The organism is Lelliottia sp. SL45, from assembly GCF_026672535.1.
GTDB classification, from domain to species: domain Bacteria; phylum Pseudomonadota; class Gammaproteobacteria; order Enterobacterales; family Enterobacteriaceae; genus Enterobacter; species Enterobacter nimipressuralis.
In genome coordinates, this window is the sequence record NZ_JAPPRH010000003.1 from 2622047 (window position 1) to 2679717 (window position 57671).

Annotated in this window: 49 protein-coding genes and 1 tRNA gene (1 of these 50 cut by a window edge); 25 read left to right on the forward strand and 25 right to left on the reverse strand. The window is 56.6% G+C overall.

The window, feature by feature from the left end; genetic code table 11:
* Positions 1-135 precede the first annotated feature (135 nt).
* From OVA10_RS18850 to OVA10_RS18875, 6 genes are all read left to right on the forward strand, one after another.
* Positions 136-1704: an ABC transporter substrate-binding protein gene (locus OVA10_RS18850; RefSeq protein WP_268196603.1), complete on the forward strand. Its 1569-nt coding sequence runs from the start codon at positions 136-138 to the stop codon at positions 1702-1704.
* 106 nt (positions 1705-1810) lie between these two features.
* Positions 1811-2833 (forward strand): ABC transporter permease, encoded by a 1023-nt coding sequence (locus tag OVA10_RS18855; protein ID WP_268196604.1) that lies wholly within the window; start codon positions 1811-1813, stop codon positions 2831-2833.
* Entirely contained in the window at positions 2833-3666 is an 834-nt protein-coding gene (locus OVA10_RS18860) for an ABC transporter permease (RefSeq protein WP_123429315.1), read from the forward strand. The genes OVA10_RS18855 and OVA10_RS18860 overlap by 1 nt, the downstream gene beginning before the upstream one ends.
* The gene (locus OVA10_RS18865) at positions 3659-4483 is read left to right on the forward strand and encodes an ABC transporter ATP-binding protein (protein WP_268196605.1); all 825 of its coding nucleotides are present in this window, start codon (positions 3659-3661) and stop codon (positions 4481-4483) included. Before OVA10_RS18860 ends, OVA10_RS18865 begins: the two co-directional genes overlap by 8 nt.
* Entirely contained in the window at positions 4470-5174 is a 705-nt protein-coding gene (locus OVA10_RS18870; RefSeq protein ID WP_268196606.1) for an ABC transporter ATP-binding protein, read from the forward strand. The genes OVA10_RS18865 and OVA10_RS18870 overlap by 14 nt, the downstream gene beginning before the upstream one ends.
* A 368-nt stretch (positions 5175-5542) precedes the next feature.
* Positions 5543-5998: a hypothetical protein gene (locus OVA10_RS18875; protein WP_107704087.1), complete on the forward strand. Its 456-nt coding sequence runs from the start codon at positions 5543-5545 to the stop codon at positions 5996-5998.
* A 55-nt stretch (positions 5999-6053) separates the two neighbouring features.
* Here OVA10_RS18875 and OVA10_RS18880 read toward each other — a convergent pair whose 3' ends face one another.
* Complete coding sequence (locus OVA10_RS18880) at positions 6054-6533, reverse strand: cold-shock protein (protein ID WP_107704088.1); 480 nt, start codon at positions 6531-6533, stop codon at positions 6054-6056.
* Positions 6534-6789: 256 nt separating this feature from the next.
* On the opposite strand from OVA10_RS18880, the gene OVA10_RS18885 reads away from it, so the two are divergent.
* Positions 6790-7911, forward strand: a complete 1122-nt coding sequence (locus OVA10_RS18885; protein WP_268196914.1) for a YbdK family carboxylate-amine ligase — start codon at positions 6790-6792, stop codon at positions 7909-7911.
* On the opposite strand, the gene OVA10_RS18890 is transcribed toward OVA10_RS18885, so the two are convergent.
* The 3 genes from OVA10_RS18890 to OVA10_RS18900 all read right to left on the reverse strand — a co-directional run bounded on the left by OVA10_RS18890 (position 7898) and on the right by OVA10_RS18900 (position 14859).
* Positions 7898-10996 carry an efflux RND transporter permease subunit gene (locus tag OVA10_RS18890; protein ID WP_268196607.1) on the reverse strand — a complete coding sequence of 1033 codons (3099 nt, stop codon included), beginning with the start codon at positions 10994-10996 and terminating at the stop codon, positions 7898-7900. The two genes, OVA10_RS18885 and OVA10_RS18890, sit on opposite strands and share 14 nt — an antisense overlap.
* 9 nt (positions 10997-11005) lie before the next feature.
* Entirely contained in the window at positions 11006-12085 is a 1080-nt protein-coding gene (locus OVA10_RS18895) for an efflux RND transporter periplasmic adaptor subunit (RefSeq protein ID WP_268196608.1), read from the reverse strand.
* Positions 12086-12165: 80 nt separating this feature from the next.
* On the reverse strand, positions 12166-14859 hold the full coding sequence (locus OVA10_RS18900; RefSeq protein ID WP_268196609.1) for a cation-transporting P-type ATPase: 2694 nt from the start codon (positions 14857-14859) through the stop codon (positions 12166-12168).
* Positions 14860-15358: 499 nt separating this feature from the next.
* On the opposite strand from OVA10_RS18900, the gene OVA10_RS18905 reads away from it, so the two are divergent.
* Positions 15359-15607, forward strand: a complete 249-nt coding sequence (locus tag OVA10_RS18905; RefSeq protein WP_268196610.1) for a DUF1158 domain-containing protein — start codon at positions 15359-15361, stop codon at positions 15605-15607.
* On the opposite strand, the gene OVA10_RS18910 is transcribed toward OVA10_RS18905, so the two are convergent.
* Complete coding sequence (locus tag OVA10_RS18910; protein ID WP_123429321.1) at positions 15593-17161, reverse strand: alpha/beta hydrolase-fold protein; 1569 nt, start codon at positions 17159-17161, stop codon at positions 15593-15595. The two genes, OVA10_RS18905 and OVA10_RS18910, sit on opposite strands and share 15 nt — an antisense overlap.
* 123 nt (positions 17162-17284) lie before the next feature.
* Between OVA10_RS18910 and OVA10_RS18915 the strand changes: the two genes are divergently transcribed.
* Positions 17285-19429: a TonB-dependent siderophore receptor gene (locus tag OVA10_RS18915; RefSeq protein ID WP_268196611.1), complete on the forward strand. Its 2145-nt coding sequence runs from the start codon at positions 17285-17287 to the stop codon at positions 19427-19429.
* 55 nt (positions 19430-19484) lie between these two features.
* On the opposite strand, the gene OVA10_RS18920 is transcribed toward OVA10_RS18915, so the two are convergent.
* Positions 19485-19826, reverse strand: a complete 342-nt coding sequence (locus OVA10_RS18920; RefSeq protein ID WP_020885132.1) for a RamA family antibiotic efflux transcriptional regulator — start codon at positions 19824-19826, stop codon at positions 19485-19487.
* 35 nt (positions 19827-19861) lie between these two features.
* Positions 19862-20965 (reverse strand): MBL fold metallo-hydrolase, encoded by a 1104-nt coding sequence (locus tag OVA10_RS18925; protein WP_268196612.1) that lies wholly within the window; start codon positions 20963-20965, stop codon positions 19862-19864.
* A gap of 191 nt (positions 20966-21156) precedes the next feature.
* Here OVA10_RS18925 and OVA10_RS18930 point away from each other — a divergent pair, with 191 nt between their 5' ends.
* From OVA10_RS18930 to nfsB, 3 genes are all read left to right on the forward strand, one after another.
* Positions 21157-21747: a TetR/AcrR family transcriptional regulator gene (locus OVA10_RS18930; protein WP_100777300.1), complete on the forward strand. Its 591-nt coding sequence runs from the start codon at positions 21157-21159 to the stop codon at positions 21745-21747.
* The gene (locus OVA10_RS18935; RefSeq protein ID WP_194512789.1) at positions 21737-22105 is read left to right on the forward strand and encodes an MmcQ/YjbR family DNA-binding protein; all 369 of its coding nucleotides are present in this window, start codon (positions 21737-21739) and stop codon (positions 22103-22105) included. The genes OVA10_RS18930 and OVA10_RS18935 overlap by 11 nt, the downstream gene beginning before the upstream one ends.
* Positions 22106-22224: 119 nt before the next feature.
* Positions 22225-22878, forward strand: a complete 654-nt coding sequence (nfsB, locus tag OVA10_RS18940; protein WP_248859794.1) for an oxygen-insensitive NAD(P)H nitroreductase — start codon at positions 22225-22227, stop codon at positions 22876-22878.
* Here nfsB and OVA10_RS18945 read toward each other — a convergent pair.
* Together OVA10_RS18945 and OVA10_RS18950 are read right to left on the reverse strand one after the other, a co-directional pair.
* Positions 22875-23918, reverse strand: a complete 1044-nt coding sequence (locus OVA10_RS18945; protein WP_248859793.1) for a DUF2157 domain-containing protein — start codon at positions 23916-23918, stop codon at positions 22875-22877. The genes nfsB and OVA10_RS18945 overlap by 4 nt on opposite strands.
* A 24-nt stretch (positions 23919-23942) precedes the next feature.
* Positions 23943-24821, reverse strand: a complete 879-nt coding sequence (locus OVA10_RS18950; protein WP_100777304.1) for a helix-turn-helix transcriptional regulator — start codon at positions 24819-24821, stop codon at positions 23943-23945.
* Positions 24822-24928: 107 nt separating this feature from the next.
* Between OVA10_RS18950 and OVA10_RS18955 the strand changes: the two genes are divergently transcribed.
* Positions 24929-26356, forward strand: coding sequence for an MFS transporter (locus OVA10_RS18955; protein ID WP_248859792.1), 1428 nt, complete (start codon positions 24929-24931; stop codon positions 26354-26356).
* Positions 26357-26434: 78 nt separating this feature from the next.
* Entirely contained in the window at positions 26435-27679 is a 1245-nt protein-coding gene (locus tag OVA10_RS18960; protein WP_100777306.1) for a mechanosensitive ion channel family protein, read from the forward strand.
* Positions 27680-27682: 3 nt separating this feature from the next.
* Here OVA10_RS18960 and OVA10_RS18965 read toward each other — a convergent pair whose 3' ends face one another.
* From OVA10_RS18965 to OVA10_RS18980, 4 genes are all read right to left on the reverse strand, one after another.
* The gene (locus OVA10_RS18965; RefSeq protein ID WP_102104233.1) at positions 27683-28660 is read right to left on the reverse strand and encodes a LacI family DNA-binding transcriptional regulator; all 978 of its coding nucleotides are present in this window, start codon (positions 28658-28660) and stop codon (positions 27683-27685) included.
* Between the two features lie 75 nt (positions 28661-28735).
* The gene (locus OVA10_RS18970; RefSeq protein WP_268196613.1) at positions 28736-29878 is read right to left on the reverse strand and encodes a Gfo/Idh/MocA family protein; all 1143 of its coding nucleotides are present in this window, start codon (positions 29876-29878) and stop codon (positions 28736-28738) included.
* The gene (locus OVA10_RS18975) at positions 29871-30896 is read right to left on the reverse strand and encodes a sugar phosphate isomerase/epimerase family protein (protein ID WP_268196614.1); all 1026 of its coding nucleotides are present in this window, start codon (positions 30894-30896) and stop codon (positions 29871-29873) included. The genes OVA10_RS18970 and OVA10_RS18975 overlap by 8 nt, the downstream gene beginning before the upstream one ends.
* Before the next feature lie 15 nt (positions 30897-30911).
* A complete protein-coding gene (locus tag OVA10_RS18980; RefSeq protein ID WP_268196615.1) occupies positions 30912-32150 on the reverse strand; it encodes an MFS transporter in 1239 nt (412 codons plus the stop codon).
* 264 nt (positions 32151-32414) lie between these two features.
* On the opposite strand from OVA10_RS18980, the gene fhuE reads away from it, so the two are divergent.
* Positions 32415-34553 carry a ferric-rhodotorulic acid/ferric-coprogen receptor FhuE gene (fhuE, locus tag OVA10_RS18985; RefSeq protein ID WP_268196616.1) on the forward strand — a complete coding sequence of 713 codons (2139 nt, stop codon included), beginning with the start codon at positions 32415-32417 and terminating at the stop codon, positions 34551-34553.
* A 47-nt stretch (positions 34554-34600) separates the two neighbouring features.
* Here fhuE and pheP read toward each other — a convergent pair whose 3' ends face one another.
* The gene (pheP, locus tag OVA10_RS18990) at positions 34601-35995 is read right to left on the reverse strand and encodes a phenylalanine transporter (RefSeq protein WP_107704102.1); all 1395 of its coding nucleotides are present in this window, start codon (positions 35993-35995) and stop codon (positions 34601-34603) included.
* A gap of 149 nt (positions 35996-36144) precedes the next feature.
* On the opposite strand from pheP, the gene OVA10_RS18995 reads away from it, so the two are divergent.
* Positions 36145-37065 (forward strand): M14 family metallopeptidase, encoded by a 921-nt coding sequence (locus tag OVA10_RS18995; protein WP_123429330.1) that lies wholly within the window; start codon positions 36145-36147, stop codon positions 37063-37065.
* Positions 37066-37108: 43 nt separating this feature from the next.
* Here the strand turns inward: OVA10_RS18995 and OVA10_RS19000 are convergent, their stop codons facing one another.
* The 4 genes from OVA10_RS19000 to OVA10_RS19015 form a co-directional block, all read right to left on the reverse strand.
* The gene (locus OVA10_RS19000; protein WP_123429331.1) at positions 37109-39295 is read right to left on the reverse strand and encodes a TonB-dependent receptor; all 2187 of its coding nucleotides are present in this window, start codon (positions 39293-39295) and stop codon (positions 37109-37111) included.
* Between the two features lie 63 nt (positions 39296-39358).
* On the reverse strand, positions 39359-40438 hold the full coding sequence (locus OVA10_RS19005; protein ID WP_123429332.1) for a YncE family protein: 1080 nt from the start codon (positions 40436-40438) through the stop codon (positions 39359-39361).
* Between the two features lie 286 nt (positions 40439-40724).
* Positions 40725-41189, reverse strand: a complete 465-nt coding sequence (locus OVA10_RS19010; protein ID WP_142503642.1) for a hypothetical protein — start codon at positions 41187-41189, stop codon at positions 40725-40727.
* Positions 41176-42006, reverse strand: coding sequence for a transcriptional regulator (locus OVA10_RS19015; protein WP_181827441.1), 831 nt, complete (start codon positions 42004-42006; stop codon positions 41176-41178). The genes OVA10_RS19010 and OVA10_RS19015 overlap by 14 nt, the downstream gene beginning before the upstream one ends.
* Before the next feature lie 511 nt (positions 42007-42517).
* Here OVA10_RS19015 and OVA10_RS19020 point away from each other — a divergent pair.
* The 3 genes from OVA10_RS19020 (at position 42518) to OVA10_RS19030 (ending at position 45963) form a co-directional block, all read left to right on the forward strand.
* Entirely contained in the window at positions 42518-42958 is a 441-nt protein-coding gene (locus OVA10_RS19020; RefSeq protein ID WP_102104243.1) for a winged helix-turn-helix domain-containing protein, read from the forward strand.
* 152 nt (positions 42959-43110) lie between these two features.
* Entirely contained in the window at positions 43111-45039 is a 1929-nt protein-coding gene (locus tag OVA10_RS19025; RefSeq protein ID WP_268196617.1) for a methyl-accepting chemotaxis protein, read from the forward strand.
* 75 nt (positions 45040-45114) lie between these two features.
* Complete coding sequence (locus OVA10_RS19030) at positions 45115-45963, forward strand: EAL domain-containing protein (protein WP_268196618.1); 849 nt, start codon at positions 45115-45117, stop codon at positions 45961-45963.
* 15 nt (positions 45964-45978) lie between these two features.
* On the opposite strand, the gene OVA10_RS19035 is transcribed toward OVA10_RS19030, so the two are convergent.
* Positions 45979-46055, reverse strand: a tRNA-Arg gene (locus tag OVA10_RS19035).
* Between the two features lie 286 nt (positions 46056-46341).
* On the opposite strand from OVA10_RS19035, the gene OVA10_RS19040 reads away from it, so the two are divergent.
* The 3 genes from OVA10_RS19040 to fimZ all read left to right on the forward strand — a co-directional run bounded on the left by OVA10_RS19040 (position 46342) and on the right by fimZ (position 49234).
* Positions 46342-47076 carry an EAL domain-containing protein gene (locus OVA10_RS19040; protein WP_268196619.1) on the forward strand — a complete coding sequence of 245 codons (735 nt, stop codon included), beginning with the start codon at positions 46342-46344 and terminating at the stop codon, positions 47074-47076.
* A gap of 10 nt (positions 47077-47086) precedes the next feature.
* Positions 47087-47806, forward strand: a complete 720-nt coding sequence (locus OVA10_RS19045; RefSeq protein WP_181827438.1) for a helix-turn-helix transcriptional regulator — start codon at positions 47087-47089, stop codon at positions 47804-47806.
* A gap of 795 nt (positions 47807-48601) precedes the next feature.
* Entirely contained in the window at positions 48602-49234 is a 633-nt protein-coding gene (gene fimZ, locus OVA10_RS19050; protein WP_100777328.1) for a fimbria biosynthesis transcriptional regulator FimZ, read from the forward strand.
* Between the two features lie 51 nt (positions 49235-49285).
* On the opposite strand, the gene sfmF is transcribed toward fimZ, so the two are convergent.
* The 6 genes from sfmF to fimA all read right to left on the reverse strand — a co-directional run bounded on the left by sfmF (position 49286) and on the right by fimA (position 55304).
* Complete coding sequence (sfmF, locus tag OVA10_RS19055; RefSeq protein WP_260617652.1) at positions 49286-49768, reverse strand: fimbria assembly protein; 483 nt, start codon at positions 49766-49768, stop codon at positions 49286-49288.
* Between the two features lie 52 nt (positions 49769-49820).
* Positions 49821-50807, reverse strand: a complete 987-nt coding sequence (gene fimH, locus OVA10_RS19060; RefSeq protein ID WP_268196915.1) for a type 1 fimbria D-mannose specific adhesin FimH — start codon at positions 50805-50807, stop codon at positions 49821-49823.
* 13 nt (positions 50808-50820) lie between these two features.
* On the reverse strand, positions 50821-53388 hold the full coding sequence (locus OVA10_RS19065) for a fimbrial biogenesis usher protein (protein WP_102104248.1): 2568 nt from the start codon (positions 53386-53388) through the stop codon (positions 50821-50823).
* A 14-nt stretch (positions 53389-53402) separates the two neighbouring features.
* Complete coding sequence (gene fimC, locus OVA10_RS19070; RefSeq protein ID WP_123429341.1) at positions 53403-54095, reverse strand: type 1 fimbria chaperone FimC; 693 nt, start codon at positions 54093-54095, stop codon at positions 53403-53405.
* Between the two features lie 43 nt (positions 54096-54138).
* Positions 54139-54684, reverse strand: a complete 546-nt coding sequence (gene fimI / locus OVA10_RS19075; RefSeq protein ID WP_102104249.1) for a type 1 fimbrial protein subunit FimI — start codon at positions 54682-54684, stop codon at positions 54139-54141.
* 65 nt (positions 54685-54749) lie between these two features.
* Positions 54750-55304 (reverse strand): type 1 fimbrial major subunit FimA, encoded by a 555-nt coding sequence (fimA, locus tag OVA10_RS19080; RefSeq protein WP_100777334.1) that lies wholly within the window; start codon positions 55302-55304, stop codon positions 54750-54752.
* A 307-nt stretch (positions 55305-55611) separates the two neighbouring features.
* Here fimA and folD point away from each other — a divergent pair, with 307 nt between their 5' ends.
* The 3 genes from folD to OVA10_RS19095 all read left to right on the forward strand — a co-directional run.
* The gene (gene folD, locus OVA10_RS19085) at positions 55612-56478 is read left to right on the forward strand and encodes a bifunctional methylenetetrahydrofolate dehydrogenase/methenyltetrahydrofolate cyclohydrolase FolD (RefSeq protein WP_102104250.1); all 867 of its coding nucleotides are present in this window, start codon (positions 55612-55614) and stop codon (positions 56476-56478) included.
* 1 nt (position 56479) lies between these two features.
* The gene (gene ybcJ / locus OVA10_RS19090; RefSeq protein WP_194512806.1) at positions 56480-56692 is read left to right on the forward strand and encodes a ribosome-associated protein YbcJ; all 213 of its coding nucleotides are present in this window, start codon (positions 56480-56482) and stop codon (positions 56690-56692) included.
* A 296-nt stretch (positions 56693-56988) separates the two neighbouring features.
* A protein-coding gene (locus OVA10_RS19095; protein ID WP_100777337.1) for a PTS transporter subunit EIIC crosses the window boundary here: on the forward strand, positions 56989-57671 show its 5' portion. Its footprint extends 817 nt past the window's final position; the window shows 683 of its 1500 coding nt (coding positions 1-683); its start codon is at positions 56989-56991; its stop codon lies off the right edge, out of view.

Genomic DNA, 57671 nt, shown 5'->3' on the forward strand with positions numbered 1-57671 from the left:
GCTTAATAGCCAATCTGCATGCGTTATATCCCCATGGCATAAGCAAAGCAGAATTTAGACTTTGAGGATTTTCACGGCAGGCCTAACGTAGCGATGCCAAAAACAATCACAACACATTTTCTTTCAGGGATCGCTATGACGAAAAAACTGCTGCCGTTACTGGTATTGGCCGCGCTGTCAGCCGCCGCCAACGCCGCTACTCCGCCGAATACGCTGGTTGTCGCTCAGGGGCTTGATGATATCGTCAGCCTCGATCCCGCAGAGGCCAACGAGCTTTCCAGCATCCAGACCGTGCCGAGCCTGTACCAGCGTCTGGTGCAGCCCGACCGCGATAATCCGGCCAAAATCTCCCCAATTCTGGCGGAAAGCTGGGAAGCAGATGCAGCAGCGAAAACCCTGACCATCAAACTCAAGCCTGACGCCAAATTTGCCTCCGGCAACCCGCTGCGCCCGGAAGATGTGATTTTCTCCTACACCCGCGCCATCACCCTGAACAAATCCCCGGCCTTTATTCTGAACGTGCTGGGCTGGGAGCCGGGTAATATCGCCAGCCAACTGAAAAAAGTGGATGACCACACGCTGCAACTGCACTGGACGGCTGACGTCAGCCCGGCGGTGGCGCTGAATATTCTCTCCACGCCGATTGCCTCTATCGTCGATGAAAAGCTGGTTTCAGCGAATGTGAAAGACAACGACTTCGGGAATACCTGGCTGAAAATGCACTCGGCGGGCAGCGGCGCGTACAAAATGCGCGTCTACCAGCCGCATCAGGCCATCGTGCTGGAAGCTAACGACACCGCCCCCGGCGGCGCGCCGAAGCTCAAAAGCATCATTATTAAAAACGTCCCGGACCCGGCCTCTCGCCGTTTGCTGATTCAGCAGGGTGATGCAGATGTGGCCCGCGATCTGGGCGCAGACCAAATCAGCGCGCTGGAAGGCAAAGCGGGTGTGAAGGTGTTAAGCATCCCGTCTGCCGAGCAGAACTACCTGGTGTTTAACGCCGGAAACAGCGCTAACCCGCTGCTGAACAACCCGGCGTTCTGGGAAGCGTCGCGCTGGCTGGTGGATTACGACGGTATCACTAAGGATCTGCTGAAGGGCCAGTATTTTGTGCATCAGAGCTTCCTGCCGGTCGGGCTGCCGGGCGCGCTGGAGGATAATCCGTTCAAATTCGATCCGGCCAAAGCGAAAGCGATCCTCGCCAAAGTGGGTATTAAAGACGCGCACTTCACGCTGGACGTGGAGAACAAACCGCCGTTTATCACTATCGCGCAGTCAATGCAGGCGAGCTTCGCCCAGGGCGGCGTGAAGGTGGATCTGCTACCTGCTGCGGGCAGCCAGGTGTATGCGCGCGTGCGTGCCAAACAGCACCAGGCGGCGATTCGCCTGTGGATCCCGGATTACTTCGATGCACACTCCAATGCCAGCGCCTTTGCCTGGAACGACGGGAAATCCAGCACCGTGGCCGGTCTTAACGGCTGGAAAATCCCCGAGCTGACCAAAGCCACGCTGGCCGCCGTGGCCGAGCCCGATCCGGCAAAACGCCTGGATCTGTACACCAAAATGCAGCAGGAGTTGCAGCATAATTCGCCGTACGTGTTTGTCGATCAGGGCAAAACCCAGATCGTGGTGCGCGATAATGTGAAGGGGTACCAGCAAGGGCTGAATGCCGATATGGTCTGGTACGATAAAGTGACTAAATAATCTGCCCTGATGACCGGGTGGGGTTCGCCTCACCCGGCCTACAACACAGTGAAACGTCGGCCCGGCCAGCACAACGCCGCCGGGCAAAAGGAATAACGCCCTCTCCATGCCACCTCTATCTTCCCACGTGATGCGTGTTTTTCAGGGCCTTCTCACCCTGCTCCTCACGCTGTTCGGGCTGCTGCTCGTCACCTTTGCGCTCTCCGCTTTTTCCCCCGTCGATCGTGTCTTGCAGATCGTCGGCGATCACGCCAGCCAGTCGACGTACGATCAGGTTCGTCACCAACTCGGGCTGGATCAGCCCTTGCCGGTGCAGTTCTGGCATTACCTGCTGAATCTATTTCACGGCGATCTCGGCACCGCCAGCGCTACCGGACAGCCGGTATTGCAGGATCTGCTGCACGCATTTCCCGCCACGCTGGAACTCGCCACGCTGGCGCTGATTATCGGCTCCGCGCTCGGGATTATTGCGGGCGTGCTGTGCGCGCGTTTTGCCGGTTCACCGCTGGATCTGATCATCCGCACCCTCACCCTGCTCGGTAACTCGGTGCCTGTTTTCTGGCTGGGGCTGCTCATGCTGGCGCTGTTTTACGCGAAGCTGCAGTGGAGCGCCGGGCCGGGCCGGTTGGACGATATCTGGCAATACACCGTGGAGCCGCGCACCGGTTTTGCGCTGATCGATACCTGGCTTTCAGGGGACCGCGAGGCGTTTAAAAATGCCGTCAGCCACCTGGTGCTGCCGGTGCTGCTGCTGGCCTACTATTCGCTGGCGAGCATCACCCGCCTGACGCGCTCGGCGTGCCTCAGCGAAATGAACAAAGAGTATATCCTGCTCGCGCGCGCCAAAGGTGCCGGAGAGATGGCCATTCTGCTGCGCCACGTGCTGCCCAATATTCGCAGCACGCTACTGACGGTAATCGCGCTGGCCTACACCAGCATGCTCGAAGGCGCAGTGCTGACCGAAACCGTCTTTTCATGGCCGGGCATTGGCCGCTATCTCACCACCGCATTATTCGCGGGCGATACCACCGCCATCATGGGCGGTACGCTGGTGATTGGCGTCTGTTTTGTGCTGATAAATAATCTGACCGACCTGCTTGTGCGGGCCACCGACCCCAGGGTGCGCTGATGCCTTTTTATCTTTTTCTGCGCCGACTGCGCCGCTCTCCCGCTGCGTTCTGCGGGCTTATCGCAATCGTTCTGTTGCTGCTGATCGCGCTGTTTGCTCCGTGGCTCGCTCCGCTCAACCCGAACTGGCAGAACGCGGCGGCACGCCTGCAGGCACCGAACGCCACGCACTGGCTCGGCACGGACAGTTTCGGGCGAGATCTGCTCTCACGCCTGATCTACGGCAGCCGTCCCGCCCTTGGGCTGGTGGCGCTGGTGACGATCATTACCCTGCCCACCGGGCTGCTGATCGGGATTTTGTCCGGCTACTACGGCGGCTGGCTGGAGCGCGTGCTGATGCGGTTTACCGACGTGGTGATGTCGATGCCACGCCTGATCCTCGCCTTTGCCTTTGTCGCCATGCTCGGCCCTGGCCTTGTGAACGGCGCGCTGGCGCTGGCGCTCACCACCTGGCCGGCCTATGCGCGTCAGGCCCGGAGTGAAATTCAGCGTCTGCGTCACAGCGATTATCTGGCGGCTGCCGAGATGATGGGCATTCGCGGCGGGCGTCTGTTGCTTGGGCATATTCTGCCGCTCTGCCTGCCGTCAGCGATTGTGCGACTGGCGCTGGATCTGGCGGGCATTATTCTGGCCGCCGCCGGGCTGGGCTTCCTGGGTCTGGGCGCGCGTCCGCCGATGGCCGAATGGGGTGCGATGATCGCCGACGGCATGCAGGTGATTTTCGATCAATGGTGGATCGCCGCTATTCCTGGCGGCGCGATCCTGTTCGCCAGCCTGGCGTTTAACCTGCTGGGCGACGGCCTGCGCGACATTCTGGAGCCGCAACATGACTGACTCCCGCGTTATCGTCGATGCGCTGAATATCGACTACCCCGCCGCGCGTGTGGTGAACAACCTGAGTTTTACCCTCGGCAACGAACGGCTGGCGTTAGTGGGCGAATCCGGCTCCGGTAAATCCATGTCGGCCAGGGCGCTGATGGGGCTGGTGCGCAAGCCCGGCGTGGTCAGTGCCCGGCAGCTTAACGTGCTGGGCCACGATCTGCTGACCCTGAATAATCGCGGCTGGCAGCGCCTTCGCGGCAACGGCATTGCGATGGTGCTGCAGGACCCGCGCTATGCGCTCAACCCGGCCAAAAACGTCGCCGCGCAGCTCGAAGAGTCGCTGACGCTGCATCAGTCTCTCTCCCGCAAGGAGCGGCAGGAGCGTATTCGCGACATTATCCACGCCGTCGGGCTGGAGCAGAGGGTGCTGACGCGCTATCCCGGTGAACTCTCCGGCGGGATGGGCCAGCGGGTGATGATTGCCATTGCGCTCATCAACAATCCGCAGGTGCTGATTGCCGATGAACCCACCTCGGCCCTCGACGCGCGTCTGCGCAATCAAATTCTCGAACTGCTGGTGAAGCAGTGCGAAGAGCGCCAGATGGCGATGTTGCTGATTAGTCACGATTTACCGCTGGTGGCAGAACATTGCGACCGCGTGCTGGTGATGTATCAGGGCGAAAAAGTCGATGAGATGACCGCGCGGGAACTGCCGCAGGCCACGCATCCCTACACCCGCACGCTGTGGACCTGCCGCCCGGATGCCAGCACCTACGGGCAAATGTTACCGACGCTGGATCGCAAGGAGATACACCATGGCACTCGTTGATGTCCGTCAGTTGCACGTGGCGTTCGGCGAAAAAACGGCGGTATCGTCGGCCAGCTTTGCCATCGAAAAAGGGGAAACTTTCAGCCTGATCGGGGAATCCGGCTGCGGAAAATCGACCATTCTGCGCGTGCTGGCCGGGCTACAACGTCAGTGGCGCGGCGACGTGACGCTGCTCGGGGAAAACCTGAAACCCGACGCCCGGTTTACCGGCGCGCTGCGGCGCAACGTGCAGATGGTGTTTCAGGATCCGTGGGCGTCCTTGCATCCGAATCACACCCTTTCACGCACGCTGACAGAGCCGCTAAAAATTCACGGTGAAACACAGATTGCAGAGAAAGTAGCCGACGCGTTGCAGCAGGTGGGGCTGTCGGCTGACGCAGGCCAGCGTTATCCGCATCAGCTGTCTGGCGGCCAGCGTCAGCGCGTGGCGATTGCCCGCGCCTTGTTGCTGCGCCCCCAGCTCTTGCTGCTGGACGAACCAACCTCGGCGCTGGATATGTCGGTGCAGGCGGAGATCCTGAATCTGCTGAACCGCCTGAAACAGCAGCACGGTATGACCTATCTGCTGGTGAGCCACGACGCGGATGTGATTGCGCATATGTCAGACCGCGCGGCGTTTATGGCGCACGGCGAGATTCAACGGGTGTTTGATCGTGAAGCGATGCGAAACGGCGAGCACCGGATGGGGTAGGTTTTGCGTGGGCCAGTGTGTGCGCTTTCGGGCTGGCTACCGCCCGGCATCTGTTTTCTGGAAAGCGCCTCGCAAATCGAAAAGTAACCTTGTGAAACTCAGGGTTTAGCCTTTTATTTGCCCTTCCTCGGTCGTAAAGTGCCTGCGTTGCGGTTTATCCGCGACCGGGCGTAGGAACCCGTTGGCATAAAGCGATAATTTTTTTCGCGACAGCGCATACCCCGTTAACTTACGGTGGCGCTGGCGGAGCAGCAAACGCTGGCCGTTTTCTTTGTGCACGGTATTCCTACCTCCGTCAGCGCTGCCCCTCCCTGAGCGCAGGGACTTACAGGGTGGTCAATTAATTTCATGCATAATGAGGATGCCAAATGGCTACTATCCCAACCCTGTTTTACGCGCAATCTGACGAAAGCGTTATTCAGCAGCTTCTCAACGCCCCGCTCCCGCAAACGGCGGATTTATTCCAGGTGGCCGATCTCTGCGCCTCATTTGTGTGCGTGCTGGTCGAAACCCACGACAGCAAAACGCGCGAAGCCTTGTGCGAGCGTTTACTGCAAGCGCTCAACCAGCTGCGCGAACTGTGCGATAAAGATCTTCCACCGTACCTGATTGAGCAACTGATCAAGGGCGAGAAAATCAGCTCAAACGTGCCGGATCTGTGGCAGGAAACCGCCACGCTGTTGGATTACATTCAGGCGCTGACGAACGCCATTCTGGCAGGGACTCTGCCACCGAATGTGGCAAAAGAGTTAACGGGGCTGCTGCATGATATGGTCTGGCTGCTGACCGATTTTGTGAAGGAGCCGTACATCACGGCGCACTGAGGCAGGAGTGAGGCCGAAATTCTGCTGATGAATGGCACAGAATTTCGGCACAGGATCACTTGAGGAGTTTCACCGTGGCCTCGATGTCGATCTCATCTTCAGAGAAGATCAGCGTCGTCCCCTGGAAGGTGGTGATCGCCAGTTTCTTCACCGAGCGCATCTCACCCGGTTTCGCCGCAGATTTCGGACGGATATTGTTCAGCAGCAGGCCAACGGACAGGATCGCATTTTCTTTATCGATGCCCGAATCAGCAGGCACTTCTTCGCTGTAGACCAGGAAAGATTTAATCGACGTCAGCTTAATGCGCTCGCCCGCGATATAAATGTATTTGCTTTCCGGCACCACTTTCACCGCATACGCGGACAAGCCTTTGTTGTTGGTCGTCGGTTCAAACGTGACCGCCGCGTCTTTCTTAATCAGCTCAGGATTGGCAACCTTGATCACATGAAAATACCGGTTGTCACCGTTTTCATCTTTGATAAATCCAAAGCCTTTATCTTTAAACCACGTTGTGATCGTTCCGTTCATCGCCATTACCGCCTGATTAATCGTTTATCAACACAAATTTTGCAGCGCGCAGTGTAAAGCACATTGCCTGCGCAGACTACGTCTTTGGGTTAAGTCTGGACGATAAATTTGTGGGATGCGAGTGCATTATCCGGTGGGGAAGTTGCTTGCACGGGCCTACGCATCGCATACGTTGAAATTAGGTAAGGCGCTGCCACTTCCGCCATGCCGCTCAGGTCAGGAGATGTCTATACTCATTTCATCCCCGCAACCGGAGCGCGCCATGCCCCTACCCGACTTCCATGTATCCGACCCTTTTACGCTGGGTATTGAACTCGAACTGCAGGTGGTGAACCCGCCGGGGTACGATCTCAGCCAGGACTCTTCGGCGCTGATTGCCGCCGTGAAAAACGATATCAAAGCCGGTGAGGTCAAACACGATATCACCGAGAGTATGCTCGAAATCGCCACCGGCGTGTGTCAGGACATTCATCAGGCGGCAGCGCAGTTTTCCGCGATACAGCAGGCGATCCTGCGCGCGGCGGGGGATCAGCATATTCAGATCTGCGGCGGCGGCACACATCCGTTTCAGAAGTGGCAGCGTCAGGAGGTGTGCGACGACGAGCGCTACAACCGCACGCTGGAGATGTTTGGCTACCTGATTTTGCAGGCGACGGTTTTCGGCCAGCATGTCCACGTCGGCTGCCGAAACGGTGATGAGGCGATTTACTTGCTGCATGGCCTTTCGCGCTTTGTGCCGCACTTTATTGCCCTCTCCGCCTCGTCGCCTTACATGCAGGGCAGCGATACCCAATTCGCCTCCTCGCGGCTCAATATTTTCTCAGCGTTTCCGGATAACGGCAAAATGCCGTGGGTGAATAACTGGCAGGAGTTCGAAGGGCTGTTTCGCCGCCTGAGCTATACCAGCACCATCGACAGCATTAAAGATCTGCACTGGGACATCCGCCCCAGCCCGCATTTTGGCACCGTTGAGGTGCGGGTGATGGATACGCCGCTGACCCTGGCGCACGCGATTAACATCGCCGGGCTGATTCAGGCGACGTCGCACTGGTTGCTAACCGAACGTCCGTACAAGCACCAGCCGCAGGACGCCCTGCTCTATAACTTCAACCGTTTTCAGGCCTGCCGCTATGGACTGGATGGCCTGCTGACCGACGTGAACAGCGGCGAACAAAAAACCCTTGCCGAGGATATCGCGTGGCTGCTGGAGCGCGTCGCACCATCAGCCGATAAGGTGGGCGCGACAAGCGCGATTGCGGAAATTGCCCTGATGTTAAAACAGGGCAAAAGCGAGGCGCAGCGGATGCGGGATTTTATCGCCGACGGCGGTTCGCTGACCTCGCTGGTACAAAAACACTGCGAGCTGTGGACTACTCACCCGTAAGTGAGTGCCCCCACTCGCGCAGACGCTGGAACAGCACGAACAGCGCCGGAATAAAGACAATCCCGACCACGGTCGCCACCAGCATGCCGCTGAACACCGTGGTCCCGATGATGCGGCGGCTCTGCGCCCCCGCACCGGAGGCCAGCATCATCGGCAGCACGCCAATAATAAAGGACACGGCGGTCATCATGACTGCGCGGAAGCGGCGCGATGCCCCTTCGCGGGCGGCATCGACAATCGCCATGCCGTCGATGCGCCGCGCGCGGGCAAACTCGACGATCAGAATGGCGTTTTTGGCCGCCAGGGCGATAAGCAACACCAGCCCAATCTGCACGTACACGTCGTTGGCAAAGCCCGCAACCCACAGCCAGACCAGCGCACCGCCGATGGCAAACAGCACCGAGAGCATCACGCTTGCGGGCAAGGTCCAGCTTTCGTACTGCGCCACAAGGAACAGCCACGCCATCACCACCGCCGCCAGCACAATCCAGATCGCCTGATTGCCCGTCTGCTGCTCCTGATACGACATGCCGCTCCACGCGTAGTCATACCCGGCGGGCAGAGTATCGTTCAGCAACTGACCCATCGCCGCCATTGCCGTGCTGCTGCTCACGCCCGCCGCCGCTGAGCCGCTCACCGACACCGACGGGAACTGGTTGTACTGCTGCACAAACGGCGCACCGACGGTCGGGGTGATAGTCACCAGATTGCTCAGACGCACGCGTTCGCCGTTATTGCTGCGCACATAAAGCTCACTGATCTGCTCCGCACGCTCGCGCCACTGCATCTCGTTTTGCATCACCACATGGTAAACGCGATTATTAATGCTGAAATCCCCGGCGCGCGTGCCGCCAAAGGCGGTTTGCAGGCTGCTGAAGATGCGGCTCACGGGCACATCCAGCCGTGCTGCGCGCTCGCGATCCACCTCAAGGGTCAGCTGCGGTACGTTGCTGCTCCAGGTGGTAAACACGCGGGTGAGCTGCGGATGCTGGTTGGCTTTCGCCAGCACCTCGCGGGTGACGCGCTCCAGCTCCGCCGGGCTTTGCCCTGCCTGGGCCTGAATACGCAGATCGAACCCGGAGGCATTACCCAGCCCCGGCAACGTCGGCGGCGCGAAGGTCATGATGGTCGCTTCCGGCAGGGCCAACAGCTGACGTTGCAGCCCGCCCATCACCTCGTCGAGCGGCGGGCGCTCGCTCCAGTCTTTCAGCATCACCGAGATAAATCCGCCGTTCGAGGCGCTGGTGCCGTTGAGAATATTAAAACCCGAGACCTGAATCACATCCGCCACCGCCGGATTGGCGGCAATCAGCTCGCGCGCCGTTGTCATCACCGCTTCGGTGCGCTCCAGGGACGCCGCCTCCGGCAGCTGGACGCTGGCGAAGAAGTAGCCCTGATCTTCCTGCGGCAGGAACCCTTTTGGCATGGCGGTAAAACTCAGCGCCACGATGGCCGCCGCACCGGCAGTCGCCAGCAGTGCCAGCACAGGGCGACGGTTAAAGACCTCCACCAGACGGGTGTAAGCCTGCCGCGTGGCGTCCAGCGCCCGGTTAAAGCCGCGAAACACTGCCGCAGGACGCCCGACGCGCGGGCGCAGCAATAAGGCGCACAGCGCCGGTGTGAGTGTCAGGGCCACAATACTTGAAAGGGTTACGGCGGTGGAGAGCGTGACCGCAAACTGGCGATACAGCTCGCCGACAATCCCCGGCAGCAGCGCCACCGGCACGAACACCGCCAGCAGTACCAGGGTGGTGGCGATCACCGGCCCGGCAATCTGACGCAGCGCGTTGGCCGTCGCCTCCGTGCGGCTTTGCCCCTCCGCCATCAGCGTTTCGACGCTCTCGACCACCACAATTGCGTCATCCACCACCATGGTGAGCGCCAGAATAATGGCGAACAGACTCAGGGTGTTCGCCGAATAGCCGAGCGTGTAGAGCACCGCGAAGGTGCCAATCAGCGACACGGGGATTGCCAGCACCACAATCAACGTCGCACGCCAGCTTTGCAGAAACAGTGAAACAACCACTACCACGGCAAGCAGCGTCAGGGCCAGTGAGACACCAATCTCTTTGATGGTCGCCGCCACAAACTCGGTGGTGTCGAACTTCACTTCCCAGGTCAGGTCCGCCGGGAAGCGTGTGGCGAGCCGCTCAAGCTCGCCGCGCACCGCTTCGGCCACGCGCAGGGCATTAGCCGACGGCGTCGGATAGATGCCTAAATACGCCGAATCGTGACCGTTCAGCTGCGCGCCAGAGCTGTAACTTCGCGATCCCAGCTCGATGGTTGCCACGTCTTTCAGGCGCACCAGTTGCCCCATGTCACCGGCGCGAATAATGATATCGCCAAAGGCGTCGGCTTCGTTGAGACGCCCCAGCCCGTTGATGGTGAGCGTTTGCTGCTGCCCGTTGAAGACCGGCGGCGTTCCCACCTGGCCTGCCGCGCCCTGCACGTTCTGCTCGCGCAGCGCCTGGGCCACATCATCCGTGGTGACGTTGAGAGCGTTCATACGATCCGGACGCAGCCAGATGCGCATGCTGTAGTCGCGCGCGCCAAACAGCTGGACCTGCCCGACGCCCGGCAGGCGTGCCAGGGCTTCGCGCACCTGGGTGCTGGCGTAATTGCTGACAAACAGCGTTGAATGGGTACCTTCCGGTGAGTAAAGACTTACCCCCATCATCAGGTTGGTGGCGCGTTTTCGCACCTGGACGCCGTTTTGCTGCGCCTCGGCGGGCAACTGCGCCAAGGCTTGCGCCACGCGGTTTTGCACATCAATCGCCGCCAGATCCGGGTCGGTGCCTGCGGCAAAGGTGATGTTCAGGCTATAGGCGCCTTCATCGGAGCTGGTCGATTCCATGTACAGCATGTGATCCACACCGTTAAGCTGGGTTTCCAGCGGCGTGGCAATGGCTTCTGCCACATCTGCCGCGCTGGCACCCGGCCAGCTGGCGCTCACATTCACCACCGGCGGCGTGATCTGCGGGTACTGCTCCACCGGGATCAGTCTCAGGGCGATGGCCCCAAGCAGGGTGATCACCAGCGCGATCACCATCGCAAAGCGCGGGCGTTTGATAAACAACGTCAGCATGGTGGCTCCTTAATTCAGAATCTGGACAGCAGCACCGGGCTGCAGTCGCGGCGCGCCGTCGGTGACCACGCGCTCATTCGCCTTAACGCCGCTTTGCACGGTGAACTGCTGGCCCATTTGTCCGCCGAGCGTGAGCGCGCGTTTTTCAGCGTTTCCGTCGGCGTTCACTACCCAGGTGAAAAATCCGTCGCCATTTTGTTGTACCGCAGCCGCCGGGATCACCAGCGAATCCTGCTCGCTCTGCGGTCGCAGCCAGACATTCACGTTGCCCCCCGGCAGCAGGCGGTGCTGCGGATTAGCGAATTCGGCGCGCAGCATTACGCTGGCGGTGCGCGGGTCGATACGATTATCCACCGAGGTCAGGGTGCCATTTTCACGCTGCTCGCCGTTCTGAATCTGCGCCAGCCAGGCCTGTTTTAGCGCCGTGATATCCGCATGCTGCCCGGCTTTCGCGGCAAATGCCCCCTCTTCCAGGGCGAAGGCAATGCGGATGGGGTCAAGTTGCACCACCTCCACCAGCGGGCCGCTCGATGGATTCACAACGCTGCCGACATGGAAGTGGCTGTGGCCCATACGCCCGTTGATGGGTGAGACTATCCGCGTGAAACCGAGGGTGACGTTTCGCGCCTCGAGACGGGCATTGGCCTGCTCCAGCGCCGCGCGGGCCACGTCGCGCTGCATCTGTGCATTGTCGACGTCATTACGGCTGATAGCGTTGCCGGTTTTCAGGCTTTGAAAACGCGTGAGTTGCTGCTGCGCCTGGCGCAGGGTGGCTTCGGCACTTTTCACTTCCGCCTGCGCCAGACGCACCGCCGCACGCGGCTCCGCGTCGTCGAGTTCGAACAGCAGATCGCCCTGTTTGACGTACTGCCCGTCGCGGAAATGGATTTTGGCAATCGCCCCTTCCGTGCGCGCCCGCAGCTCTACCGTATGGATCGCCTCAATGCGGCCAGGGATCTGGCGCTCAGCGGCGTGGGTGGTCTGCTCGACGCTGGCGACGCGCACCGGAATGGCGGCGGCAAGAGCGGTTTGCAGGGTGCAGGAAAGAAGTGCGACCGCCAGAGCGGTGCGCAGGAAGGTGGATTTCATGGGGAAGTCCTCAGGTGATTCTCACCCTCACCCTGGCCCGCTCCAGTGGAGAAGGTCAGGATGAGGGTGAGGGCAAAAAGTTATGCAGCCTTACGGAACCTGCGGGTCAGTCGCTTCTCAATTTCGACGATGAAGAACATCACGCCAGCCAGCGCCAGGGTAACACCCCAGTAGCGCAGCGGCAGGGCTTCGGTGCCGAACAGCATCTGCATAAATGGCAGGTAGATAATCGCCAGCTGCAGCAGGAACAGCACACCCGTGACCAGCCAGATCCCTTTGTTCGCCAGCAGACCGCGGTTCAGAGAGAAACCATCGCTGTTGCGGCAGTTAATCATGTACACCCACTGCGCACACACCAGCATCTGCAGCAGCACGGTGCGGATGAACTCGGCGCTGTGGCCGCGCGGCGCGAGCCAGGCTTCCAGCGCAAAGGCTGCAATCGCAATCATGGTGCCGACGAAGGCCACGCGCCAGACGGCGAAGGCATCCATCACGTGCTGACCGGTCTGACGCGGCGGACGCTTCATGATGTTGCGCTCGGCGGCTTCAAAAGCCAGGCCGAAGGAGAGCGTGGCGGAGGTCGCCATGTTCATCCACAGAATCAGCACCGGCGTCAGCGGAATAATGTTCCCCGCCAGCAGGGCAATCACAATCAGCAGACCCTGCGCCAGGTTGGTTGGCATAATGAACAGAATCGTTTTCTTCAGGTTGTCGTAGACGCGACGCCCCTCTTTTACCGAGCTGGCGATGGTGGCGAAGTTGTCGTCCGTCAGAACCATATCGGCGGCTTCTTTGGTCACTTCCGTGCCTTTGATGCCCATGGCGATCCCGACATCCGCCTGACGCAGCGCGGGCGCATCGTTCACCCCGTCGCCGGTCATCCCGACGATTTCACCTTTCTCCTGCAGGGCTTTCACCAGGCGCAGCTTATGCTCCGGGCTGGTACGCGCAAAGATGTCGTACTCTACCGCCGCATCCGCCAGCTCGGCGTCGTCCATCTTCTCCAGCTGATAGCCAGTAACTGCCTGCGCACTGTTGGTGATCCCCAGCATCTGCCCGATGCTCATTGCGGTCTGCGGGTGGTCGCCGGTGATCATCTTCACGCGGATACCGGCCTGCTGACAGGCGTGGATGGCGTCGATAGCCTCCGGACGCGGCGGGTCCATCATCCCGGCGATGCCGAGGAAAATCAGCCCGTTGTTCAGGTCGTCGTGGTTCAGCCCCTGCTGGTCGGCCGCCGCCGGTTTGTACGCGGCTGCTACCATGCGCAGCCCCTGGCTGGCATAACGCTCCATCTCGGTTTCCCACCAGGCGCGGTCAAACGCGTCGACACCGTGGCGAGTCTGCTGCTGGTCGCACAGGGCGAAAATCACGTCCGGCGCGCCGGTGACCAGGATCTGCTCCTCACTGCCAATCTGGTAGTGGGTGCTCATGTACTTGTACTGCGAGTCGAACGGAATTTTGTTAATCAGGCTGGTGACGACCGGCGCAAGATTGGCTTTGGCGGCCAGCACTTTCAGCGCCCCTTCCGTCGGCCCACCGGTGATACCCCACAGGCCGCGCTCGTCCTGAATAATCTGGCTGTCGTTGCACAGGTCGATGGTGCGCAGATAGTGCTCCAGCACCGTGCCCTGCTGAACGTGCACCGGCTCGTCGCTGCCGTCCAGATAGATGTTACCCACTGGCTCGTAGCTGTTGCCTTCCACGCGGTAGCAGCAGTCGGCGGTGATAATTGCTTTAACGGTCATTTCGTTCATGGTCAGGGTGCCGGTTTTATCCGAGCAGACCACGGTCATCGCCCCCAGGGTTTCAACGGTTGGCAGCTTGCGAATAATCGCCTTTTTGCGCGCCATCGCCTGAACGCCGAGCGACAGGATAATCGAGATAATCGCTGGCAGACCTTCCGGTACAGAGGCCACCGCCAGGCTAATCAGAGAGAGCAGCAGCTCGCCCATTGGAATGTCGCGGAACACCAGGCTGAAGACAAACAGCGCCGCCATCATCGCCAGAATAATGGCGAAGATCGCTTTGCCGAGCTTGTCCATCTGCACCAGCAGCGGCGTGCGGTGCTTTTCAATTCCGGCCATCATCTGGTTGATGTGACCAAGCTCGGTGTCCTGGCCGGTGGCGATAACCACGCCCACACCGCCGCCTGCGCTTACGGTGGTGCCGGAGAACACCAGGTTCGTGCGGTCACCCAGCGATAAATCGCCCTGCAATGGATTGGTGTGTTTATCCACTACCGTCGATTCACCCGTCAGAATCGCCTCTTCGACGCGTAAATTATGCGCCTCGATCAGACGCATATCCGCCGGAATACGATCCCCGGCGCGCAGGACAATAATATCGCCCGGCACAATATCCGTGGTTGGAATGGTCTCATGGACGCCGTTACGAATAACACGCGCATCGCTGGAGAGCATATTGCGAATACTTTGCAGCGATTTCTCCGCATTACTTTCCTGCACATGACCAATTAAGGCGTTGATTACCGCCACGCCCAGAATCACCAGCGTATCCACCCAGTGACCCATCACGGCGGTTAATACGGCGGCGGCCAGAAGAACATAAATCAGGACGTCATTAAAATGGGCGAGAAAACGCAACCAGACCGGTTTGCCTTTTTTCTCAGGCAGGGCATTTGGGCCATATTGCTGCAAACGCGCCTGGGCTTCTGCACGGTCCAGTCCGTTGGCGTGGCTCTTTTTTTGCGCCAGTACCTGCTCGATGGTCTGCTGGTATGGCCGATTCTGGGAGTGAGTCTTTTTGGTCATTGATGCAATTCCTTCAATATCCGGTGGACGGAAGCCTGAATTCCTTTCTGGCTTTATTAAATTCATTTTTTATGGCGTTAATTCTTGCGGTGTAAATTGTTCTGCCGCAATATAATTAGCGCCGGCTTATTCAAAACACACATTCAATATTTCGATGAGATGATTTTTACAAAATATTTCTAAACGCAATCTAAACGAGGAGAGAGCATGTTTGGGATTTATCGCGGGCGCCGCCTGGCTTTGTACATAGTTGTTGCCATTGTTATTGCGACGTTAATTGGATACAGCACATATACGTTTGTAAAATTATTCGCCTGATGATGACAGTTATTTACATAACCACAGAATAATTGAATTCATTCATTCGAGGTTTAATTAAATCAGGAATATTCCCGGAATAATTATTCTTTTTTTATCAGGAAAGTGAATTTCGGGATGATATTGCTTTACGTTGCAGGATGCCGGACAATAACTTTTTTAACTGACAATTAACATTGATATGAAACACCCGTTAGAATCGCTGTTAATGGCAGGAGGCATTTTGCTGATGGCACTGCTCTCCTGCCTGTTGCTTCCCGCGCCATCATTCGGACTGGCGCTGGCGCAGAAACTGGTCGCTCTGTTTCATCTGATGGATCTGAACCAGCTCTACACTCTGGTGTTCTGTCTGTGGTTTATCCTGCTCGGCGCCATCGAATTTTTCGTCCTGCGTTTCATCTGGCGCCGCTGGTTTTCACTGACCGCGTAGCCCCGTGAAATCGCGCATTCCGTGGATCAGCGCTTCGCACCAGGCCGCGTAATCGTGGCCGCTGGACCACGGATGGAAGCTCACGCGATAGCCTTTCTGGCGTAATACCTGCTCAAACTTTTCCGTATTGCGATAGATCCCCCCGCCCGGCCCGGAGGTTTCGAAGCGCCCGGCCTGCAGCCAGAAGCGAATCGGATACGTTGGCGACTGCTGATACTGACGCGTGAGCCAGCCCGGCGCGTCCTCTTTCGGTGCCCACCAGTACGACCCCGACAAACTCAGCACATTGCCGAACAGATACGGATAGCGCAGCGCTACCCAGGACGACGCAATTCCGCCGTAGCTTGATCCCGCCAGCACCGTCTTTTGCCGCTGTAACGCAATCCCCTGCCCGCGCAGCCACGGCAGCAGCTCCTGCGCCATAAAATCGGCGTAATCCGGATTCGGCGGCAGCTCTTTACCGCGACGGGCGTGATCGAGGCTATCAATAAACACCACGTTGATCGGCGGCAGGTGATGGCGGGCGATCAGTCCGTCGAGCACATTGGCAAAATGGTACTCATCCTGGTAAATCTGCCCGTCGAACAGGATCAGCGTCCAGCGTGCGGGCTGTGCGCCGCGCGGTTTGTAAATCATCACTTCCCGCGCGTTACCGAGGATATGACTGGTAAACGGCTGGCGCGTCAGCGAGCCATGGGTAAGCGGCTGCGCGGCGGCCTGCGCAGAACAGTAGCGCGCGGGGCTGAGATCGAGCAGCGAATAGCGGTTCCAGCGATCGGCCTGCTGATCGCCGTAGGTCTGTGGATTGAGCGGATCGGCCTGCGCGCTCACCAGAATGGCGCGGCGCTGATCGCGTGCGCTGCCCTCCACGCGCGGCACGTCCGGTGCCAGTTTGTACTGCATGATCGTATCCGCAGGCACCACGTAGCTGCGGAACCAGACGTCGGTTTTGCCAAGACGAAACAGCGGATCGTGATCGCCTGCGGGCGACCCGAGAAGAAAAACGTTATCCCGCGCGCCGCGCCATAAGAACGTCACGCGCTTGTGACTGGCATCGACCGGCTCCACCATCGGCGTTCCCTGCCGAATTTGCGCCTGCCAGAACGCATGCGTATCTCCACCGGCAGCAACCGTTTTAGCCAGCGTTTGCAGCGTCGGGCTTTCTGGCTCAAGCATCTGCGTGCGCGGGAGTGGCGACGTCTCTTTCATCCGCCACGTAAAGCGCCACGGCTTGCCCTCTTCCCCGTGCAGCACCAGAGACGTGCTCTGCTGCACCGGCAGCGCAAACAGCAGTGAGTGCTCGCCATCGCTGGGACCTTTTTCAATCAGCGTACGAATACGGCGGTTTTGCCCGTCCAGCAGCCTGGCATCGGTTACACCGCTCAGCGTCGCGGAAACGTAGTTTTCATCGAGCGCGGGCAGGACGAAACAGACCTCGCCGCTGGCATCGAATTTCCCTTTCTGTTCCCCCTGAATGGAAGGATGCTCGCACGTTGCCGCCAGTGCTGGCAGCGTACTTATCCCTAACAGCAACCCACTCCACGCCCTTTTCATACCGACTCGTTCCCCTGCAAAATTTGTTAGCAACGCTAATGCAAATGGTAATAATTTGCAATATCATCTACGCCGTTATTAGGGTGTTTTTATGGCGATAGCAATTAAGGGATTTTAATAAAAATGTTTAAAAATAATAAGATAATGCAACTCTGGTTGCTGAGTCTGGCCAGCGTCAGCGTGGCGGCTCAGGCAGAAACAAATGAAGAAACGCTTCTGGTCACGCAGAGTATCAGCCAGGAGCCGACCGCTCCGGTGAAGGGGATCGTGGCGACGAAGACCCTTTCGGCGACCAAAACCAGTGCCGATATTGTGAAAACGCCGCAGTCGGTTTCCGTCATTACGCGCGATCAGATGGAGCAGCTGGATGTCACGTCCGTGTCACAGGCCCTGCGCTACTCTGCCGGGGTGTTTACGGAATACCGCGGCTCGTCCAACCGTAACGATGAAGTGTTCGTGCGCGGCTTCAGCTACGTGCCGAAATTCCTCGACGGGCTGAGCTACGGCGCGACGGCCTCCTCGCAAACCGGCACCGTGGATCCGTGGCTGCTGGAGCGCGTCGAGCTGGTGCGCGGACCGGCCTCAGTGCTGTTTGGTCAGGTCAACCCTGGCGGGCTGATCAGCATGACCAGCAAGCGCCCGACCAGTGAGCTTGTCCATAACGTGCAGTTCCGCACCGGCAATCACGATCTCGCCGAAGGGGCGTTTGATTTCGGTGGCCCGCTCAGCGACGATGGGCGCGTGCTGTATCGCGTGAACGGAATAGCCCGCACGCAGCATAACCAGGTGGAGGATTACAAAGAGACGCGGATGGCGATTGCCCCGGCGATCACCTGGTATCCTAACGATCAGACGCGCTTTACCCTGCTGACCAGCTACCAGAAAGATCCTGACGCGGGCTATCGCAACTTCCTGCCCGCTTATGGCACGGTGACCAGCGCCAACGGGCGCTACATTCCGCGCGACTTTAACGTCAGCGATCCGGATTACAACCAGTCGTGGCGCGAGCAGACGATGATCGGCTACGAGCTGGAACATCAGTTCGCCGATAACCTCACCTTCCGCCAGAACGCCCGCTACGCCTCCATCAAGCAGAAATATCGCTATCTGGTGTACGCCAACAGCGCGGCAGACAGCACGGTGCTGACCCGCCGCGCCCAGCATGAAGAGCGCACCACCAACGAGTTTGGTCTCGATAACCAGCTGGAATCCCTGTTCACTACCGGCGATGTGAGCCACACCCTGCTCGGCGGGCTGGACTACAAAACCAGCAAAGATAAGCAGTTGCTGGAACGCGGGATGGGCAAACAGTACGACCTCGACTGGACGAAGCCGGTATATGGCATCAACGTCGATGAGAGCACGTTCAGCACCGCGACGGACGAGCAGCAAAACCTCGACCAGATGGGCGTCTATTTGCAGGATCAGCTGAGCTGGAACAACTGGGAGTGGCTGGTGTCCGGGCGTTACGACTGGACCGAAGTGCGGACTACCGATTTCACCGGCGGCGCGCCGACCCAGCAGAACGATAACAAGTTCACCTGGCGCACCGGGCTGCTCTATGCGTTCGACTTTGGTCTCTCGCCGTACGTCAGCTACAGCACCTCCTTCGAGCCGAGCCTGCAAACCAACCGTGCACCGGGCGTGGCACCGTTTAAACCGACGACCGGCAAGCAGACGGAAATCGGCCTGAAGTATCAGCCGGTCGATTCCACGCTGATGACCCTGGCACTGTACGATCTGACCCAGAGCAACGTGGCGACCTACAACAGCGCCCAGGGCTGGTTCGAAAACGCGGGCGAAGTGCGCTCCAAAGGGGTGGAGGCCGAGATCCACTCAACGCTGATGGAGAGCATTAACCTCATCGGGTCGTATACCTACACCGATGCGGAAACGCAGAGCACCACGGTGGCAGGCACCGAAGGCAAAACCCCGGCGCGTATTCCGGCACACATGGCGTCGGCCTTCGCCAGCTACACCGTGCCTGGCGGAGCGCTGAAAAGCCTGACGGCGGGCGTGGGGATGCGCTACATCGGCACCAGCTATGGCGATGCGAAAAACACTTTCAAAGTGGCCTCGGTGGATCTGTATGACGCGATGATGAGCTATGAGCTGGGCGAGCTGAACAGCAGCCTGAAAGGGGCCAGCGTGCAGTTCAACGTCAATAACGTGGCGGATACCAAGTATGTGGCGTCCTGCGCCAGCGATACGGCGTGTTTCTACGGGATTGGTCGTACGGTGACGGCGACGGTGAATTATCGTTGGTAGTAAGCGATTGCCGGGTGGCGGCACCGCCGCACCCGGCATATAACTCACACGTTTTTTAATGCGTGCGGCTGTGATTCTCTTTGCGGTACGCACCCGGCGGCTGATTAAAGGTGCGGGTAAAAATCCGCGTAAATGTCTGCTGGGAATCAAACCCGTAGCGCAGACAGATGTCATACACCCGTTCGTCGGACTCGCGCAGATCACGCGCTGCCAGCAGCAGTTTGCGCTCGCGAATGTACCGCCCCAGGCTTTCACCCTTGTACTGCATAAACAACCGCTGTAGATGCCATTTGGAGTACCCCGCGTGACGGGCGATCTCCTCAATGCGCAGCGGCTGATGTAGATTGTCGTCGATCCACTCAACGATGGTGTCGATGACCTGAGCGGAAATAGTCATGCTGCTCTCCCCCTCGACTGCTTGTCGGTTAAACATTATTCCCACCACTCACGAAATTGCTGCGTCGTATCATTCACCCTGACCGGCTCGCCCAGCTCCGGCGTCAGCAGACGATACTTTTTATCCTGGCTTGCGCGCGTCAGTTGAATTACCGGGTCGTTCCAGCTGTGTTTTGCCAGCACAAAGCGTCCGTAATGGCCCGGCACCACCGCTTTAGCGTTGATATCGGCGGCGGCCTGCGCGGTCTCTTCCGGCAACATGTGAATGTATTTCCAGTCCTGGTCGTACTGTCCGTTTTCCATGATCGCCAGATCGACCTCGCCGAACTGCTCACCAATGGCTTTAAAGTGCGGGCCGTAGCCAGAATCGCCGCTGTAGTAGACCTTTTGCTCAGGCGTGACGAACATAAAGCTGCCCCACAGGGTTTGATTGCGTTTGAGCCCTCGACCAGAGAAATGGCGTGCGGGCAGCACGTGTACCGTCAGCTCATCGCTGATGCGCACTGACTGATTCCAGTCGCGCTCGTCGATAATCTGTGGGTCCATTCCCCAGTAGCGCAGATGCGACCCGACGCCGAGCGGCGTGACCACACGCTTCACCTTCGGCATCAGCGCCTTAATGGTGGCGTAATCGAGGTGGTCGTAGTGATCGTGCGAGATGATCAGCAGGTCGATCTCAGGCATCGTTTCCGCGCGCCACGGATATTCCCCGGCAAAGGCTTTGTTGAGGAACGAAAACGGCGCGGCGTAGTTGCTGAAGACCGGATCGATCAGAATGCGTTTGCCCGCCAGCTGCAGATACCACGACGAATGCCCGAGCCAGACCAGCGTCTCCTGCTCCAGCGGAATCGCCGCCAGATCGGTTTTCACCAGCGGCAACGGCTGAGCGGGACGGGCGTTTTCCGTTTTGCTGACCAGAAATTCCCACATCGCCACCAGCATATTTTTGTCGCCGTTGTAGCCCGGCGTCGGCAGCGTATTGTGGAACTGTCCGTCGCGGTAGTGTGGCGAGGCCTCCACTTCACTGAGCTGTGCGCCCTGCGGCGGCTGGCCGAATCCGGCATTTAACACAAAGGGCAAACTCGCCGCTGAAGCAATAATCATGACAAACACCACGCTAAGAAGAAGAGGCTTTTTCATATCCTGACCCGAATACGCGCCCCCTTCCGTTGGTTTGCGCGGGTTGAACTTGATTATGAGTGAGTAAGCACTCATTATAGATATGATGATAAAGTCGTCAAGACGTTTTCGATCTTTGACATTCCGCGTTGCAGCGTGGCAAAGAGCATGTTTCAATCAGGGTTTTACACATTGACAGGAGGGGAATTTTAGTGGCACGTCCGAAGAGTGAAGATAAAAGACAGGCGTTACTGGAGGCAGCAACCGCTGCATTTGCGCAGTCAGGGATTGCTGCATCGACGGCGCTTATCGCCCGTAACGCGGGCGTCGCTGAAGGCACGCTGTTTCGCTATTTTGCTACTAAAGACGACCTGCTGAATGCCCTCTATCTGCACCTGAAACAGGATCTCTGCCAGACCATGCTGGCAAACCTGGACCGCGCCATTAACACCCCGAAAGAACATACCCGCAATATCTGGAACAGCTATGTGGACTGGGGGATTCGCAACCCTGTCGCCCACGGCGCTATCCGCCAGCTCGGCGTGAGTGAAAAGATCAACGCCGAAACGGAGCAGGCGGTGCATGAGATGTTCCCGGAACTGCACGAGCTGTGCCGTCGCTCCGTGCGCCAGGTGTTTATGTCCGATGAGTTTCGCACCTTCGGCGATGCGATTTTCTTATCGCTTGCCGAAACGACGATGGAATTCGCCACCCGCGACCCGTCCCGCGCCAGTGATTTTAAATCCCTTGGCTTTGAATCCATGTGGCGCGCGCTCGCCATTGAGGATGTGAATGGACAGTAAATCCCTGCAGGCCTGCGCCAAACGCGTCGCGCTGGAATTGCCCTTCACCGAGCACTGCTGGCCCTTTGGCCCGGAATATGACGTGTTTAAGATCAACGGGAAGATCTTCATGCTGATGGCGGTCGCCCACGGGCGGCCCCATGTCAGCCTGAAATCCGATCCGGAAAAGTCACTGCTCAACCAGCAGATCTATCGCGGCATCGAACCCGGCTATCATCTGAACAAAAAACACTGGATCTCCCTCTACGAAGCCGACGATATCACGCCAGAACTGGTGGCGGATTTGGTTCTCGACTCGTGGAATCTGGTGGTGGATAAGCTGCCGAAAAAAGATCAGAAGCGCATTCGCCCTGCCTGATTGTTCACGTCAGACGAACAGTATAAGCGCATATCTGGCACTTATCTTTTCCCGTGAGTCCTTGTAATCTGCTCTCTTTTCTCGCCCGCAGACGGCGAATTTATTGACCAGGAGTTGTTATGGATATCATTTCAGTTGCCCTGAAGCGTCACTCGACCAAGGCATTTGATCCCACCAAAAAGTTGACCGCAGAACAGGCAGAACAAATTAAAACGCTGCTGCAGTTCAGCCCGTCCAGCACCAACTCACAGCCGTGGCATTTCATCGTCGCCAGCACCGAAGAGGGCAAAGCGCGCGTGGCAAAATCAGCGGCAGGCACTTACGTGTTCAACGAGCGTAAAATGCTGGATGCGTCCCACGTCGTCGTCTTCTGCGCAAAAACCGCGATGGACGATGCGTGGCTGGAGCGCGTCGTGGATCAGGAAGAAGCTGACGGGCGTTTTGCGACCCCAGAAGCGAAAGCCGCAAACCACAAGGGCCGCTGCTACTTTGCCGACATGCATCGCGTCGATCTAAAAGATGACGATCAGTGGATGGCCAAACAGGTTTACCTGAACGTCGGTAACTTCCTGCTGGGCGTGGGTGCGCTAGGTCTGGACGCGGTGCCGATTGAAGGTTTCGACGCCGCCATCCTCGACGAAGAGTTCGGCCTGAAAGCGCAGGGCTTCACCAGCCTGGTCGTTGTGCCGGTCGGCCATCACAGCGTGGAAGATTTCAACGCCTCTCTGCCAAAATCTCGACTGCCGTTGAGCACGATTATTACTGAGTGCTAATCGACATGGGCACGCTGGTTTCCGGCGTGCCAAATTCTCTCCGCATAACGCCCAATCACCGCCAGCGACGCCGCCAGAATCAGGAAGAAAATCACTTTATTCATCCCGTCCCAGAAGTATTCGAAATAGCGGGTATAGAGGTTAATGGCGAGAAACGTCAGGCCAAAACCGCGCAGCATGCCGTCGTCGGTTTTCAGGCTGATATAAATACAGACAATGGCGGCGACGGCGAAAAGCAGCGCCCACGGCAGCAGCGCGGCGCGGGTGACACCATACCAGCTGTCGATATCGTAATTACCAAAAATCGACATGATCCACAGGGCCACAAACAGGTACGTCAGCCCCATCGCTTTACTGGTGGTGTACAAGTGACGTTTGATTAACATCGTCCGCAGCAACCAGCACAGCGCCAGCAGCGCCCCGCCGAAGAAGATAAACCGCACCGGGTAGTTCATTCCCAGCCAGTAGGCACCCCAACCGGACATATACCCGGTTTCAGCCCCAAACCAGTTGCCGAGCGACAGCAGGAAAAAGAGCCACACCAGCCCCGAGCGCCCAAAGAAGCCCACCAGCCCGTAAACCACGCAGCCCGCAAGGAACAGCGGCGCGATATGCCCGCTGCCGTTATCCAGCCGCTCGCCCAGCTGCCAGAGCGCAATGGCGGTGAAGAGAACGCCGAGAAACAGAATTGCTTCGGTGCTGTAGTGCCACTGGGTTTCTCGCCGCTGGCGGCTGAATCCCCAGAGATAAAAGGCCACCGCCAGCACGGCGGGCAGACCGATACGGGCAACGAAAGAGAAGGAGAAAAAGGCGATGATGCGTTCCATCAGCTCGCTGTCAGCAAACAGGCTGGCGAAGGCGATCATCACGCAGGCCAGCGCGGTCCAGAAGGCGTAACGGCTGAGTCGCTGCCAGTCCATCGCCACGCGTTTGAGGGTGCCCGCCAGCCGCTGGTGTTCATCGGCACTGAGCGCGCCCTCCTGCTCCCATTCGACGAGCGCCCGACGCAGCAGGCGTTCCTGTTTGCGAGTCACGTTCATGTTCTGTCCCTGAATGAGTGAAATTTAGTTGAGTATAACAGCCTGTTCCGCCAGCCACGTGAGCGCATGTTCGCCCGCGTCGTCCACCGGGAGATAAACCAGCAGCCGCGAGCCGTTGCGCGGAGCGGAGTACCAGTACATCTGCTGAAGCTGAAAATCCCCCAGCTGCGGATGGCTGAAGAGTTTCAGCTGATTTTCCACGCCGCGCACGTCATAGCGCTGGTGCCACAGAGCTTCGAACTCTGCGGAGACAGCAAAGAAGCGCGCCAGCTGCGCTTCCCACTGCGGTTCGCCGCGATGCTCGGCCATTGCCGCGCGGAAGTAGGAGACGAAAATCGGCAGTACGTCATCGCGTTTGCCGAGTCGGCTTCGCCACGCCGGATGGGTGAGAAAGAGGTAGATGCAGTTACGATCTTCCGGCGGAATGGCGTTGAAATCCACCCCCATCAGATGACCAAAACTGTCGTTCCACGCCACGATGTCGAAGTTCGGTTTCTGGATGCTGGCCGGTTTCGGCATCAGCGTATCCAGCAGACGCCGCGTGCCTTCGCTGATCCCCTCACACACGGTCTGCTGCGGCGCTTCGCCAGGCGGCAGTCCCGCCAGCACAAACAGATGGCGCGTTTCCGTGGCGGTGCATTGCAGGGCTTTCGCCACCGCCACCATGACGGCGCTGGAGGGATTGACGTCCCTGCCCTGCTCAAGCCAGGTGTACCAGGTCACCCCCACATCCGCCAGCATCGCCACCTCTTCACGACGCAACCCCGGCGTGCGGCGCCGACCGCTGCGCGGCAGGCCCAGCCGCTGGGGATCAAGGCTTTCGCGGCGCGCACGTAAAAAAGCCCCGAGCTGCTTGCGGTTGTCGTCCTGCAAAGAGGAAGTGGGTTCGGTCATCAGCGTCATACGGCCCCCTGCGTGGTAGTGCCAGTACCAGTATAAGCAAGAACTGGTACCCGTTTTTATTATCACCGATGCTACGTCCATCTGCTGAATGACGCAATGGAGTCACCATGAATACGTCTGTTGTTTCACCGGGTCGCGCAGGCTTGATATTGCTGCTTACAGGCCAGATGCTGCCGCTGATTGATACCTCAATCACCAACGTGGCGCTGGATTCGATCACCCACTCACTGCACGCCACGGCCACCGAACTGGAGCTGATTGTGGCGCTGTACGGCGTGGCCTTCGCCGTCTGTCTCGCGCTGGGCAGTAAGCTTGGCGATAACCTTGGCCGCCGCCGTCTGTTTATGTGGGGCGTGGCCGCCTTTGGCGCGGCATCGCTGCTGTGCGGCATGGCGGGAAGCGTGGAGCAACTGCTGGGCGCTCGCGTATTGCAGGGCGCAGGCGCGGCGCTGATCGTGCCGCAAATCCTCGCCACGCTGCACGTCACCCTGAAAGGCACGGCCCACGCCAAAGCCATCAGTCTGTTTGGCGGCATCGGCGGAATTGCGTTTATCGTCGGCCAGATGGGCGGCGGCTGGCTGGTGTCGGCGGATATCGCCGGGCTGGGCTGGCGAAACGCGTTCTTTATCAACGTGCCGATTTGCCTGCTGGTACTGGCCCTGAGCCGTCGCTACGTGCCGGAAACTCGCCGCGAAACGCCGTCGCGCATCGACTGGCAGGGAACCACCCTGCTGGCAATGATCCTGTGCTGCCTGCTGTTCCCGATGGCGCTCGGGCCGGAACTCCACTGGCCGCTGGTGTTGCAACTGGCGCTGATCGCGGTGGTTCCGCTGATGCTGTGGATGCGCGCCAGCGCGTTGCGTAAGCAGCAGCGCGGCGAACATCCCCTGCTGCCCCCGCGTTTGCTGAAACTCACCAGCATCCGCTTTGGGATGGTGATCGCCCTGCTTTTTTTCAGCGCCTGGTCAGGCTTTATGTTCTGCATGGCACTGACCATGCAGGCCGGGCTGGGGATGGCGCCGTGGCAGTCGGGAAATAGCTTTATCGCCCTCGGCGTGGCCTATTTTGTCTCCGCCTGGTACGCGCCAAAACTGATTGCCCGCTACAGCATGGGGCGCATTCTGATGACCGGCCTGACGGTACAGATCGCGGGCCTGCTGCTGTTGATCGCCACCTTCTGGCGCTTCGGCCAGGCAAATACGGCGCTGACGCTGGCCCCCGCCACAATCCTGATTGGCTATGGCCAGGCGCTGATCGTCAACAGTTTTTACCGGATTGGGATGCGTGATATCAGCAGCTGCGACGCAGGCGCGGGAAGCGCTATCTTGAGCACGCTGCAACAGGCCACGCTCGGTCTCGGCCCCGCCATTCTTGGCACCCTGTTCCTGACCTTTGCGCGTCACAACGGCGGCCATTACCCGCAGGCGATGATCGGTTTTCTGAGTATTGAAGTGGTGATGATGCTGGCGCTTGGCGGCATTGCCCTGTGGTTGCGCCACCGCCTGGAGGCCGGCCCGCTGCCTGCCGCATCATAGACACCACCTGCATAGCGTCGCGGGTTGCATAATAAACACGCAGCCGTCATGATAAAAGGAGGATATTCAGGAGACGTTATGCAGGAATTAATTGCTCAGGTTGAAGAGCTTGGAATTGAAATTAATCACACCACTTCGCTGGTGTTAATCTTTGGCATCATTTTACTCACCGCCGTTATTGTCCATCTGATATTGCACAAAGTGGTGCTGCGTCTGTTTGAAAAACGGGCGCAGGCCAGCTCACATTTGTGGCTGCAAATCATTACCCAGAATAAGTTATTTCACCGCCTGGCCTTTACCCTTCAGGGGATAATCGTCAACGTTCAGGCGGCGCTGTGGTTACAAAAAGGCAGCGAAGCGGCTGAAATATTAACCACCTGCGCCCGACTGTGGGTCATGGTTTATGCCCTTCTCTCCTTCTTCTCGTTATTAGATGTGATCTTCAATTTGTCGCAAAAGCTGGCAACCGCCTCTCAGCTTCCGCTCAAAGGAATATTCCAGGGCGTGAAGTTAGTGAGTGCGATCCTGGTCGGCATTCTGATGATCTCCCTGCTGATCGGTCAGTCTCCGGCGATTCTGATCAGCGGTCTTGGCGCGATGGCTGCGGTACTGATGTTGGTCTTTAAAGATCCGATTCTGGGCCTGGTCGCCGGTATTCAGCTCTCGGCGAACGACATGCTTAAACTCGGCGACTGGCTGGAGATGCCGAAATACGGCGCGGATGGCGCGGTGACGGATATCGGCCTGACCACCGTGAAAGTGCGCAACTGGGATAACACCATCAGCACCATTCCTACCTGGGCGCTGGTGTCGGACTCCTTTAAAAACTGGAGCGGCATGTCAGCCTCCGGTGGACGGCGAATTAAGCGCAGCCTGAGCATCGATACCACCAGCATTCATTTTCTTGATGAGCACGAGCAGCAGCGTTTAATTCAGGCGAAACTGTTGAAGCCCTATATGGCGGCGCGTCACGAAGAAATTCATCTCTGGAATCAGGAAAATGGTGAAGGGGAATCGGTATTAAATCTGCGCAAAATGACCAATATTGGTACATTCCGTGCGTACCTGAATGAATATCTGCGCAACCATCCGCGTATTCGTAAAGATATGACCCTGATGGTGCGCCAGCTGGCACCGGACGCCAATGGTTTACCCATTGAGATATATGCGTTTACCAATACCGTGGTTTGGGCGGAATATGAATCCATTCAGGCAGACATTTTCGACCATATTTACGCAGTCGTCGAAGAGTTTGGCCTGCGAATTCATCAGTCGCCCACCGGGAACGATATTCGCTCGCTGGCGGGCGCGTTCGCGAAATAACCCTCAGGTACTGGCGCGCGCCACGTAGCGCCAGTCCATCATCACCCTTTCCGTCGGCGCATCCGGGTTATCGATTTTATTCAGCAGCAGATCGACCGCTTTGCGCCCGATATCCCGCGACGGCTGTTCGATGGTACTGAGCGGCGGGGAAACCATCTCCGACAGCTCCGTGCCGTCAAAACCGACCACCGCGATGTCCTGCGGAACCCGCAGCCCGGCCTGTTCGATGGCGCGCAGAGCACCCGCTGCCAGGGTGTCCGATACGGCAAACACCGCATCCGGCGGGTTGTTCGCCAGCAGTTTATTCATTGCCGCCATGCCCGCGCTGGAGCTGAGATCGCTCGCATACTCCACCACCTGATACTCGAGATCGCGCAGATGCAGCACGCTTTTGTAGCCGCGCTCGCGCAGGCGGGCATATTTGTAGCTGAGATCGTGGTTAATGAGCGCAATCCGTCGACGCCCGCCGTCCGCCAGCTGGCTGACCACGTGCTGCGACGCGTCCACATCGTTAATGCCCACGCAGGAAACGGTGCCGGAGTCGGCGTATTCCGCGCACTGCACCCAGGGCGCACTGCCGATAAGGGCGGAGAGTTCCGGCAGTTTCGAGAACGCGTCCATGGTGATGATGCCGTCGACGATTTTGCCCGACAGCAGGCTCAGGCCGGAGCGCGACCGTTGCAGATCCGAGCCGGAATTGCACAGTAAAATGCGATAGCCGTTTTTCTCGGCCTCTTCTTCGATACCTTTCACCACTTCGCCGCAGAACGGGTTGGCGATGTTCGAGACCATCACGAGGATCATGTAGCTGCGCGCGGTACGAAGCTGGCGCGCCAGCAGATTGGGCTGGTAGTTACTCTCTTTAATCGCCTGCAAGACGCGCTCGCGGTTCTTCGCTTTCACCGAGTCGCTGTTGTTAAGCACGCGCGACACGGTCGCCACCGAGACACCGGCGAGCTTAGCGATTTTCTGAATTGACATAACGACGGCACATCCTGCAGTTAGCGTTTTCATCAGGCTAACATAATTTTGCTGCCCGGCGAACCGGGCAGCACGTTACCGCTCAACGCGTATCCAGCGCTGCTGTTGGTGACTTTTAACAATGGCATCAATGATATACATCACGTTTGCGCCGTCGTGGAAGGTCGCAAAAAGCGGCTTCTCGGGCAGGGTATTTGCCTGCACGGCACGATAGAACTGCGCCATCATATTCTTGAACGCATCGGGCCAGCCTTCGATGTGCCCGCCGGGGAAGTGGGCGCTGTCGGCGGCATCTGCGTTCATCAGGCCCGGATCGTCTGACAACGTCTGATTTGCCTGCTCGCGATACCCGATCCACAGCTGCTGCGGAATTTCCTGATCCCAGGCCACAGAACGCTCGCTGCCGTTGATTTCAAAACTGAGGCGGTTTTTGCGCCCGGCGCTGACCTGCGAGACGCTGAAACTGCCTTTGCTGCCGTCGTCAAAGCGGAACAGGACAGAGCCAAAATCCTCCGTTGTGACGGCTTTATCCGCATACACGGCGTCGGACTGGCGGGTAAAGGTCTGGTTGCCCGCCACGTTTGCCTTGCGCGTCGGCCAGACGATCGACAGATCGGCCATCACCTCGACAATGCGTCGTCCGGTGACAAACTGCACCGTGTCGCACCAGTGCGAACCGATATCCGCCACCGCCCGCGAGGCCCCGCCGAGAGCGGCATCGACGCGCCAGTTGTAGTCGGTCTCCCGCAGCATCCAGTCCTGCAAATAGCTGCCGTGCGAGGCAAACAGCCGCCCCACGCTCCCCTCGCGCATCATGCTCGCCGCCTGGCGCACCATCGCGAAGTGCCGATAGACAAAGCTCACGCCGTGGATCACCCCCGCCTGCCCGGCCAGATCCACCAGTTCCCGCGCCTCTTCCGGCGTCATACACAGGGGCTTTTCAGAGAACACATGTTTGCCCGCTGCCAGAATTTGCCGGTTAATCTGCGCGTGCAGGTGGTTGGGCGTGCAGTTGTGAACCACCTGCAATCCCGGATGGGCAAGCAGTTCGTCCACGCTGCCGTAGGCATGCGGCACATTCAGCGCCCGCGCCTTTTCCTGCGCCTGCTCAAGCGAGCCGTCGCACAGGGCGACGACCTGCACAACACCCAGCCGACGCAGGGCCTCGATATGCGCCGGGCCGATAAAGCCGCTGCCGACGATCCCGACGTTAATCATGCGCGCCTCCTGCGGCGAAATCGTCAAATGCGCGGCCAGAGACCGGAATGATGTGGCGGCGGATGAACTCGCTGCCTTCGCTCGCCCCCACGTCACCGTCTTTCATGCAGCACTCCCACTCCAGCACCGCCCAGCCGTCGTAATCGTACTGTGTGAGCTTGCTGAAAATACCCTTGAAGTCGATCTGCCCATCGCCCAGCGAGCGAAAACGCCCGGCGCGGTTAATCCACGGCTGATAGCCGCCGTAAACGCCGCTGCGTCCGTTGGCGCGAAACTCGGCGTCTTTGACGTGAAACGCCTTGATGCGTGCGTGATAGATATCGATAAACGACAGGTAATCCATCTGCTGCAGCAGCATGTGGCTCGGATCGTAGAGAATGTTGCAGCGCGGATGGTTGTCGACCAGCGCGAGGAAGCGCTCGAAGGTTACGCCGTCGTGCAGATCCTCCCCCGGATGCAGCTCAAAACAGAGATCGACGCCGTGCTCCTCAAAGCATTCGAGGATCGGGCGCCAGCGGCGTGCCAGCTCTGTGAAGGCATCGCGAAAACGCTGCTCGTTGTGCGGCGGCCACGGGTAGAAAAACGGCCACGCCAGCGAACCGGAAAAGGTGGCGTGGGCGGTTAATCCAAGCTTCGCCGACGCCGCAGCGGCCTGTTTCACTTTGGCGGCTGCCCACGCCTGGCGCGCCGCGTCGTTACCGCGCACCGCAGGCGGCGCGAAGTGGTCAAAGGCCTCGCCGTAGACCGGACTGACCGCTACCAGCTGCCCTTCCAGATGGGTGGATAATTCGCTGATGACAAGCCCATGCCCGCCCAGTATCCCGGTGATCTCATCGCAGTAGGTCTGGCTGTTCGCCGCCTGCTCCAGATCGAAAATCTGTGGATGGTTGCAGGGGATTTGCAGCGCTTTATAGCCTTTCGCCGCCGCCCAGCCCGCCAGCCCGTCGAGGGAGTGAAACGGCGCGCGCTCGCCAATAAATTGCGACAGAAAAATGCCCGGTCCCTTAATCGTCCTCATAACACCTCCAGAAAATTACGCCTTATCTTCATCATATTTGAATGCGATAAGGAAAATCAGCGCGATCGCGGCGGCAGCTATCGCCGGGATCCACCAGAATGTGACCCACGCCTGCGGCACGGCCTGCCCCGCCACCAGGCTGTTATACAGTGCGCCAGAAATCTGTGAGCCGAGCAGCATGCCGATGCCGTAGGTGAACATCACCACCATACTCTGGGCCTGGCCTTTTACCTTTTCGCCCGCCACGCGGTCGGTGTAGATAAAGCCGACGACAAAGAAGAAGTCATAGCACACGCCGTGCAGCAAAATGCCGAGATAGAGCAGGAAGCGCCCCTCTTCGCTGACGCCGAGCGCAAAGAAGGCGTAACGCACAAACCACGCCAGCATGCCAATCAACAGCATGTATTTCACCCCGAGGCGGCGGAACAGCAGCGGGATGACCAGCATAAAGACGATCTCGGACATCTGCCCGAAGGACATGGCGGTACTGACATCCCGGATACCGGCGTCGGCGAGATAGGAGGCGGTGTACGCGTAATAAGTGCCCAGCGGAACGGAGATCAGCATCGCGCACAGGGAGAAGATAAAGAAGTGGCGCGTTTTCAGGAGTGCGAACGCATCCGCACAGAACAGATCGCGCACGGCAACGGGCATGCCTTTTGCCGGAGCTGGCGTGTGCGGCAGCGTCAGGCTATAGAGCGCCAGCAGAACGGAGCTTACCGCCACGACCTGGAAAATGGTCACGCTGGACGCCACGCCGGTCACGCCGATGAAAATCCCGGCGACAATCCAGCCGATGGTGCCGAAGACGCGCACCACCGGGAACGTTTTGTCGACGTTCGCCAGGCTGTGAAACGCGATGTTGTTGGTCAGCGCCAGCGTCGGCATGTAGCAGAGCGTGTAGCCAAACAGCAGGCCGATCAGCAGCGCGCCGTTTTCCGCGATCAGCGCCCCCGGCACGAACCACAGAATCGCCGCGCCAGCGAGGTGCATCACTGCCATCACCTTCTGCGAGGCGAAGAAGCGGTCCACCAGCATCCCGAGCACAAACGGCGACAGAATCGAAGCAATGGGCCCGGCGGAGAACGCATCACCAATCAGCAGGGACATGTTGTGCTGAGTCATCACCAGCCCGAGCGTGACCGACCAGCTTCCCCAGATAAAAAACTGTAAGAACATCATCAGCGACAGCCGCGGCACCAGCAGCCGATGCTGGGCTATCGCCTTTCCACTACTTTCAGTTGTTGACACCATGATAAGCCTCACACTTAAAAAGTAATCGATTACAAACATCGTCAATCAAAAAGTAATCGATTACAAAATAAAGATCCTGCGGATCAAAACAGAACTGCGAGAACGGTCACGATCTAAATTTCCGCCCCCTTCTCCCACGCTTTCTCCACATTTTAATATTTAGTTACATTTGGCCGATAAATTAGTCTGCGCTTAATTAATTAAATAATTATGATTCCGATTCTCATTCAAAAAATCACATAACAACTCTTCCGGACAGGAAACATGACCTCTTTTAATGGCAAGGAAATCACGAAACCGTTTGCGGTTTCACTTATCGCGCTGGCAATCCAGACCGTCGTTCACCCGGCGCTGGCGGCAGAGAACAAAAGCGAACAGGAGATGGTGGTTTATGGCGACGCAAACACCACGGTGGATGAGCAGCAGGATTACGCGGTTAAAACCACGCGCGCAGGGACCAAAATGTTGCTCGCCCCGCGCGATATCCCGCAGTCGGTGAGCGTCGTAACGCAGCAGCGCATGAAGGATCAGGACCTGCAAAACATCGATGAGGTGCTGACCAACGCCACCGGTGTGTCGTCGCAGCAGATCGACAGCGAGCGCTCGAATTATTTCTCCCGTGGCTTTGAGATCACCAATTTCTCCTACGATGACATCCCGACGTCCATGGGCGACGCGTGGAACTTTGGCGATGCGACAGAAGATACGGCGATTTACGATCGTATCGAAGTGGTGCGCGGCGCGGCGGGACTGATGACCGGTGCGGGCGATCCGGGGGCGTCGGTGAATATGGTGCGTAAACACGCCGACAGCAAAACCGTAACCGGCAACGTCAGCGCCAGCTATGGCAGCTGGAATAAGCAGCGCTACGTCGCCGATCTCTCTGCCCCGCTCAACGCTGACGGCAGCCTGCGCGGACGGGTGATCGCCGGTTATCAGGATCAGGACAGCTGGCTGGATCGCTACGGTAAACGCAAAAAATTTCTCTACGGCGTGATGGATGCGGATCTTACGGACCACACCACCCTTTCACTCGGCTGGGATTATCAGCAGACCAACACCGCCAACCCGACCTGGGGCGGCCTGCCGAGCCTCTACAGCAACGGTTCGCGCACCCACTACGATCGCAACGTCAACACCTCGGCGGACTGGACGGGCTATTCCATCGAATCACGCAAGGTGTTCGCGAACCTCTCCCACAGCTGGGATAACGGCTGGTCGGTGCGCTTCAACGGCACCCACGGCGAGCAGAACTTTAACGATACGCTGCTCTATGTGATGGGCAATCCGGACGCGACCACGGGCGACGGCGCGAGCGGCTGGGGGAGCAAAGATCGCGGCAAACGCACCCTCGACTCCTTTGACTCCTACGCCAGCGGCCCGTTTGAACTGCTTGGCCGCCAGCACCAGCTGATGGCCGGGGCCAGCTACAGCCGCCAGCATAACGCTACCTTCAGTCAGGATGGCCCGATGGACAGCGTGGGTATCTTTAACAACAACTGGGATGGGAGCGTGGCGGAACCGGCGTGGGGCGACTGGTATCAAAACGCCGATGACATCGTGCGTCAGAAATCGGCCTACACGGCGACACGCCTGTCGCTGGCCGATCCCCTGTCGCTGATTTTAGGCGCGCGTTACACCCAATACAGCACCAACGGCAGCAGCGGCGATATGCGTAAATACAACACCACTCCGTACGGCGGCCTGGTGTTCGATATCACCGACGCGCTTTCGGCGTACGCCAGTTACACCTCGATTTTCGCGCCGCAGACCAAGCGCAGCAAAGATGGCGCGTGGCTGTCGCCGGTAACCGGCAAAAACTACGAAACCGGCCTGAAAGCCGACTGGATGGACGGTCGCCTGACCACCAACGTTGCGGTATTCCGTATCGAGCAGGAAAACGCGGCGGAGGCGATCAGCGGAGAGTTCGTCAACGGCTCAAGCGAGCAGGCCTATCGCGCAACTAAAGGGGCGGTGAGCAAAGGGGCCGAGTTTGAAGTGAACGGCGCCGTGACAGACGATCTGCAGCTGACCTTCAGCGCCACGCGTTACGTCGCCACCGATACGGATGGCCGCTTCAACAGCTATGCACCGCAGACCCAGCTCAAACTCTTCAGCCGCTATCGCGTGCCGGTACTGCCGGACCTGACGGTCGGCGGCGGCGTGAACTGGCAAAACCGGGTGTATAAAGACGTAACCGGGCCGGATGGCGAAACCCAGCGCCTGTACCAGGGCAGCTACCCGCTGGTCGATCTGTTCGCGAAGTATCAGCTGACCAAACAGCTGGCGGTGCAGGCCAACGTCAGCAATCTGTTTGACCGGGAATATTACTCGTATCTCGACGACTCGGCGGTGTATGGCGAACCGCGAAGTGTCTCAGTGAGTATGAGTTATCTGTTCTGATGAGATGATGTGAAAGCCCGCCTGCGGTTCCGCTGGCGGGCTTTTTGTTAGCGCGCTTTACTGCGCGATAAGGTAAAGGCCACAAACAAGAATACCACCCACACGGGCAGCAGGAACGCCGACAGACGCATGTCATCGATGGTGCACATCAGCACCAGAATCATGCCGAGAAACGCGATACACAGGTAGTTACCCGCCGGATAGAGCAGCGCCTTGAACTGCGTCTCACGTCCTTTACGACGCATCGCCGCACGAAAGCGCAGGTGCGCCAGGCAGATCATGATCCAGTTCAGCAGCAGGGTAGCCACCACCAGCGCCATCAGCAGGCCAAAGGCCTCTTTCGGCAGCAGATAGTTGATCAGCACCACCAGCGAGGTAATGCCTCCGGAGAGCAGCAGCGAATTGACCGGTACCCCGCGACGGCTGACGCGCGTTAAGAACTTCGGCGCGTTACCCTGCACGGAGAGGCCAAACAGCATGCGGCTGTTAGAGTAGACGCCGCTGTTATAGACCGAGAGCGAAGCCACCAGAATGACGAAGTTCAGCGCCGATGCCACCAGGTTGCTGTTCATATCATGGAAAATCATCACAAACGGGCTGCTGTCGGATTTCACCTCTACCCACGGGTAGAGCGCCAGCAGAACCACCAGCGAACCGATATAAAACAGCAGAATACGGTAGACCACCTGGTTGACCGCTTTCGGAATGCTTTTGTGCGGATCGCGCGCTTCTGCCGCCGTGATCCCAATCAGCTCCAGCCCGCCAAAGGAGAACATGATCACCGCCAGGGACATAATCAGTCCGTTCCAGCCGGTCGCGAGGAAACCGCCGTGTTTCCACAGGTTATCGATGTTCGCACGCTCGCCCCCGTGCCCGGAGAAGAGCAGCCACAGGCCAAAGCCGATCATGCCGATAATCGCCAGCACTTTAATCAGCGCGAACCAGAATTCCGTTTCGCCATACAGACGCACGTTCACCAGGTTTACGGCGTTGATAATAATGAAGAAGGCGGCGGCCCAGATCCACGTCGGGACATCCGGGAGCCAGTACTGCATGTAGATGCCCGCGGCGGTGAGTTCAGCCATGCCGACCAGCACGAACATCACCCAGTAGTTCCAGCCGGACAGGAAGCCTGCAAACGGCCCCCAGTATTTGTAAGCAAAGTGGGCGAAAGAGCCAGAAACCGGCTCTTCGACGACCATTTCACCAAGCTGGCGCATAATCAGAAAGGCAATCACGCCCGCAATGCCGTATCCCAGCAGTACCGCAGGCCCGGCCATTTGAATCGCTGGCCCGATGCCGAGAAACAGTCCGGTACCAATCGCGCCGCCGAGGGCAATTAATTGAATATGTCGATTTTGCAAACCACGTTGCAGCGTCGGTGTCTGTTCCGACGAGGCTTCAGAAACCGCATTGTCTGAAGCGGATGACGCGTCTTTCACGTCTGACCCCTGTGTATTTTTATTGGAAGGGGCACCTTTTAACACTTCGGGTCAGCAGGAGCAAGTTGCAGGCCCGGCTCAAATACCCATATGAATTTAAAAGCGCGGCTGGGTATGATGTTGAGAACCCTACACTGACAGAGTGACCTATGACTGAGAAACAGTTCTACCCTATCGGTACGCCAGGCCAGCCATGGACTGCGGCGGAAAAACAGCAGTGGCGCGAGAACCAGACGCGTTTTCGCAGCTATCAGACGGACGTGCTTGACGCGATCACCGCCCTGAAGCCTCGCTACGACGTAAGTCAGTACGGCGAATTACACTACGGCGACCAGACTTTCCCGCTGATGGCCGTGAAATCACACCACTGGGACGACAACCTTCCCGTCGCGCTGATTACCGGCGGTGTTCACGGGTACGAAACCAGTGGCGTGATGGGCGCGCTGAACTTCCTGGCGGAGTATGAAAATGAGTATGCGGGGAAAATCAATCTACTGGTGGTGCCGTGCGTCAGCCCGTGGGCCTACGAGCATATCACTCGCTGGACCTATGAAGCCGTGGATACCAACCGCCAGTTCTGGCCACAAGGGGAAGGCGAAGAAGCCCGCGCGCTGATGGCGTTAACCGCCCCGCTGAAAGGCAAATTCCTGCTGCACGTTGATCTGCACGAAACCACCGACAGCGATGAGAGCGAGTTCCGACCGGCAAAGGCCGCGCGCGACGGACTGCCATTTGAGCCGGGGACAATTCCCGATGGCTACTATCTGGTGAGCGATACGCAGAATTCACGCCTGGATTTCCAGCAGGCGATTATCGACGCCGTGAAGAAAGTCACCCATATCGCCCCTGCCGATGAGAATGGCAAAATGATGGAGTTCACCGTCGTCAGCGAGGGCGTGGTGGAATATGACATTCATGCCTATCATCTGTGCGCCACCCTTACCGGCGCGCCGTTTACCACCACCACGGAAGTTTATCCCGACAGCCCCGGCACCACGCCAGAGGCCTGTACGCGCGCGCAGATTGTGACCGTTCACGCCGCAATTGCGTTTGCGCTGGCGCACGCTTAAGAAATGGATGGGGCATCCGTGCCCCTGATAACGAGGGTAAAACTTAGAACTCGTAGCCGACGGAAACTTTGAAGGTACGCGGCTCGCCCTGGAACAGGTAAGTTCCGGAATCGTCCACGCTTGCCCAGTAGTTTTCGTCCGTCACGTTGTCGATACCGGCACGCACGGTCATTTGATTCTGGTTATGGTTTACCGCGAAGCGATAGCGCATGCCCAGATCCAACGTGGTGTAGCTGTCGAGTTTTTTGCTGTTCGCCAGATCCGCGTACTGAGAGCCGGAGTGGTTCACGCGCGCGGTCGCCGTCAGGCCGTCGATCGGTTTGATGTCATATTCCGCCCCCAGCACCGCATAGAAATTCGGTACGCCGATGACCTTGTTGCCCTGATTGAGGCCGTTGTTGGTTTTGGTCATTTCTGCCTGCAGCCAGGTGGCGCTGGCATTCAGACGCATTCCCAGCATCGGCTCGCCGAACACGTTCAGCTCCACGCCGCGGTTACGCTGCTCGGCATCCAGACCGTAGTGTTTGGTCACGCTGTCGAGGATCGCCGACGGCATTTTGATTTCGAACAGGGCCAAAGAACCGCCCACGCGTCCGAAGTCTGCTTTCACACCCACTTCGTTCTGCTTCGAGTGAACAATCCCGGTGCTTTGCCCGTAGTTAGTCGCGGTGTCTGGCGCGGTTTTACCCGGCTGCAGCGCTTCGGTGTGGTTAGCGTAGAGCGAAAGTTCGTCCCACGGTTTGTAGACCACGCCGTAGGTTGGCATCCAGCGGCTGCCGTCAAAGCCATCGGCGTCGTTTTCCGCACCGGTGATTTTGTTGTATCCGCGAATCACCACTTTTTGATGGCGCGCGCCAGCGGTAAACAAGAGTTTGTCGTCGAGTACGCCAAGGGTATCGCTGAGCAACCAGCCCTGAGTGCGGGTGCGGCCGCTGGTCAACGGATCGCTATAGTTACCGCCGGAGCCATTGAAGTTGCTGCTGTCAGGTTTATCCACGCCGGTATTGTGATAGATGTTGGTGATCGGGTTATCCGCTGCCGCCGACATCTTCCACGCGATTTTTTCGTTTTTGGTCATTGCGGAGTAGCCCACGTTGACCTTGTGCGACACGAAACCGGTATCGAAGTTACCGCGAATGCCTGCCATGCCGCTCACGGCGTCGCTGATGCGATTGGTATCCAGACGTGTTGCCGTGGCGTTACCGCTCTTATCCATCAGCTTCGCGCCGCTGTACAGCCCCTCTTCGTGGGCGTGCTGCGCACCCAGTCCGGTGTAAGCCGTCCAGCTATCGGTGATGTCGTACTCGCTGCGCCACATGCCGAATTCGTTTTCGATATTGCTGTAGGCCCATTTCTGCGAGTAGTTACGATCGTTTTTCGGTGGCGTCGGCACGAAATCGACCCCGGAAATGTTGACGCCCGTTTCGCTGCCATGGAAAGTTTTCTTCTGATAGCCCATGTCCAGTGAGGTGCGGAAGTTGTCACTTTTGAAATCCAGCCCGGTAGAGAGCAGCGTGGTGCGACGGCGGTCGTTGGCAACCGGTGCTTCGCCTTCGCGGTGGACCAGGTTCACGCGTGCGCCAAACTGGTCACTCTCCCCGAAGCGCCGACCGGCGTCCAGCGTGGTGCCAATCTGCGAATCAGAAGTGTAATCGACGCCAATTTTGGCCTGCGGCGTGTCGCCCGCGTGTTTTGGCTCAAGGTTGATCATCCCGCCGACGCCGGAGCTTGCCGCGCCGTTCATCAGGGAGTTGGCACCTTTGAAGATCTCAATACGATCAACCATCTGCGTATCGACCACCTGACGCGGCAGCACGCCGGAGAGTCCGCCAAAAGTCATGTCGTCGCCGTCGAATTTCAGGCCGCGAATGCGATAGCTTTCCGCACTGTTGCCGTAGCCCTGCACCGACTGCACGCCCGCATCGTTGGCGACCACATCGGCAATGGTTTTGGCCTGCTGATCTTCCACCAGCTTCGAGGTGTAGCTGATGATGTTAAAAGGCACGTCCATCGCGTTCTGCTGGCCGAGCATCCCCATGCGGCCACCGTTGGCGACCTGTCCGTCAAGGAAGGCGGGCACCAGCTGATCGCCGCCCGGTTTGAAATCGCTGGCCGGCGCAGACTGCACCACGAGGGTCTCTTCTTTTGGGGTCTCCGCCGCAAAGGCGGAGTGCGTAACCGCGCCGATGGCGAGCGCCAGCAGCGTTTTGTTCATTCTGGTGTTGTTCATGATTAACTCGTTCAACATACGCGCAAAATGGCCCGTCGCCGGGCCTGATAATTTATAAGAGGTTTATTTCAGTGAAATTCTGACAACGCTGTCCGGTCCGTTCGTGGAGTGGTCTTTGTTGAACGCCTGTTTGACGGTGACGTACAGCGTCTGGCCATCTTCCGACAGCAGCAGGCTGTTTGGATTCGGAGGCAGATCCCAGCTCTGTTTGACGGCATAGGTCGTGGCATCCAGGCTCAGCAGTTTTCCGCTTTCGCGCTGGGTAATGTACAGCTCGTTGCGTTTAGCGTTGAATTTCACCGCCAGCGAATCGCCCACATCGAGCTGCTTAATCACTTCGCCGGTGTGGATATCCAGCACCAGCGTGGTTTTGGCTTTGGAGTTATCGGTCACGAACAGGCGACCCGTGGCCTTGTCTTCTGCCAGGTTAAGCAGCAGCGCCGGTTTGTCGCCGAGCGGTTTCCAGCGTTTTTCGATGCGATTGTTGCGCGGATTGATAATCAGGATTTCGCCGCCGCCGTTAGCCACGTATATGCGCTGAGTCTGCTCAGACCACAGCAGCCCCGTCACCCACTGCCCGGCATTTTTGATGGTTTTTTTCAGCTTGAGCGTTTCGGCATCCACCACCCAGACCACTGCCGGATCGGCGACACCGCCGATGTAAAGGGTGCCGTCATGGAGCAGCACCTGGCGCGCCCCGTACGGGAAACCTTCTTTGTTGCGTTCGGTGAACAGCAGACGATTTTTCACTTTGCCGTCCGCGGTGCTGATGGCGCTGATGCCGCCGTCCAGCGAGTTGGTTGCATAGACGGTGCTGCCATCCTTTGATATCGCCAGCGCAAAGTTTTTCAGATCCGTATGGCTGCGGCCAATGGTTTTGAGCGTAGTGGGATCGAGTTTGTAGATCACCCCGCCCTGCACGTCCTTAAACCCTTCGGCGCTTGCGACATACAGCGCATCGCCTTTCGGACTGAGCACCATTTCGTATAAGCCGTCGGCCAGTTCACGCTTCACCACGCCGGTTTCAGCAGGCGCGGTTACGGCGGTGTGGGCTTCAGGGGCAGGTTTGGCGGCATGCTGCGCGGCGCAGCCGGAAAGAGAGGCAGCCACAAGCAGCGCCAGCGCGGACAATTTTTTTGTCATCAGGAACATCCTTTACCGTTCAAAAAGAGAATCAGGCGGGAAACTGCGTCGCATGCTGCTGTGCGATTAAGGTTGTTTTACAGGCTGTGAGGCCAGTGCAGAGTCCACCGTTAACACTCAGTGTTCCGTGTGAGATCTGCGCTCACTGTTGATGCGGGAATCGTCCGTCGCTGCCCACAAACACTAAAGAGAATGAGAACTATACTCATTATCTTTATATGATCAAGCGTAAAAATGGACAACAAGATAAAACAAGCAGGGATGAGAGAGCGTTAGGTCACCTCATCTACTCTTTTGCGCAATAAATAACAGGGGCGTTTCTGTAGATAATGAAATAGCTGGAGGCGTTCGCCGGCGTTATCTGAACTTTAAGGCCGCGATCGCGCAGACGGAAAAAGTCCGGGACATCCAACCTGAAGGCTTCATTTCTTTTTGGGCGTCCACTGGTGTCGCTGGACACCATAATAATATCCCCCGCTTCTCGCCAGTAATTAAACGCAATTTTATTACTGACTTCGACAGGTGGCTGGCCTTTCTGGGTATATTCCCCGGACGTTGCATAGCTACCCTCCCCGTTCATAAATGAATAATCCATCATGACGTCGAGAAGATAATTATCGTCTACCACTGTTACATGCGCTTCGCAGCTGAAGTGATTACGCTGGTAATGAATATACCACGCATAAAGCAAGGGTGCGGCAATGGCCAGACCGATAAACGTCCAGCGCAGCGTTATTTTATTCATCATCATGATTCTGCGGCCTGTAAATAATGGAATCACACTGCGCATTATTGTCCTTTAGCGGACGGTCACAAATAATGACCGAATGAGCCTGCTGGGAAAAACTGCTGGTCATCCACAGTACCCCTCCGGGTTTGCACTGAATGGGATAGCGTTTCGCCAGCCCCGCCAGCATTTCACTGGTTTTCTCTTTATCCCGCCAGGATGAATATACGTCACACCCGTTAAATTGACTCACCGACTGATAATGCGTCAGAGAGGACTTATCCTCTTTAATCAGAAAGTACGATATCGCGCAGGAGAGCAGAAAAAGAATGCCTGCCACCCCATAGGAAAGCTTTGCCGGGAAAAAAGGGGGTTTGCGAATCACCTCAGAAACAGCCACCGCCGTAACCTCTGCAACGGGATATTCTTCGGGTAAAACCGAAACCAGCGCCGTTGTCTGCGGGCGAATAAACTCGTCCAGTACCCCTTCGCGCAGCTGGGCAATCGACTTAAATCCCTCTTTAGGCAGGGTCTTAATGATGTTTTCTTCCAACCCCGCAAATTTCAGCGCCTTGCGGATTTGGGAAATGGTCTGGTAAAGGGCATTGGTACTGACAATCGCCCCCTGTTTCTCCCAAATGGAGGCAAACAGAACCCGCTGCGTCACGACCTGGTTGTTGTTTTCAAGGAGTAAAAGCAGGCACTCGCTCACCGGGCCATGAAGCGTGGTAGCCCTCTGGGGATACCCGTCCAGCGGGCCGAGACGCCGCAAATCAGGTTCAAACAGCAAGGTATCGTTGATGACGTACACTTTTTTCATGGTGCGATCGATAGTTGACATAGAAAACCTGATTCAGAATTTAGTTATTATATATCAGTAGGTTGAAATAAACACCTTCATGCAAAAAACCGCTCTTCGCTCGCGCCTTAAGCCTCTTAATCAGTATAAATCATATAACTTCACTCACGTTTTTGTCAGGCAATTCTTAAAGTTGTGGCATCGGAAACCCATGGATGAAGGAATCGTGATCATCGACACTCACAATCAGCCATTGATGCTTGAAAACCAGAAAACTTCGCGACTTTATGTTGAGTGGTTGATTCATTACGCGTTTTTAGCATTAATCTCCAGAAATCATAAAAAACAAGGTGCATAGCACTACAGATGCAACTTATGTAAATAGAAACTCTATAAACAAATCGTCAACACAGGGTTTCTTATAGCGCATAGGGTTGTGTATTGGAAAGCACGAACGGCATACATATAATCCACCTTATAAAATGTATGGTTTATTAGAAAAGTGTATTTCCAGCGGCGTATGTCAGGTTGACTCTAATGCAGGAATAAAGAGATGGGCTATCGTCTATATGGCTTTATGATTGGTGATGAAATTCACTTCGATATTACAAATCGCAGACTGTACCGACTTACCGGTAGTCACAACGATAAAAGTGTGGCGTTTGCATCAATCTATTTTAACGAAACAATGTTACGGCTTTTCCTATATTTGCTGGAACATGGTCGTAAGAAAGTTATCGCCAAAGAAGAGTTGTTCGAAAAGATCTGGGAGGACAATAACCTCAGTCCTTCGACCCAGCGTTTATGGCAAGTGCTTCATAACCTGAACAACAAACTGAATCTTCTTGGATTACCCGAGGACTTTATTCGCAATATCAGAGGGCATGGTTACATCATTAATTACCAGGATGTCGTCCCCGTATATTATAGAATGAGCGAACTCCCTGCTCACTCTGTTAAAAAAGAGGAGAAGTCTGATCCCCTGAGTGAGTGATGTCAACTCAGCGGTTTTGCCCTTCGTACCTGAGTGCAAAGGGCTTTTTTTTACTTCTTCAGTTTCATGTTTTGCATTCCATTAATGATGGCAACATAGCTAAAAATATTGTCGCTCGGTAAAAACCGGCCCGGGAAAAATAGATGAGTGTAATGAATCGTTTTCAAAATTTAAAAGTCAGCCGAAAACTCTTGTTCGGCTTTTCGACTATTTTATTGGTGACACTGGCCATTCTGCTGTCGGGAATGCTGGGGATGGTGAGCATTCAGGATCGCGTCGAGAAAAATGAACATACCACCGGCCTGTTTAACGCACTGTCTGCCGTGCGACTGGCCCGTCTGAACTATCTGTATACGCAGGATCAGACGTATCTCGATCAGACCAACGATGCCGCCCAGACGATGCAGGATATGATCGCCCGGCTGGAAACTTACACCTGGACGCCTGAGGGAAAAGTTTCCGTGGATAATACGGACGCTGCGGTGAAAAACTACATCGCGTCCCTGACGCCGTTTACCAAAGCGGCGAGCGAAAAAACGGACAGCGAGCGCAAACTCAATACGCAATCCCTGTGCGATAACTCTGAAATCGCATCGAAATTAAGCCGCAGCGCGGCGTTAACTCCACAGCAGACGCTGGTTGCGTCCCAGGTGGCCTTCATCCTGAGCGATATTGACTCCCAGGTCTCTCTCTATAAGCAGCACCCGACAGAGGCGGCAAAGCAAAACGTCCTGACGCGTCTGGACGCGGCCAAAAACGGGATAACAGAGATGCTGCAGTTTGTGCCGGAAGATCAAAACGCCTGGCTGAACAGCACTCTTAAAGATATGCAGGCAATCGCTGCAGAACTCGACCACTACAAAGTTGTGTGGGCAGAGCAATCGACCCTCTCAGACACCCTGACAGATAAAGCAGAGACACTGATTGAGACCATTCAGTCGATGTTCGCCAGACAGCAACAGAAAGTGGTTGAGACCGTTGATGGCGTCCGGCTACAGATGAGCATTGTGGCTGCCATTGGCATTGCCCTTGGCCTGCTGCTGGCAATGGGGATCACCGCATCGATCACCCGTCCGCTGAACGAAACCTTGCGCGTCGCAGAGCAAATCGCCAAAGGCGATCTCACCAGTACGTTGACCAGCACGCGTCATGACGAACCTGGGCTGCTGATGCAGGCCGTTTCAACCATGAACGAAAACCTGAAAAGCATTATTAATGACGTGCGCGAAGGGGTGGAAAGCGTGGCCCGCTCCTCCACGGAAATCGCCGCAGGCAATATGGATTTATCTTCACGCACCGAGCAGCAGTCTGCTGCCGTGGTGGAGACCGCAGCCAGCATGGAAGAGCTGACCTCCACCGTCGCGCTGAATGCGGAAAACGCTAACCAGGCGCGCCTGCTGGCGGAAGAAGCGTCGCAAAATGCCAGCGAAGGCAGCCTGATTTCGCAGAAAGTGATCGATACCATGAAAAATGTGCGACTCAGCTCGCACCGTATTTCTGAGATCACCACGGTGATTAACAGTATCGCTTTTCAGACCAACATTCTGGCGCTCAATGCCGCTGTGGAAGCCGCACGCGCGGGCGATCAGGGGAAAGGTTTTGCGGTTGTCGCCGCCGAAGTGCGCACCCTGGCGCAACGCAGCGCGCAGTCGGCAAAAGAGATTGAGAACCTGATCCACGAATCCGCCGTTCACGTCGATACCGGTTTTAACCTGGTGGAAGGCGCCGGTGCCGCAATGTTCAAAATTGAAAAATCGGTAGCGCAGGTGCGCGATATCATGAGTGAAATCGCGACCGCGACGGACGAACAGAGCCGTGGGATTTCGCAGATTGCGCAGGCGATGGCCGAGATGGATACCACTACGCAGCAGAACGCCGCGCTGGTTGAAGAATCTTCCGCTGCGGCCAGTTCGCTGGAAGATCAGGCCGTGCAGCTAGAGAAAGTGGTGTCGATCTTCCGTGTATCGAATATCCCACGCCAGCTTAAGGAGAGCCGTCCGGCAGGCAAAGGGCATGTTATTGCGCTGGCCCCCGGCAAAAAAGAGAGCGTCAGCGACGAGGACGACTGGGTGAAATTCTAATCCAGCCAGTGATTCCCCCTTCTCGTCAGGTAAACCTTCCCGGTTTGCCTGACGAAAACGCGATAAAAGTGACCTATGGAAAACACCCTTAAAAAAGATCCTACGTTTCTCAACGGGCTGGGATCATCGTTGATCCGCGGTCTGTCACGCTTTAAAACGATCCCCGCCCGGCCTGGGTTGAAAACCCTGAAAACGGCCATCGCGCAAAAGCAAATCACCCCTGTTTATCAGCCGTTTATCAACGCGCAGACCGGGAAAATCGCGGGCATCGAAGTCCTCGCCCGCTGGCGGCATCCCACTTATGGCGATGTTTCTCCCGACGTGTTTATCCCGCTGGCAGAGCAACACGGCCTGATTATTTCGCTGACCCATCAGCTTATCCAGCAGGTGATTGCCGATCTCGAACACCCGATTCAGCACTTCCCGGTGGGAACTTATATTTGCATTAATATCAGCGCGCAAAATTGTCTCGATCCGAATTTCGAGATCGACACCTGCGAGCTGTTAAAGAAATGCGTCGCGAATCAGATTCAGGTGGTGATGGAAATCACCGAGAGACATCCGCTGCATTTCACCCCGCAGCTGAGTAACTGGTTTGCTGCCCTGCGGCGCGCCAACATCTCTGTCGCGCTGGATGACTTTGGCACCGGTTATTCGAACCTGTCCTATATTTCTGCCCTGAATCCAGAATTCATCAAGATCGATAAAATGTTTATCAGCCAGATTGGCGTCAGTGCCGATACACGGCTCGTGGACAGCATGATTGCGCTGGCCAAAAACATGCATCTGAAGATTATTGCCGAAGGGGTGGAAACACAGGTACAGGCGAACTATCTGCGTGCTAAACAGATCGACTTCTTGCAGGGGTTTTATTTTTGCCGACCGCTACCGGTGGAGGAGTTGCTTAACGTGGTGATGGCGTGAGTAACAGCGACTTAATGGTACGCCCTGTAGGATTCGAACCTACGACCTACGGCTTAGAAGGCCGTTGCTCTATCCAACTGAGCTAAGGGCGCACGGAGAAGCGTGCACTTGCGGTGTGAAACGCCTGGAATTATACGGTCAATGGCTAGTGAGTCAATGCCTTTTAGCGCAATCGCCTGCCTTCTCACCATCCCCCTGTTTATCCCTCGCCAATACGTCTGTTTTTTCGACATTCCTCTCATTTTTCTGCCACTTGATGACTCTACGAAAAGGCTTAACGCCGTTTAAGTAACGCCTGGTATTTTCTGCCGACCATCGCTCTCACACTAGCCTCCGGTATCCCGGCGCCGAGGAGCCGGAAGATAACAGGACAGTGTAGTGACCTCCCCATTCCCGCTTAACCATTCCGGCTTGCCAGAATGCGATCTCCCCCCACTGCGTAGCGTCTCGCCAGAGATTATCGGCATCAAGCTGGAGCCTATCGTGGCCCTCTCCTCTTCGCGTGTGGTCGGGCGCGAAGTGCTTAGCCTTCTCGCCTCCCCTGAGCAAAGTGAAGCGTTTTTTCAGCAACAGTCGGTGAAACAGTCGCTTAGGCTGCTTGAACTGCAGCTCGCCATGTTAAAAAACACACTTTACGCTAAAAACCTTTTTATCAACCTGCCGATAACCGTATTGAGTGACCCAGAATCCTTCGCCCGAATCCTGCCGCTGCTTAACGCCGGCCAGAATATTGAAATTGTCGAACCCAGCGCACTCTTCAGACTTCCGGCTCCCATGCGTGAGCGCGTCACTCGCCACTGGCGGATACTCGTCGAACGCGGATGCCATCTCTGGCTTGATGACGTAAACACGGCTTCTGTTCGTCCATTTTTAGGCTGTCGTTTACCGTTATGTGGCGTCAAGATCGATAAGATGGCGTTCTGGCGGAAAAAAGGCTCGCCTGCGCTAGCCCAGCTGGTAAATCTCTGCGCACAGGTCGCCAGCAATGTGCTGATTGAAGGTATTGAGTCAAACAGGGATCGGGAGTACGCGCTGCAGGCAGGAGCGGGATTCGGTCAGGGATATTACTGGCCGTCTGTAGGCTGGTCTGAAGAAAAAAGGACATTAGCCTGAGAGAGAATCTATGCGCATGACCGTACGCCGCTATCGGCGTCGTCGTAAAGGAAGCGATTCGCTGGGTTTTTCACATTCGCGTTCCAGCGCCCCTTTTTTTGATCGTCTTGTTTATTTGAGTCAATCCATCAACCAGACACGCAGACCCGACGCCCCCTTTATCGTTCTCGTGACCCACGATCGTTTCCTGCATGCAGGAATTCAGCACGGCCCATCCCCCCTGAAACACTGCTGCGGATATGACACGCTTGAATCGGCCTTCAGCGCGCTGGAAAACTGGCCCTCGGCCAGACTGGTTGTCGATATGGAGAGCCGCACGATGCCGCTGATGGAGATGCTCACCACGCTTCGACGCGCCATTCTGTATCCCCCCTACACTGCCGTGAGCCTGCTGATACGCGCTGATGACTATGACGCCCGGCTGTTTTGCAAAACCAGCGGTCCCTTTGATGTGCTTGAGCGCCAGCTCCCGGCTCAGGCGCTGCAACATGCGTTAGCGACCGCCCTCCCTCCCGTGAATAATCGCCACATCTACTTTTCCAGAGAAGAGTGGTTTGTCCTGCAATATCTGACACAGGGGGAATCACTGCGAAATATTGCGCTTTTTCGCCAGCGTCCTTACAGCCGCGTGGTTTATCGTCTGGGACGAATTCTCAGTAAATTAGGGTTAAACCATCGTCAGGAATTACTGCATCTGCTGCATCGCCTTTCTGTCTCCTCTCCTGAATAACCCCTTAATTCCTAAAGACCTTTAAGAAATTACTTACGCACAATATTAAAATTATGTTTTAAATTAACATTTATGCAAAGATTACAACTATTCCTAATCCAGGATTTCTCGTGATGTTAATCTCTGCGTAGCGATCAAAAAACAGCATTTTCATCCAGAAGTTAAGTTTTAATTTCATCCGTTAAAAAGATGATAACGATGTAAAAACGTGAGTATTCAATGAGTCGCTAAAAACGCCATCCCTTGCTGGCAGCAGATCCTTCTGCAGCAGACGGCTTTTTTTGCTGAAAGGTGAACAGCACTTTCAAATGAAGGTGACGCGCGGAAAGCGGCAATAAATCTTCCGCCATGATGGCGCAGAAGATTCCGCGTACAGTGGGTGAAATGGCAACATTAAATTAACATTGAGGGGATTCTATTATTTTTTGCAATTACATAAATAGGATAATCCACATTAAGAGGAATGTCTGGTGATTTAGCCCAAATTTAAAATAATCACTTTCCGTCTCCAGAAGATCATATTAATAAGCACCCCCTGAATAATTTACAGGCTTTTCGGAGAAAACTTACACGGTATAATAAGCATGTTCCAAAGGAGAATAAGAAATACCTTTACTCTTTCCAAAATATTAATAAGCCAACGCGCTACTGCCATTTTTTCAGAATGCAAACAAGGATGCTTACGCTTTTTCCAGGGAATTACCCCCGTATAAGGATCTGCAGAATTATCCTTCCGGCTTACCAGGCACTTTTGCACAGATTGCAATTGCGCTTTCACAACCTGAGGCATAAAAAATGAAACCGGCATCCGTCATCATTATTGACGAGCACCCTATCGTCAGAATGTCAATTGAAGTCCTGCTCCAGAAAAACAAAAGCATTGAGATTAAACTCAAGTCAGGAGACAGCCATGAAGCACTCGACTACATTCGCAATCACCCTATCGATCTGGTGATCCTCGACATCGAATTACCTGGCACAGATGGGTTTTCATTGCTAAAAAGAATCAAGAACTTAGATGACAACATAAAAATTCTGTTTTTGTCTTCCAAATCAGAATCGTTTTACGCTGGCCGCGCCATGCGCGCAGGTGCAAATGGATTTGTGAGCAAAAGAAAAGATCTGAATGATATCTATAACGCCGTGGAAATGTTGCTCTCAGGATATTCGTTCTTTCCCTATGAGACCCTGAGCTTTATAAATCATCAAGGCTCACACCGGGGAGCAATAAATGACATGCCGTTATCAAACCGCGAGGTGACTGTTTTGCGTTATCTGGCCAATGGATTATCTAACAAGGAAATCGCGCAGCAATTATTACTTAGCAACAAAACAATTAGTGCGCATAAGTCCAACATCTACTCGAAATTAGGTGTGCAGACTATTGTAGAGCTGATTGATTATGCCAAAGCGCACGAGCTGCTTTAATCTGAAAGTCCTCCCTGAGACTCCAGTGAGTTTCAGGGAGGGTGTTTAGGCTTAATTATAATTAATCATAAAGGTCGCATCGGCATCTGCGCGCCCCGGCTGGGGATTATTTGCCGTAGCGATATAATTCGCATAAAAACTCAAAACTGCATTTCCCTGCTCATCAACCACCACATCCTGGCTCGCCTGCTGTAACGGCAGACGCGTTTTATCCCGATCGCGTATTTCTACCGCCACATTCGTCGCCTGACTGGCATCGTTTAAGGCCAGCAGTTCTGGGTCCTGCGGATCCGTCTTTCCAGAAAAGGTAATCGACGCCGCGCCCGGTGGGCAGCCGGTCAGCTTCAGCGTAAACGGCATCGCCTGGGTTCTGCTGCCCGTGGTGCCGAGCTGTTTGGTCGGCCAGGTGCCCAGCGTCACCGATTTGTCGCTGTCGCTCCCCTCAGCCACACAGGTAAAATCGATAATATTGCCGTACAGTTCGATATTGATTTCGCCCAGTGGGCTTGCCGCCAGCACGCCTTTCACAGGCATAAAGGCTACGGCTACAGCGGCAACTAAAATCCCTATGCGCATCGCCCTCTCCTTAATCGTAATCCACGCGAAGATATCCGCGTGAGGTGAAGCGCCCTTCGCTCGGTTTATTCCCGGTGACGCTCACCGGCCAGGCGGTGATCCCAATGACTGCCGAGGCGTTATCATCCAGGCGGAACGGGATCTTGCTGGCGAGATTATTGGGCGTCAGGGGCGTATTGTTCGTGCTGGCGACGATAAAACCGAGATCAGGATTATCAGAAACCAGCGCGTTCCCGGACACTTTTTCCGTTTCCACTCGCATAGTCAGGTAGGCGTTGGCCTCCACGTTAGTGCATTTTATGGCGATGGTCTGGGTTTTAGGCGAGACGTTCTGCGGGCGATTACCCGCCCCGGCCTGGCTAAACTGCGAGGCGCCAATATCGCCAAAATCGAATTCCACCACCTTCCCGGCGTTAATCGCACAGCTTTGCGGCACCTGAATGGTTCCGCTGTAGCTGATGGTATACACCGGGGTCGTCAGCGGGTCCGATGAGGTGGTCGTAACATAGACCCGGAACATCGTCTGACGCGGGATCTCCACCATATTGATAAACCGCCGCGTCACCTTCAGGCGAAACACCAGATTCGAGTCTTTCACCCCGAAAGGTTGATTTTTAGAGACGTTCGGGTGGCTCCCCATCTGAATAAAATTCTGCGGCGGGTAAAACACGCCAGAGTAGCTGTCGGTGATCTTCATCGCGCCATCCAGATACTCATTCAGCTTCAGATATTTGTAGCCATCAATGGTGCTGGTGATCGGGAAATCGGTCACGTAGCTGCGCTTGGTGGTGTTGCCCGATGTCCCTTTCGGGCAGACCGCGTTGACCCCCACCCACTGGGATTTCTCCGCAAGCGTGACAATCTGCCCAATCTGGTTATTGGAACTATTAAACTTATCCGTCAGATCGTAATAGATATCCGTCGGCACACCGTTTTCGTTAGCACAGACAGTGGCCAGCGCCTGCGTGACAGGAAGCATTACCAGCAGCGCGGCCATCAGGTATCGACTCTTAATCACAGCGAATCTCCTTCATCGTGATTGCCTGTTGCAGGCTCTTTTCAGGCAGGACGTACGGCGCGTGGCACTGGGCGCTGGCGCCGTTGCCCCACTGAACCAGCAGCTCGCCTTTAAGCGGCAGCCCGCTGAGGTAAATTTGCCCGTCATCGCCCACCATGCTGGTGACGCCGCTTCCGGTTTCGCGCACTACGGCACCGAAAGGCACCGGCTGATTGCCGCGCATGACGGTCAGCAGCGCACGAACGCCAATGCGCGTATCAAAGCTGGCACGCACCAGCGCACCGTTGGTCGGCACCACGCTGCTGACGTTGTTTTCGATATCGGTACTGTTGTTCATGGTATTGGTATCCAGCGCCACGCGGTTATAGCGATAGACCGTGGCGTAAGGCATCACGGCGTAACCTCGCCAGTCGGTTTTCACCCCGGTCTGGTTTTCGACATTCACGCCGGACGCGCCTGGCGCTTTGATCAGAACATTGGTATCCCCCAGCGGCTGGCTGAAGGTCACACCGTCCGCATGGCCCACCACGCCGCCTGACATTTGCCAGTTCAGATCGTGCTGGTCGCGGGAATAGTTGTATCCGGCCCCGAAGGTGCCGTAGGTGGCCTGCCAGTTTGCGCTGGCGCTGCCGCTTGCACCGTTGGTGCTGGTGTGTCCCTGACTCACGCTGTAGTTCAGGTTTCGATCTTCCAGCAAGGTGCCGCTGACGCCGGTCTGCCAGGTGGTATCTCCGCTGCTGTTGCGGCTGGCAGAGGCCGTGGCGTAGGCGCGATCGAAGGCGCTGTCACGGCGATAACCGTGACGGGTAAACAGGCTGAACGGAACCGACACGTTGAACGAGGCCAGCTTGTCTGTGCCATCAATACCCACCGCCTGATTCCACGACCAGGAGACGGAATAGCTCACGCCCCGCCAGCCGCCGGCATAACCCAGCTGATACCAGACGCTGGAATCGCTGGTTCCCCAGTAGGTTTGCTCGCTGCCCGACACATAGAGCGACCCGTAATCCCCCAGCGACTGAGAGATGTTCACCTGGAAGCGCCCTTTTTTGTTCCACGTCAGATTGTGATAACTCACCACATCCGACACGCCGTTCTCGTCCTTGCTGTCGCTGTACTGGTAACCTTCCATGGCTTTCCACGCCACGTCATCCAGGGTGTAGAACCCTTTGGTGGAATAGCGATAGCCAAGCAGCTGGAAGTTAGTCCCGAAGCCGTTCAGAGATTTGGCGTACAGGAAGCGTAAAGATTGCCCTTCGTGACGACTGTCGTCAGCCAGCTGGCTGCGCGCCTGGGTGACATCGAGTGAAATCGCCCCCCAGTCGCCAAAGTTTTTCCCCGCACCGAGCGCGATGGCGCTGTAGCGCGAGGCGAGCTGGGTGCCGCCATACAGGGTATAACCGTTGCTCAGCCCCGCAATCAGCGTGCCCTGGGTGAAGAACGGCGTGTCCTGATCGTCGTTGCCGCTGCGGTAATCCCCCGCCACCAGATCGTATTTCATGCGGCCTTCACGCTGTAAGAGCGGCACCGTGGAGTACGGCACCGTATAGCGCTGCGGGTTGCCGTCTTTCTCTTCAACCGTGACCTCAAGGTCGCCGCTCGACGACGTCGGGTTCAGATCGCTGATGGCAAATGCCCCTGCCTGCACGTAGCTCTGATAGATGACATACCCGTTCTGGCGGATCACCACTTTCGCTGGGGTGCGGGCGATACCGCGCACGGTCGGCGCGTAGCCCTGCATGCTGTCCGGGTACATGCTGTCAGAGGAGTACATGCGCAGCCCGCGGAAACCGAGACTGTCGAACACGTCATTCCCGGTGTTGCTGTCCCCGGCCACCAGCTCGCTTTTCAGGGGAATGATTGTCCGCTGGGCGGATGTGCTGATGTTCTGCCACTCGCGATGGCTTTCCCCGTTGCTCTCGGTATAGCGCCACGCACCGTTGTTACGCAGCCGCCACGGGCCATAGTTCAGTCCGCTTTGCAGATTCAGGTAGTAGCTGTTGTCGGCGTCATTGCCTTTGTTGCCGCTGAAGCTGTAGTTCAGCAGCAGCGCCGGTATGCCTTCGTCCCACTGATCCGGCGGAATATAGCCGCGCGCGCTGTTCTGCATTGCCACCTGCGGCAGGCTGACGTTCAGGCGCAGCGAGGCAAAATTGAAGCCAATCTCCGAGCCGGGGATCGCCGTCGCCAGCGGAACGCAGGTTTCGCCGGTCACGTTAAGCAGTTCAGGGAAGGCAGTGATGTTGACGCCAAAGCGGTCCAGCATCGCGCGCGTGATGCACGGCGACAGCCCGCCCGCGACCGGAGGCGTATTTTCATCCCCGGCCTCAAAGCGGACATCCTGGGTACCGATAAACTCATCGTTACGCCAGATATCCACGCGATAGGTGCCAGGCGCCTGCTGATGCCCCTGCTCAAAGCGCGACAGATCCGCCACGCCCGCCGTGTCATCGGACAAAAACGCGGGGTTAAAATAGTTCTCAGACCAGGCTATCCCCGGGCAGAGCACCGCCATTATGGCCAGCACACACGGGCGGTAACGCCATCGTGAAGGATTCATCACTGTGACTCTGCTCAAAGACTGACGCGACGCGCGGGAGTGATCGCGCCGTAATCATTCACGCTCTGCCAGGAGAGCGTGCCGCTGGCCCCGTCAGGTAGCGCCTGCTGGGCTGAATTCTTCGGCGCAATCATGATATTTTCCAGCTTCTTCCCGCCCAGTTGCAGGTTCACCAGCGTGACGTAATAGGGTGAAGCATTGCTGACTTTGAGGTGGTTGCCCGCGCGTTCAAAGCGCAGCTGCGAAAGCGCCTCTTCCGGCGGCATCGCCAGATTTTTTGGTCGCACAAACAGTTTGATACGCGACAGAATCGCCAGCTGCAGAACGTTTTTCCCTTCCAGGTTGGCTTTGTTCACCGAAGGAATGGCCTTCACGTTCATGTAAAACAGGGATTCGCGGTCCGTTGGCAGCGGTGGCCCTGCATAGATAATGCGCAGCGTGTTCTCGCTGTCGGGTTCGCTGACAAACAGCGGCGGCGTGACAGCGAAGGTTTTTTCTTTCTGCCCGCGATCGTTTTCAATCCACGCGTTAATTAAATAGCGCTCTTGTTTATTGCTGTTCGTGATCGCGAGCGATGTCTGTTTCGCGTCGGCCGGATAAATCACGCGCGTCGCCCCCAGAGCAATCCCACCGGATGCCTGAACGGGCAGAGAAATCATCATCAAAATAAGCGAAAAGATCAGTCCTGGTTTTATTAGGGAGTTCATCACAACAATACCTTTACTATTAAGTTCGCAGGCGTGTACGACGTTATGGATAAATCAACGTAAACCAGACATCCGACTGAATATTGCCCGGCACAAGGTGTTCTGAAATAGCCCGATAGCGCGCACTGAAATGAAAGTTCAGCTCGGGCGTGTCGATCGGCAGCATATTATTGGCGGTGGCGTTGGGAATAATCTGTCGCTTCTGCGAATCAAAAAGTGCCAGCCCAATCCCGCTACTGACGCGGCTGTTGCCGGGACGGGATGTTGCCAGAAAGACCTGCGGATCTTCAGCGGGCGTGATGCCCTGAAACATCATCCCGACCGTGCGGGAAACATCCACACTGCAATCCACCAGACGCAGGGTAAAAGGCACATCCACCGTCGAAAAACTGCCCACACCGTGAAAGGCGTTGGTGCGATACTGCCCCATCTCCACGCGCAGGCTTTGACTCTCGGGCGCCACGGCGCAACCGCCGTTGACCAGCTCACCTTTGAGATGTACCCGTCCGCCATCCACCACCACGCGGTGCGCCATCACAGGCTGTACGGCAGTAATCGTCAGCAGAAACAGAAGCCCAATTCTGGTCATCCTTAGCCCTCGATGTGGATCAAACTGGCCTCTTCCCTGAGGCCCGGTCTTCCCTGAAAAGCCGATTATTCGTATTTCAAGACGAAAGTGGCGTCCGCGTTCGCCTGACCAGGCTCAGTGGTTGCCGCAGTCGATTTGTAGCGTGCGGTGAAGTTCAGGGTGTTGGTCCCTGCGATCAGCGTTTTCGCTGCGGAGAAGGTTGCACCGTCTGGTGTCAGGGTGCTGGACGCGCTATCCAGGATCTCGATACCAACACCTTTAGCCGTGTTGTCGTTATCGCCTGCGGTTACTGCCAGCAGGGTTTTATCGGTCGCATCAATCTGGCCGGTGAAGGCAACAGCAGCGGTGGCAGCCACTTCTGGATCGCAATCATTCAGTTCAATGTTGAACGGAATATTAGAAGTGGTATCGCCCACTTTCGTGAATTTAGCGGTACGATATTGACCCAGAGTCACGATCTGATCCGCAGATTCAGTATTTACTGCGCATGCCGCATTAACTAATTCACCTTTAAAATGAACGGTACCGCCATTGACGGAAACGGGATCTGCTGCATGAGCTGCACCCGCAACCAATACCAGCGAAGCAATGACGGAAGAAGCAATATTGCTAAGTTTCATATCTGTTCCTTTGGAATATAAAAAGCCCTTCCCGGGTTAATTCGGGAATAAAAAACACATTCAATTGCGTAATTGAAAGTTTATTTTGGAAGCAACAAAGTAGCCCACGTACAAATATTAAAACAGGTCAAAACACTGCGATAATTCCAGGCTACATCCTAATTTCCCTTAGGAAAAGACCATTCAATGAGCAGGGTTTAGGGCCTGATTGTGGAAATCTCTCAATGGGTGACTGACAGCGGGCCTCGCTTCTGACAAAATATAGGCAATCCCCCTTTCAAACGTTACAGACGGAATCCTCTCTCTGATGGCAGCAAAGATTATTGACGGTAAAACGATTGCGCAGCAGGTGCGCTCTGAGGTCGCGGAAAAAGTGAAGGCGCGTACAGCGGCCGGAAAACGCGCTCCAGGGTTAGCCGTTGTGCTGGTTGGCAGCAACCCGGCATCGCAAATTTATGTCGGCAGTAAACGTAAAGCATGTGAAGAGGTGGGCTTCGTCTCCCGTTCCTACGATCTGCCTGAAACTACCAGCGAAGCAGAACTGCTTGAGCTGATTGACACCCTGAATGCCGACGACGCGATCGACGGTATTCTGGTGCAGTTGCCGCTGCCTGCGGGCATCGACAACGTGAAGGTGCTGGAGCGTATCGCACCGGATAAAGACGTGGACGGTTTCCATCCGTATAACGTTGGACGTCTGTGCCAGCGCGCACCGCGTCTGCGTCCGTGTACGCCGCGCGGTATTGTGACGCTGCTGGAGCGCTACAACATCGACACCTACGGTCTGAACGCCGTGGTGATTGGCGCATCCAACATCGTTGGCCGCCCGATGAGCATGGAGCTGCTGCTGGCCGGTTGCACCACCACCGTGACGCACCGCTTTACCAAAAACCTGCGTCAGCACGTCGAGAATGCCGACCTGCTGATCGTGGCGGTCGGTAAGCCGGGCTTTATTCCGGGCGAGTGGATCAAAGAAGGCGCCATCGTAGTGGACGTGGGTATTAACCGTCTGGAAAACGGCAAAGTGGTGGGTGACGTGGTATTTGAAGACGCCGCCGCGCGCGCGTCTTACATCACACCGGTACCGGGTGGCGTGGGTCCAATGACCGTAGCAACCCTGATTCAGAATACATTGCAAGCATGCGTTGAGTATCACGACGCAGAGGAAGCGTAAGATGGCGACATTTTCATTAGGTAAACACCCGCACGTTGAACTGTGCGATCTGCTGAAGCTGGAAGGCTGGAGCGAAAGCGGCGCACAGGCGAAGATTTTCATCGCCGACGGCCTGGTTAAAGTCGATGGCGTGATTGAAACCCGCAAGCGCTGCAAAATTGTCGCAGGGCAGACGGTCACCTTCGAAAACCAGAGCATCACCATTACCGCCTGAGTCGCTTAAGGCCCGGCGGCGCTTCGCATGTCGGGCCAATGACGCGTGGTTGGTGTTTGTAGACCGGGTAAGGCATTTCCGCCGCCCGGTATTTTCCCCCTCTCAGCCCCCTGATTTCCCCTCAACCATAACGGTTAATTCTCGATCAACTTCAAAGAATCACTATTTCGTTTGTTGAAATGTGAAAATTAAGTTGCACGAATTTCAGGCTTCTCTCACGATAAGTAGAACGTTCTACTAAAACGTTCTACTTACAATAACAGCGCCTCTCAAAGCGCTTCTCGGGGGAAATCAGCATGAGTCTGATATCAGGGTTTGTTAAATCGTTGTCTAAGTTATCGATGATTGGTCGCGCGTTGATGCTGCCAATTTCACTGCTTCCTGCTGCGGGCCTGCTGTTAGCCTTCGGCGATAAATTCCACATGCCGCTGATGATGAACGCCGGTGGGGTTATTTTTGATAACCTGCCGATGCTGTTCGCCATTGGCTCTGCCGTCGGCCTGGCGTCTGAATCCGGGATCGCAGCCCTGTCGGCGGCGGTATCGGTGTTTGTCACTAACATCACCATCGGCACCGTTCTGAGCATTACGCCGGAAATGGCCTCCCAGGGCGGGAAATACGCCATGGTGGTGGGTATTCCGACGCTGCAAATGGGCGTTTTCGGCGGGCTTATCTGCGGTATTCTCGCGGCCTGGTGCTATAACCGTTTCCACACCATGCAGCTGCCGGAATTCCTCGGCTTCTTCTCCGGCAAACGTTTTGTCGCCATCGCCACTGCGTTTCTATCATTCGTTCTCGGTTTGCTGCTGCCGTATGTCTGGCAGCACATTCAGGCGGGGATCGATGCCCTGTCGGTAATTGTGAACGGCGATAATCAGGCGGCCTCGACCTTTATCTTTGGTCTGGTTGAACGTGCGTTAATCCCGCTCGGCCTGCATCACATCTGGTATCCGTCGTTCTGGTATTCGTTTGGCGATTA

Bases quoted from the DNA above. Each gene is read 5' to 3' on its own strand.
- OVA10_RS19010 (WP_142503642.1), bottom strand. From the start codon at position 41,189: ATGATGATGAATAAAATAACGCTGCGCTGGACGTTTATCGGTCTGGCC.
- fimH (WP_268196915.1), bottom strand. From the start codon at position 50,807: ATGGCCGCGCTGCTGGTAATGCTTCCTGTCACGCAGGCGCTGGCCACT.
- OVA10_RS18925 (WP_268196612.1), bottom strand. From the start codon at position 20,965: ATGAAAAAGCCTCTTCTTCTTAGCGTGGTGTTTGTCATGATTATTGCT.
- OVA10_RS18915 (WP_268196611.1), top strand. From the start codon at position 17,285: ATGTTTAAAAATAATAAGATAATGCAACTCTGGTTGCTGAGTCTGGCC.
- OVA10_RS18995 (WP_123429330.1), top strand. From the start codon at position 36,145: ATGACTGAGAAACAGTTCTACCCTATCGGTACGCCAGGCCAGCCATGG.
- OVA10_RS18850 (WP_268196603.1), top strand. From the start codon at position 136: ATGACGAAAAAACTGCTGCCGTTACTGGTATTGGCCGCGCTGTCAGCC.
- OVA10_RS19030 (WP_268196618.1), top strand. From the start codon at position 45,115: ATGGAAAACACCCTTAAAAAAGATCCTACGTTTCTCAACGGGCTGGGA.
- sfmF (WP_260617652.1), bottom strand. From the start codon at position 49,768: ATGCCTGTGAAAGGCGTGCTGGCGGCAAGCCCACTGGGCGAAATCAAT.
- nfsB (WP_248859794.1), top strand. From the start codon at position 22,225: ATGGATATCATTTCAGTTGCCCTGAAGCGTCACTCGACCAAGGCATTT.
- fimI (WP_102104249.1), bottom strand. From the start codon at position 54,684: ATGACCAGAATTGGGCTTCTGTTTCTGCTGACGATTACTGCCGTACAG.
- fimZ (WP_100777328.1), top strand. From the start codon at position 48,602: ATGAAACCGGCATCCGTCATCATTATTGACGAGCACCCTATCGTCAGA.
- OVA10_RS18920 (WP_020885132.1), bottom strand. From the start codon at position 19,826: ATGACTATTTCCGCTCAGGTCATCGACACCATCGTTGAGTGGATCGAC.
- OVA10_RS18955 (WP_248859792.1), top strand. From the start codon at position 24,929: ATGAATACGTCTGTTGTTTCACCGGGTCGCGCAGGCTTGATATTGCTG.
- OVA10_RS18975 (WP_268196614.1), bottom strand. From the start codon at position 30,896: ATGAGGACGATTAAGGGACCGGGCATTTTTCTGTCGCAATTTATTGGC.
- OVA10_RS18860 (WP_123429315.1), top strand. From the start codon at position 2,833: ATGCCTTTTTATCTTTTTCTGCGCCGACTGCGCCGCTCTCCCGCTGCG.
- OVA10_RS18950 (WP_100777304.1), bottom strand. From the start codon at position 24,821: ATGACGCTGATGACCGAACCCACTTCCTCTTTGCAGGACGACAACCGC.
- OVA10_RS19065 (WP_102104248.1), bottom strand. From the start codon at position 53,388: ATGAATCCTTCACGATGGCGTTACCGCCCGTGTGTGCTGGCCATAATG.
- OVA10_RS19025 (WP_268196617.1), top strand. From the start codon at position 43,111: ATGAATCGTTTTCAAAATTTAAAAGTCAGCCGAAAACTCTTGTTCGGC.
- OVA10_RS18960 (WP_100777306.1), top strand. From the start codon at position 26,435: ATGCAGGAATTAATTGCTCAGGTTGAAGAGCTTGGAATTGAAATTAAT.
- OVA10_RS18910 (WP_123429321.1), bottom strand. From the start codon at position 17,161: ATGAAAAGGGCGTGGAGTGGGTTGCTGTTAGGGATAAGTACGCTGCCA.
- OVA10_RS19005 (WP_123429332.1), bottom strand. From the start codon at position 40,438: ATGACAAAAAAATTGTCCGCGCTGGCGCTGCTTGTGGCTGCCTCTCTT.
- ybcJ (WP_194512806.1), top strand. From the start codon at position 56,480: ATGGCGACATTTTCATTAGGTAAACACCCGCACGTTGAACTGTGCGAT.
- OVA10_RS18880 (WP_107704088.1), bottom strand. From the start codon at position 6,533: ATGGCGATGAACGGAACGATCACAACGTGGTTTAAAGATAAAGGCTTT.
- OVA10_RS18945 (WP_248859793.1), bottom strand. From the start codon at position 23,918: ATGAACGTGACTCGCAAACAGGAACGCCTGCTGCGTCGGGCGCTCGTC.
- OVA10_RS18970 (WP_268196613.1), bottom strand. From the start codon at position 29,878: ATGATTAACGTCGGGATCGTCGGCAGCGGCTTTATCGGCCCGGCGCAT.
- OVA10_RS18905 (WP_268196610.1), top strand. From the start codon at position 15,359: ATGAAACACCCGTTAGAATCGCTGTTAATGGCAGGAGGCATTTTGCTG.
- folD (WP_102104250.1), top strand. From the start codon at position 55,612: ATGGCAGCAAAGATTATTGACGGTAAAACGATTGCGCAGCAGGTGCGC.
- fimC (WP_123429341.1), bottom strand. From the start codon at position 54,095: ATGAACTCCCTAATAAAACCAGGACTGATCTTTTCGCTTATTTTGATG.
- OVA10_RS18965 (WP_102104233.1), bottom strand. From the start codon at position 28,660: ATGTCAATTCAGAAAATCGCTAAGCTCGCCGGTGTCTCGGTGGCGACC.
- OVA10_RS18890 (WP_268196607.1), bottom strand. From the start codon at position 10,996: ATGCTGACGTTGTTTATCAAACGCCCGCGCTTTGCGATGGTGATCGCG.
- OVA10_RS18855 (WP_268196604.1), top strand. From the start codon at position 1,811: ATGCCACCTCTATCTTCCCACGTGATGCGTGTTTTTCAGGGCCTTCTC.
- OVA10_RS18865 (WP_268196605.1), top strand. From the start codon at position 3,659: ATGACTGACTCCCGCGTTATCGTCGATGCGCTGAATATCGACTACCCC.
- OVA10_RS18900 (WP_268196609.1), bottom strand. From the start codon at position 14,859: ATGACCAAAAAGACTCACTCCCAGAATCGGCCATACCAGCAGACCATC.
- OVA10_RS18895 (WP_268196608.1), bottom strand. From the start codon at position 12,085: ATGAAATCCACCTTCCTGCGCACCGCTCTGGCGGTCGCACTTCTTTCC.
- fimA (WP_100777334.1), bottom strand. From the start codon at position 55,304: ATGAAACTTAGCAATATTGCTTCTTCCGTCATTGCTTCGCTGGTATTG.
- OVA10_RS18885 (WP_268196914.1), top strand. From the start codon at position 6,790: ATGCCCCTACCCGACTTCCATGTATCCGACCCTTTTACGCTGGGTATT.
- OVA10_RS18980 (WP_268196615.1), bottom strand. From the start codon at position 32,150: ATGGTGTCAACAACTGAAAGTAGTGGAAAGGCGATAGCCCAGCATCGG.
- OVA10_RS18870 (WP_268196606.1), top strand. From the start codon at position 4,470: ATGGCACTCGTTGATGTCCGTCAGTTGCACGTGGCGTTCGGCGAAAAA.
- OVA10_RS19015 (WP_181827441.1), bottom strand. From the start codon at position 42,006: ATGTCAACTATCGATCGCACCATGAAAAAAGTGTACGTCATCAACGAT.
- OVA10_RS19020 (WP_102104243.1), top strand. From the start codon at position 42,518: ATGGGCTATCGTCTATATGGCTTTATGATTGGTGATGAAATTCACTTC.
- OVA10_RS18935 (WP_194512789.1), top strand. From the start codon at position 21,737: ATGGACAGTAAATCCCTGCAGGCCTGCGCCAAACGCGTCGCGCTGGAA.
- OVA10_RS19045 (WP_181827438.1), top strand. From the start codon at position 47,087: ATGCGCATGACCGTACGCCGCTATCGGCGTCGTCGTAAAGGAAGCGAT.
- OVA10_RS18875 (WP_107704087.1), top strand. From the start codon at position 5,543: ATGGCTACTATCCCAACCCTGTTTTACGCGCAATCTGACGAAAGCGTT.
- OVA10_RS19000 (WP_123429331.1), bottom strand. From the start codon at position 39,295: ATGAACAACACCAGAATGAACAAAACGCTGCTGGCGCTCGCCATCGGC.
- fhuE (WP_268196616.1), top strand. From the start codon at position 32,415: ATGACCTCTTTTAATGGCAAGGAAATCACGAAACCGTTTGCGGTTTCA.